At 59.8% G+C, this 56,442-nt stretch carries 52 protein-coding genes and 2 pseudogenes (1 of these 54 cut by a window edge); 31 read left to right on the plus strand and 23 right to left on the minus strand.

Going from position 1 to position 56,442, the window contains the following annotated elements; translation table 11 throughout:
* From J1D76_RS01730 to J1D76_RS01745, 4 genes and pseudogenes are all read left to right on the plus strand, one after another.
* Positions 1 to 1,428: the 3' end of a CheR family methyltransferase gene (locus tag J1D76_RS01730; RefSeq protein WP_421136714.1), read on the plus strand. The gene continues 2,721 nt to the left of window position 1, outside the view; 1,428 of the gene's 4,149 nt are visible here — the last part of the coding sequence; its start codon lies off the left edge, out of view; its stop codon occupies positions 1,426 to 1,428.
* Between the two features lie 48 nt (positions 1,429 to 1,476).
* Positions 1,477 to 1,890, plus strand: a pseudogene (locus J1D76_RS01735) (site-specific integrase); the annotation flags it as partial.
* Entirely contained in the window at positions 1,874 to 3,460 is a 1,587-nt protein-coding gene (locus J1D76_RS01740) for an ABC-F family ATPase (RefSeq protein WP_421136715.1), read from the plus strand. The pseudogene J1D76_RS01735 and the gene J1D76_RS01740, both read left to right, overlap by 17 nt.
* A 327-nt stretch (positions 3,461 to 3,787) precedes the next feature.
* Positions 3,788 to 4,975: an MFS transporter gene (locus tag J1D76_RS01745; RefSeq protein WP_421136716.1), complete on the plus strand. Its 1,188-nt coding sequence runs from the start codon at positions 3,788 to 3,790 to the stop codon at positions 4,973 to 4,975.
* A gap of 10 nt (positions 4,976 to 4,985) precedes the next feature.
* On the opposite strand, the gene J1D76_RS01750 is transcribed toward J1D76_RS01745, so the two are convergent.
* Together J1D76_RS01750 and J1D76_RS01755 are read right to left on the minus strand one after the other, a co-directional pair.
* Complete coding sequence (locus J1D76_RS01750; RefSeq protein WP_421136717.1) at positions 4,986 to 6,023, minus strand: alpha/beta hydrolase family protein; 1,038 nt, start codon at positions 6,021 to 6,023, stop codon at positions 4,986 to 4,988.
* A 168-nt stretch (positions 6,024 to 6,191) separates the two neighbouring features.
* Positions 6,192 to 6,803, minus strand: coding sequence for an FMN-dependent NADH-azoreductase (locus J1D76_RS01755; protein WP_421136718.1), 612 nt, complete (start codon positions 6,801 to 6,803; stop codon positions 6,192 to 6,194).
* A gap of 131 nt (positions 6,804 to 6,934) precedes the next feature.
* Between J1D76_RS01755 and J1D76_RS01760 the strand changes: the two genes are divergently transcribed.
* Entirely contained in the window at positions 6,935 to 7,843 is a 909-nt protein-coding gene (locus J1D76_RS01760) for a LysR substrate-binding domain-containing protein (RefSeq protein WP_421136719.1), read from the plus strand.
* Positions 7,840 to 8,199, plus strand: a complete 360-nt coding sequence (locus J1D76_RS01765) for an MmcQ/YjbR family DNA-binding protein (protein WP_421136720.1) — start codon at positions 7,840 to 7,842, stop codon at positions 8,197 to 8,199. Before J1D76_RS01760 ends, J1D76_RS01765 begins: the two co-directional genes overlap by 4 nt.
* Before the next feature lie 11 nt (positions 8,200 to 8,210).
* On the opposite strand, the gene J1D76_RS01770 is transcribed toward J1D76_RS01765, so the two are convergent.
* Together J1D76_RS01770 and J1D76_RS01775 are read right to left on the minus strand one after the other, a co-directional pair.
* A complete protein-coding gene (locus J1D76_RS01770) occupies positions 8,211 to 8,639 on the minus strand; it encodes a DUF1294 domain-containing protein (RefSeq protein WP_421136721.1) in 429 nt (142 codons plus the stop codon).
* Positions 8,636 to 9,466 (minus strand): undecaprenyl-diphosphate phosphatase, encoded by an 831-nt coding sequence (locus J1D76_RS01775; RefSeq protein ID WP_421136722.1) that lies wholly within the window; start codon positions 9,464 to 9,466, stop codon positions 8,636 to 8,638. Before J1D76_RS01775 ends, J1D76_RS01770 begins: the two co-directional genes overlap by 4 nt.
* 383 nt (positions 9,467 to 9,849) lie before the next feature.
* On the opposite strand from J1D76_RS01775, the pseudogene J1D76_RS01780 reads away from it, so the two are divergent.
* From J1D76_RS01780 to J1D76_RS01825, 10 genes and pseudogenes are all read left to right on the plus strand, one after another.
* Positions 9,850 to 10,536, plus strand: a pseudogene (locus J1D76_RS01780) (cache domain-containing protein); the annotation flags it as partial.
* A 123-nt stretch (positions 10,537 to 10,659) separates the two neighbouring features.
* Entirely contained in the window at positions 10,660 to 11,394 is a 735-nt protein-coding gene (locus J1D76_RS01785; RefSeq protein WP_421136800.1) for a methyl-accepting chemotaxis protein, read from the plus strand.
* A gap of 122 nt (positions 11,395 to 11,516) precedes the next feature.
* A complete protein-coding gene (gene pnuC, locus J1D76_RS01790) occupies positions 11,517 to 12,080 on the plus strand; it encodes a nicotinamide riboside transporter PnuC (protein ID WP_421136723.1) in 564 nt (187 codons plus the stop codon).
* The gene (locus J1D76_RS01795; protein ID WP_421136801.1) at positions 12,077 to 12,601 is read left to right on the plus strand and encodes an AAA family ATPase; all 525 of its coding nucleotides are present in this window, start codon (positions 12,077 to 12,079) and stop codon (positions 12,599 to 12,601) included. The genes pnuC and J1D76_RS01795 overlap by 4 nt, the downstream gene beginning before the upstream one ends.
* A 324-nt stretch (positions 12,602 to 12,925) precedes the next feature.
* Positions 12,926 to 13,363: a hypothetical protein gene (locus J1D76_RS01800; RefSeq protein ID WP_421136724.1), complete on the plus strand. Its 438-nt coding sequence runs from the start codon at positions 12,926 to 12,928 to the stop codon at positions 13,361 to 13,363.
* A 1-nt stretch (position 13,364) separates the two neighbouring features.
* Positions 13,365 to 13,937 carry an adhesin gene (locus tag J1D76_RS01805; RefSeq protein WP_421136725.1) on the plus strand — a complete coding sequence of 191 codons (573 nt, stop codon included), beginning with the start codon at positions 13,365 to 13,367 and terminating at the stop codon, positions 13,935 to 13,937.
* A gap of 66 nt (positions 13,938 to 14,003) precedes the next feature.
* Positions 14,004 to 15,491 carry a heme utilization protein gene (locus J1D76_RS01810; RefSeq protein ID WP_421136726.1) on the plus strand — a complete coding sequence of 496 codons (1,488 nt, stop codon included), beginning with the start codon at positions 14,004 to 14,006 and terminating at the stop codon, positions 15,489 to 15,491.
* 60 nt (positions 15,492 to 15,551) lie between these two features.
* Positions 15,552 to 16,232: a C39 family peptidase gene (locus J1D76_RS01815; RefSeq protein WP_421136727.1), complete on the plus strand. Its 681-nt coding sequence runs from the start codon at positions 15,552 to 15,554 to the stop codon at positions 16,230 to 16,232.
* Between the two features lie 32 nt (positions 16,233 to 16,264).
* Positions 16,265 to 17,053 carry a hypothetical protein gene (locus J1D76_RS01820; protein ID WP_421136728.1) on the plus strand — a complete coding sequence of 263 codons (789 nt, stop codon included), beginning with the start codon at positions 16,265 to 16,267 and terminating at the stop codon, positions 17,051 to 17,053.
* 46 nt (positions 17,054 to 17,099) lie between these two features.
* Positions 17,100 to 18,377 (plus strand): hypothetical protein, encoded by a 1,278-nt coding sequence (locus J1D76_RS01825; protein WP_421136729.1) that lies wholly within the window; start codon positions 17,100 to 17,102, stop codon positions 18,375 to 18,377.
* A 62-nt stretch (positions 18,378 to 18,439) separates the two neighbouring features.
* Here J1D76_RS01825 and J1D76_RS01830 read toward each other — a convergent pair whose 3' ends face one another.
* Positions 18,440 to 19,765, minus strand: a complete 1,326-nt coding sequence (locus J1D76_RS01830; RefSeq protein ID WP_421136730.1) for a sigma 54-interacting transcriptional regulator — start codon at positions 19,763 to 19,765, stop codon at positions 18,440 to 18,442.
* A gap of 342 nt (positions 19,766 to 20,107) precedes the next feature.
* Between J1D76_RS01830 and J1D76_RS01835 the strand changes: the two genes are divergently transcribed.
* From J1D76_RS01835 to nhaB, 3 genes are all read left to right on the plus strand, one after another.
* Positions 20,108 to 20,374: a hypothetical protein gene (locus J1D76_RS01835; RefSeq protein ID WP_421136731.1), complete on the plus strand. Its 267-nt coding sequence runs from the start codon at positions 20,108 to 20,110 to the stop codon at positions 20,372 to 20,374.
* A gap of 282 nt (positions 20,375 to 20,656) precedes the next feature.
* Entirely contained in the window at positions 20,657 to 21,946 is a 1,290-nt protein-coding gene (locus J1D76_RS01840) for a hypothetical protein (RefSeq protein ID WP_421136732.1), read from the plus strand.
* A gap of 78 nt (positions 21,947 to 22,024) precedes the next feature.
* Complete coding sequence (gene nhaB, locus J1D76_RS01845; RefSeq protein WP_421136733.1) at positions 22,025 to 23,527, plus strand: sodium/proton antiporter NhaB; 1,503 nt, start codon at positions 22,025 to 22,027, stop codon at positions 23,525 to 23,527.
* 58 nt (positions 23,528 to 23,585) lie between these two features.
* Here nhaB and J1D76_RS01850 read toward each other — a convergent pair whose 3' ends face one another.
* The 3 genes from J1D76_RS01850 to gnd are packed head-to-tail and all read right to left on the minus strand — an operon-like array spanning position 23,586 to position 26,895.
* Entirely contained in the window at positions 23,586 to 24,407 is an 822-nt protein-coding gene (locus tag J1D76_RS01850) for an HAD family hydrolase (protein ID WP_421136734.1), read from the minus strand.
* Positions 24,404 to 25,918, minus strand: coding sequence for a glucose-6-phosphate dehydrogenase (gene zwf, locus J1D76_RS01855; RefSeq protein WP_421136735.1), 1,515 nt, complete (start codon positions 25,916 to 25,918; stop codon positions 24,404 to 24,406). Before zwf ends, J1D76_RS01850 begins: the two co-directional genes overlap by 4 nt.
* On the minus strand, positions 25,915 to 26,895 hold the full coding sequence (gnd, locus tag J1D76_RS01860) for a phosphogluconate dehydrogenase (NAD(+)-dependent, decarboxylating) (RefSeq protein WP_421136736.1): 981 nt from the start codon (positions 26,893 to 26,895) through the stop codon (positions 25,915 to 25,917). The genes zwf and gnd overlap by 4 nt, the downstream gene beginning before the upstream one ends.
* A 273-nt stretch (positions 26,896 to 27,168) precedes the next feature.
* Here gnd and J1D76_RS01865 point away from each other — a divergent pair, with 273 nt between their 5' ends.
* The 3 genes from J1D76_RS01865 (at position 27,169) to J1D76_RS01875 (ending at position 29,652) form a co-directional block, all read left to right on the plus strand.
* Positions 27,169 to 27,351, plus strand: coding sequence for a DUF6026 family protein (locus J1D76_RS01865; protein ID WP_421136737.1), 183 nt, complete (start codon positions 27,169 to 27,171; stop codon positions 27,349 to 27,351).
* A 198-nt stretch (positions 27,352 to 27,549) separates the two neighbouring features.
* Entirely contained in the window at positions 27,550 to 29,286 is a 1,737-nt protein-coding gene (locus J1D76_RS01870) for a phosphoethanolamine transferase CptA (RefSeq protein WP_421136738.1), read from the plus strand.
* Positions 29,287 to 29,442: 156 nt separating this feature from the next.
* Positions 29,443 to 29,652, plus strand: coding sequence for a hypothetical protein (locus J1D76_RS01875; protein WP_421136739.1), 210 nt, complete (start codon positions 29,443 to 29,445; stop codon positions 29,650 to 29,652).
* Between the two features lie 67 nt (positions 29,653 to 29,719).
* On the opposite strand, the gene J1D76_RS01880 is transcribed toward J1D76_RS01875, so the two are convergent.
* The 3 genes from J1D76_RS01880 to zapE all read right to left on the minus strand — a co-directional run bounded on the left by J1D76_RS01880 (position 29,720) and on the right by zapE (position 32,041).
* The gene (locus tag J1D76_RS01880) at positions 29,720 to 30,211 is read right to left on the minus strand and encodes a GNAT family N-acetyltransferase (protein ID WP_421136740.1); all 492 of its coding nucleotides are present in this window, start codon (positions 30,209 to 30,211) and stop codon (positions 29,720 to 29,722) included.
* Between the two features lie 114 nt (positions 30,212 to 30,325).
* Positions 30,326 to 30,907 (minus strand): DinB family protein, encoded by a 582-nt coding sequence (locus tag J1D76_RS01885; protein WP_421136741.1) that lies wholly within the window; start codon positions 30,905 to 30,907, stop codon positions 30,326 to 30,328.
* A 15-nt stretch (positions 30,908 to 30,922) separates the two neighbouring features.
* On the minus strand, positions 30,923 to 32,041 hold the full coding sequence (gene zapE, locus J1D76_RS01890; RefSeq protein WP_421136742.1) for a cell division protein ZapE: 1,119 nt from the start codon (positions 32,039 to 32,041) through the stop codon (positions 30,923 to 30,925).
* A gap of 154 nt (positions 32,042 to 32,195) precedes the next feature.
* Between zapE and J1D76_RS01895 the strand changes: the two genes are divergently transcribed.
* Positions 32,196 to 33,248 carry an aldo/keto reductase gene (locus tag J1D76_RS01895; protein WP_421136743.1) on the plus strand — a complete coding sequence of 351 codons (1,053 nt, stop codon included), beginning with the start codon at positions 32,196 to 32,198 and terminating at the stop codon, positions 33,246 to 33,248.
* Positions 33,249 to 33,652: 404 nt separating this feature from the next.
* Here J1D76_RS01895 and speB read toward each other — a convergent pair whose 3' ends face one another.
* Positions 33,653 to 34,612 (minus strand): agmatinase, encoded by a 960-nt coding sequence (gene speB / locus J1D76_RS01900; RefSeq protein ID WP_421136744.1) that lies wholly within the window; start codon positions 34,610 to 34,612, stop codon positions 33,653 to 33,655.
* 22 nt (positions 34,613 to 34,634) lie between these two features.
* The gene (locus tag J1D76_RS01905) at positions 34,635 to 35,726 is read right to left on the minus strand and encodes a polyamine ABC transporter substrate-binding protein (RefSeq protein WP_421136745.1); all 1,092 of its coding nucleotides are present in this window, start codon (positions 35,724 to 35,726) and stop codon (positions 34,635 to 34,637) included.
* A 101-nt stretch (positions 35,727 to 35,827) separates the two neighbouring features.
* Between J1D76_RS01905 and J1D76_RS01910 the strand changes: the two genes are divergently transcribed.
* The 3 genes from J1D76_RS01910 (at position 35,828) to J1D76_RS01920 (ending at position 39,146) form a co-directional block, all read left to right on the plus strand.
* On the plus strand, positions 35,828 to 36,721 hold the full coding sequence (locus J1D76_RS01910; protein ID WP_421136746.1) for a LysR family transcriptional regulator: 894 nt from the start codon (positions 35,828 to 35,830) through the stop codon (positions 36,719 to 36,721).
* 163 nt (positions 36,722 to 36,884) lie between these two features.
* Entirely contained in the window at positions 36,885 to 37,991 is a 1,107-nt protein-coding gene (locus J1D76_RS01915) for an enoyl-CoA hydratase/isomerase family protein (protein WP_421136747.1), read from the plus strand.
* 3 nt (positions 37,992 to 37,994) lie between these two features.
* The gene (locus tag J1D76_RS01920) at positions 37,995 to 39,146 is read left to right on the plus strand and encodes an acyl-CoA dehydrogenase family protein (protein WP_421136748.1); all 1,152 of its coding nucleotides are present in this window, start codon (positions 37,995 to 37,997) and stop codon (positions 39,144 to 39,146) included.
* 97 nt (positions 39,147 to 39,243) lie between these two features.
* Here J1D76_RS01920 and J1D76_RS01925 read toward each other — a convergent pair whose 3' ends face one another.
* The 6 genes from J1D76_RS01925 to J1D76_RS01950 form a co-directional block, all read right to left on the minus strand.
* Positions 39,244 to 40,017 (minus strand): enoyl-CoA hydratase, encoded by a 774-nt coding sequence (locus tag J1D76_RS01925; RefSeq protein ID WP_421136749.1) that lies wholly within the window; start codon positions 40,015 to 40,017, stop codon positions 39,244 to 39,246.
* Between the two features lie 13 nt (positions 40,018 to 40,030).
* Positions 40,031 to 41,158, minus strand: coding sequence for an acyl-CoA dehydrogenase (locus tag J1D76_RS01930; RefSeq protein ID WP_421136750.1), 1,128 nt, complete (start codon positions 41,156 to 41,158; stop codon positions 40,031 to 40,033).
* A 143-nt stretch (positions 41,159 to 41,301) separates the two neighbouring features.
* Entirely contained in the window at positions 41,302 to 42,495 is a 1,194-nt protein-coding gene (locus tag J1D76_RS01935; RefSeq protein WP_421136751.1) for an acetyl-CoA C-acyltransferase, read from the minus strand.
* A gap of 12 nt (positions 42,496 to 42,507) precedes the next feature.
* Positions 42,508 to 43,269, minus strand: a complete 762-nt coding sequence (locus J1D76_RS01940) for an SDR family NAD(P)-dependent oxidoreductase (RefSeq protein ID WP_421136752.1) — start codon at positions 43,267 to 43,269, stop codon at positions 42,508 to 42,510.
* 15 nt (positions 43,270 to 43,284) lie between these two features.
* Positions 43,285 to 44,949, minus strand: a complete 1,665-nt coding sequence (locus J1D76_RS01945) for an AMP-binding protein (protein WP_421136753.1) — start codon at positions 44,947 to 44,949, stop codon at positions 43,285 to 43,287.
* Positions 44,950 to 45,083: 134 nt separating this feature from the next.
* Entirely contained in the window at positions 45,084 to 46,007 is a 924-nt protein-coding gene (locus J1D76_RS01950) for a carbon-nitrogen hydrolase family protein (RefSeq protein WP_421136754.1), read from the minus strand.
* Between the two features lie 84 nt (positions 46,008 to 46,091).
* Between J1D76_RS01950 and J1D76_RS01955 the strand changes: the two genes are divergently transcribed.
* The gene (locus J1D76_RS01955) at positions 46,092 to 47,000 is read left to right on the plus strand and encodes a LysR substrate-binding domain-containing protein (RefSeq protein ID WP_421136755.1); all 909 of its coding nucleotides are present in this window, start codon (positions 46,092 to 46,094) and stop codon (positions 46,998 to 47,000) included.
* Positions 47,001 to 47,009: 9 nt separating this feature from the next.
* On the opposite strand, the gene J1D76_RS01960 is transcribed toward J1D76_RS01955, so the two are convergent.
* On the minus strand, positions 47,010 to 47,264 hold the full coding sequence (locus tag J1D76_RS01960; RefSeq protein ID WP_421136756.1) for a hypothetical protein: 255 nt from the start codon (positions 47,262 to 47,264) through the stop codon (positions 47,010 to 47,012).
* Between the two features lie 163 nt (positions 47,265 to 47,427).
* Here J1D76_RS01960 and J1D76_RS01965 point away from each other — a divergent pair, with 163 nt between their 5' ends.
* Positions 47,428 to 47,745 (plus strand): DUF883 family protein, encoded by a 318-nt coding sequence (locus J1D76_RS01965; protein ID WP_421136757.1) that lies wholly within the window; start codon positions 47,428 to 47,430, stop codon positions 47,743 to 47,745.
* 472 nt (positions 47,746 to 48,217) lie between these two features.
* Here the strand turns inward: J1D76_RS01965 and J1D76_RS01970 are convergent, their stop codons facing one another.
* Positions 48,218 to 49,258, minus strand: coding sequence for an Ldh family oxidoreductase (locus J1D76_RS01970; protein ID WP_421136758.1), 1,041 nt, complete (start codon positions 49,256 to 49,258; stop codon positions 48,218 to 48,220).
* Positions 49,259 to 49,479: 221 nt separating this feature from the next.
* Here J1D76_RS01970 and J1D76_RS01975 point away from each other — a divergent pair, with 221 nt between their 5' ends.
* Both J1D76_RS01975 and J1D76_RS01980 read left to right on the plus strand, forming a co-directional pair.
* A complete protein-coding gene (locus J1D76_RS01975; RefSeq protein ID WP_421136759.1) occupies positions 49,480 to 54,291 on the plus strand; it encodes a dermonecrotic toxin domain-containing protein in 4,812 nt (1,603 codons plus the stop codon).
* Positions 54,292 to 54,630: 339 nt separating this feature from the next.
* On the plus strand, positions 54,631 to 55,002 hold the full coding sequence (locus tag J1D76_RS01980) for a fe2+ zn2+ uptake regulation protein (protein ID WP_421136760.1): 372 nt from the start codon (positions 54,631 to 54,633) through the stop codon (positions 55,000 to 55,002).
* Positions 55,003 to 55,010: 8 nt separating this feature from the next.
* Here the strand turns inward: J1D76_RS01980 and J1D76_RS01985 are convergent, their stop codons facing one another.
* On the minus strand, positions 55,011 to 55,199 hold the full coding sequence (locus tag J1D76_RS01985) for a hypothetical protein (RefSeq protein WP_421136761.1): 189 nt from the start codon (positions 55,197 to 55,199) through the stop codon (positions 55,011 to 55,013).
* A 156-nt stretch (positions 55,200 to 55,355) separates the two neighbouring features.
* Between J1D76_RS01985 and J1D76_RS01990 the strand changes: the two genes are divergently transcribed.
* Positions 55,356 to 55,502 carry a hypothetical protein gene (locus J1D76_RS01990; protein ID WP_421136762.1) on the plus strand — a complete coding sequence of 49 codons (147 nt, stop codon included), beginning with the start codon at positions 55,356 to 55,358 and terminating at the stop codon, positions 55,500 to 55,502.
* Positions 55,503 to 55,509: 7 nt separating this feature from the next.
* Here J1D76_RS01990 and J1D76_RS01995 read toward each other — a convergent pair whose 3' ends face one another.
* Positions 55,510 to 56,436 (minus strand): LysR family transcriptional regulator, encoded by a 927-nt coding sequence (locus J1D76_RS01995; protein WP_421136763.1) that lies wholly within the window; start codon positions 56,434 to 56,436, stop codon positions 55,510 to 55,512.
* Between the last annotated feature and the right edge of the window lie 6 nt (positions 56,437 to 56,442).

Genomic DNA, 56,442 nt, shown 5'->3' on the forward strand with positions numbered 1-56,442 from the left:
TTGATTTTTGGTTACGCCAAGGAGGAAGTACTCGGCGCCTATTACGATCTGATCTTCACACCGGAAGAACGCAGCTCAGGCGCTCCGGAAATTGAACTGCGTACGGCTCGGGAGCATGGTCGGGGCGAAGATGAACGCTGGCACCTGCGAAAGGACGGCAGCCGTTTCTATTGCAGCGGCGAAGTCATCCGACTTGAAGGCGAGAGCCTCAAGGGGTACGTGAAGATCGCCCGCGACCTCACCGGTCACAAGCGCCTGCACGAAGAGCAAAGCCAACGATTGGCCGAAACCCAGACCAGCAGCCATCTAAAGGACGAGTTTTTTGCGGTGATGTCCCACGAGCTCAAGCACCCGCTCAATCTCATCCAACTCAACGCCGAACTGCTACGCCGTTTGCCGATGACCAAAAGCGTCAGCCCGGCGATGAAGGCGGTCAATACCATTTGCGACGCGGTATCGAGCCAGGCGCGGATCATCGATGACCTGCTGGACGTTGCGCGCGTGCGCACCGGTAAACTCAAGCTGAAAAAACAGGCGGTGGACCTTGGACGAACTCTGCAGGACATCCACACGGTGGTGGTCAACGATCAACACCCTTGCGAAATCATCCTGCAGGTACCACAGCCGCCGGAGCCACCGCTGGTGGTCGATGCTGACAGTACGCGCCTGGAACAGATCATCTGGAACCTGGTGAACAATGCCCTGAAGTTCACCCCCAAGGATGGCCGCGTCGAACTGATTGCCCGACGTGTCGAAGACATGGCACAGCTGGACGTTATCGACAGCGGCATTGGCCTTGAACAGCACAACCTGCACAAGGTGTTCGACCTGTTTACCCAAGCAGAAAACCAGCACGCCATCCACCAGCGCGAAGGCCTGGGCATTGGCCTGTCACTGGTGCGGCAACTGGTGGAAGCCCACGGTGGCTCGGCGGATGTGCGCTCCGAAGGGACTGGTCGGGGCTGCACTTTTACCATTCGGCTTCCGCTGTGCCATCCCCATCAGCAGGCGGCAGATCAAGCGCAGACCTCCGGTGAATCAGGACGATTGTTTGGCCAGAAGATACTGCTGGTGGATGACTCCCGCGACGTGATGGAAGTGTTGCAAATGCTGCTGGAAATGGAAGGCGCCCACGTGGAAGCTTTCAGCGACCCGCTACTGGCCCTCAAAGCTGCGAAAGAAGGCAACTATGATGTGATCATTTCCGACATCGGCATGCCCGTCATGGATGGCCACGCACTCATCCAGGCCATTCGCCAGATTGTCCATCACAAATACACGCCGGCCATTGCGCTCACAGGTTATGCCACCAGCAGCGATCAGAAAAAAACCAGGCAATCGGGGTTCAATTACCACGTGAGCAAGCCGGTTGCCCATGATGACTTCATCGATATCATTGCCGAGGCTTGCAAAACTCGGCCGTATTAACCTCGCGACGTTTTGCGCTGAGTCGCCATTTGCCGCCCGTCACGACGGGCAGCAGAGTTTGCCCTTCAGTACGCCGATCGTCGCACCAAAGGCATCGGCAAGATCAAGACCTCCCCTTACGTGTTCCCGCCATCCAAGAACAGCGAGTACATCAAACAGACCTCGGACCTGCATAAACAGTGGGGGCCTGCGTTGGAAGCATTGGCGATGCCTTATCGACCGCCGTACAACTGCCGTCATACTTATGCGACAATATGCTCAATGTCCAACATGAACCCCGCATTCATCGCTCAGCAGCTTGGCCACAGCGTCCAAATGTTGCTGACGACGTATGCGCGTTGGCTCAACTCAAGCTCAGACTGGGCGGAGCTGGAAAAGCTCCAGATTGGTATCAAATCGGTATCAGGCAAAAAGACCAGCTCTAACCCATTGATAGGTAAGGTAATTGATCTCCACAGCTAACATCACGATGCAGTTCGGCGCCAAGCCGCTCTTCGAAAACGTTTCAGTCAAGTTCAACGGTGGCAACCGTTACGGCCTGATCGGCGCCAACGGTTGCGGCAAGTCGACCTTCATGAAGATTCTCGGCGACGACCTCGAGCCGTCCGGTGGCCAGGTCATGCTGGAGCCGAACGTACGCCTGGGTAAATTGCGCCAGGACCAGTTCGCCTACGAAGAATTCACCGTGATCGACACCGTGATCATGGGTCACGAAGAGCTGTGGAAGGTCAAGGCCGAGCGCGACCGCATCTACTCGCTGCCGGAAATGAGCGAAGACGACGGCATGGCCGTGGCTGAGCTGGAAACCGAATTCGCCGAAATGGACGGCTACACCGCCGAATCCCGCGCCGGTGAACTGCTGCTGGGCCTGGGTATTCCACTGGAACAGCATTTCGGCCCGATGTCCGAAGTCGCTCCAGGCTGGAAACTGCGGGTATTGCTGGCGCAGGCTTTGTTCTCCGATCCTGAAGTGCTGTTGCTCGACGAACCGACCAACCACCTGGACATCAACACCATTCGCTGGCTGGAAACCATTCTCAAGGCGCGTAACAGCACCATGATTATCATTTCCCACGACCGTCACTTCCTTAACAGCGTCTGCACTCACATGGCTGACCTGGACTACGGTGAGTTGCGCCTGTTCCCGGGCAACTACGACGAGTACATGACGGCGGCCACCCAGTCCCGCGAGCAACTTCTGTCGGACAACGCCAAGAAGAAAGCCCAGATCTCTGAACTGCAGACGTTCGTCAGCCGTTTCTCGGCCAACGCCTCGAAAGCCAAGCAGGCCACCTCCCGCGCCAAGCAGATCGACAAGATCCAATTGGCCGAAGTCAAGCCATCGAGCCGCGTGAGCCCGTTCATCCGTTTCGAACAGACCAAGAAGCTGCACCGCCAGGCCGTGACCATCGAGCAGATGTCCAAGGGCTTCGACGGCAAGACGCTGTTCAAGAACTTCAGCTTCACCGTTGAAGCCGGCGAGCGCCTGGCGATCATCGGCCCGAACGGTATCGGCAAGACCACCCTGCTGCGCACCCTGATGGGCGAGCTGACCCCGGACGCCGGTTCCGTGAAGTGGACCGAAAGCGCAGAACTGGGCTACTACGCCCAGGACCACGCCCACGACTTCGAAGACGACGTCAGCCTGTTCGACTGGATGGGCCAGTGGACCCAGGGCGAGCAGATCATTCGTGGCACGCTGGGCCGCATGCTGTTTTCCAACGACGAGATCCTCAAGTCGGTCAAGGTCATCTCCGGTGGTGAGCAAGGTCGCATGCTGTTCGGCAAGCTGATCCTGCAAAAGCCGAACGTACTGGTGATGGACGAACCGACCAACCACCTGGACATGGAATCCATCGAAGCGCTGAACCTGGCGCTGGAGAACTACCCGGGCACCCTGATCTTCGTCAGCCATGACCGTGAGTTCGTATCGTCCCTGGCCACCCGCATCATCGAGTTGAGCCCGAACGGCGTGACCGACTTCAGCGGCACCTACGACGATTACCTGCGCAGCCAGGGTGTGGTGTTCTAAGGTAGCGACAAGCCTTAGCTCCAATGGAAAAGCCCTGTCCTTTGTGACGGGGCTTTTTGCATTTCAGGGTCGGAATTATATGGGAGAGCCGATTTTTCGCGAGCAGGCTCGCTCCCACATTTGGAATGCATTCCCTGTAGGGGCTGGCTTGCCAACGAAGGCGATCACGCGGGCCACATCTGCTTTGGATGAGCCGGCCTCTTCGCTGGCAAGCCAGCTCCTACAGGGAAGGCCTCGACAATCGCGAGATTTAATTAGCCTGCTTCCTTTTATCGCACCGCCGCGCCATGATGCAGCTCTCCCACCGCCGCCCGCAAACGAGCCCCCATGTCTGTGCAGCCCGTTGCCCCGCAAAGTTCCATGGCGATCACCCTGCAGATCGTCTCCATCGTTTTCTATACCTTCATTGCCTTCCTCTGCATCGGTTTGCCGATTGCGGTATTGCCGGGTTATGTCCACGAGCAACTCGGATTCAGCGCCATCGTTGCCGGGCTGACCATCGGTTCGCAATACCTCGCCACCCTCCTCAGCCGCCCCATGGCGGGGCGTATGTCGGACAGTGTGGGCACCAAACGGGCAATCATTTATGGCTTGTCGGGGATTGTGCTCAGCGGTGTATTGACCCTGCTCTCCACGCTGCTGCAAGACGTTCCCTTGCTCAGCCTGCTGATTTTGATTGCCGGACGCCTGTTGCTGGGGATCGCCCAAGGCTTGATCGGCGTCGGCACCATCAGTTGGTGCATGGGCCAGGTGGGCGCGGAACACACCGCGCGATCCATCTCCTGGAACGGCATTGCGTCCTATGGGGCGATCGCCATTGGTGCGCCGCTGGGCGTGGTGATGGTTCAACAGTTCGGCTTCACCAGCCTGGGCATCACTTTGTCACTGCTGGCGCTGGCTGCGCTGGTGCTGATTCGCAACAAGCCCTCGGTGCCCGTGGTGCGCGGTGAGCGTTTGCCGTTCTGGGCAGTGTTCGGGCGTATTGCGCCGTTCGGGGCGAGCCTGAGCCTAGCGTCCATCGGCTACGGCACCCTGACCACATTCATCACCTTGTATTACGTCAATCGCGGCTGGACCGGCGCGGCCTACTGCCTGACCGTGTTCGGGGTGTGTTTCATTGTGTCGCGGTTGTTGTTCATTTCCGCGATCAGCCGCTTCGGCGGCTTCACCTGCGCCATTGCCTGCATGTGCATCGAAACGGTGGGCCTGATGCTGCTGTGGCTGGCGCCGTCAACCGGGTATGCGCTGATTGGCGCGGGCCTGACCGGCTTCGGTTTGTCGCTGGTGTATCCGGCGCTGGGTGTCGAGGCGATCAAACAGGTGCCTAACTCCAGCCGGGGTGCGGGCTTGAGTGCTTACGCGGTATTTTTCGACCTGGCACTGGCGATTGCCGGCCCGTTGATGGGCGCGGTGGCGTTGAACCTGGGGTATGGGTGGATTTTCTTTAGCGCGGCGTTGTTGTCCGTCACGGGGTTGGGCTTGACGTTACTGCTCAAACGCCGCAGTCACCTGTAGGAGGTGACGGCTATTGATCGGCAGTTTGCATCCCTGCGCGTGTCGCTCGGCCGAGGGTGCGCGAGAAGAAGCTTCCCGCTTCCGAGATCAGGCTGCGGTGAATGTCTTCCCGGTCGACACCGTCGGCATCGGTGCACAGCGCCGGCATGATCGCGATCTGTTCGTCATTGCACGGCGCCATGAACACGAAGTGCCCTGCCCCGGCCAGCAACTTGAAGTCCGGTGCAACCGGCAGTTTGCGCGCCAGGGCGGCAGCGTTCTTGTCCACCGCCACCAGCTTGTCGCCGTCGCCGCTATATAGCAGTACCGGCACGTGCACGTCGGCCAAGGTGTGGCGACCGAATTTGAGGCTCAACGGCGCCATTAGCATCAAGGCATGCACGCGCGGGTCCGCCACCGGTTGCAGGTCGTCGCGGTCGACGATCAACTCACCCTTGGTATTGCAGGCGTCGCGGTCGTCCGGGCGCTCCTGGCAATAACGCCGCAGGCGATCCAGGTCTGGCGTCGCGCCGGACAGGATCAACGCCGTCTCGCCACCGGCCGAATAGCCTATGACGCCGACTTGATCGGCGTTAACGAAAGGCGACAGCATGCGGTCGCCCAGCGTGGCGGTAATGGCTTCGGAAATCTGGATCGGCCGGCCGTACAGGTTACTCAAAGTACCGAGGCGGCTGTGATCCTTGGAATTGTCACCGGGGTGGATGACCGCCACCACCACGAAGCCTTTGCGTGCCAGTGAGGTAGCGAGGTCGTGCAGGGCCAGCGGGGTACCGGTGTTGCCGTGGGACAGCATCAGCATCGGAAACCGGCCGATGGCGACTTTGGTATCCTCCCCGGCTTCGACGGTGTAGCCCTCGAGTTTGCTGGTGTGCTCCCAATCGCTGGACGGGTAGAAGGCGATGGCGCGCATCGGCTGCAGGTCCAGTGGGTCGAGAAAAGTCATCTCGTGGTAGCCGACACTCCAGTGAGGATGCGGCGCAGGCGCGGCGTGCACTGTCATCAGGCTGCTGAGCAGGGATATCAGTAAAGTTGCACAAAGACGCACCATGGGATGCCCCACCTTGTTACCGGACCTGAGACGTAACCCTGAACTGCATAAGTCAGGCCACAATCTGAAACGACCAGAAACAAAAAACTCCGTAGCTGGTACTTGCGTAGCCAGAATACAGAGTTTTTTTGGGCATTACCTGAACGGTTGCTTACTTTTACGCAAGCCTTACGCGACGGCGAACAACTGCTCGCTGATTTGCGTCTGGGCAGCGCTCATGGCTTTGTTGCGCACGTCGTCACCATAGGCCAGGCCTTCGGCGCGGACGATTTCGATATCGGTGATGCCAATGAAACCGAACACCAGCTTCAGATATTCTTCATGGGCAATGCCACTGGCCTGGCCGGCGTGCATGCCACCGGAGGTCGAAACGATCACCACTTTCTTGCCGCCGCACAGGCCTTCAGGGCCGGCTTCGGTGTAGCGGAAGGTCTGGCCGGCAACCGCGATGCGGTCGATCCAGGCTTTCAACTGGGTCGGGATGGTGAAGTTGTACATCGGTGCGGCAATCACCACGGCGTCGGTGGCGAGGAATTCAGCCAGGGTCGAGGCGCTCAGTTCGGCTTCGTGCTGTTGAGCGGCGTTGCGCAGTTCAGCAGTGGTACCAGCGGCAACCAGGGTGGTCGAAGAGAAGTGGCTCATGGCGTCCGCCGCGAGGTCACGGTAAGTCACCACAGCGCTAGCATCGGCCGCTTGCCAGGCCTTGACCACTTCGCCGCTCAGCTGACGGGAAGCCGAGTTATCGCCCAGAATGCTCGAATCGATATGTAACAGTTTCATGTGGGATCTCCAGGTGGGGATCGCCCACAAGGGCGATCTGATGGGACTAATCCTACAGACGAAACCAATGGATGATTAGACGGCAACAATGCGATAGTTTGTCCTATTCATAGAACGATTGAGTGCACGGTATGCAAGACCTCAATGACCTGTACTACTTTGCCAAGGTCGTGGAAGCCGGCGGTTTCGCGGCGGCCGGGCGTATGCTGGGCATTCCCAAGTCCCGATTGTCACGGCGCATCGCCGAATTGGAAGAACGCCTCGGCGCACGCCTGCTGCAACGCACCACCCGACAACTGAAACTGACCGCCGTGGGTGAACGCTACCTCAGGCACTGCCAGGCCATGTTGCTGGAAGCGGAAATGGCCGACGAGGCCGTGGCCAGCATGTCCAGCGAACCTCGCGGGCGCTTGCGGGTATCGTGTCCGGTGGGGCTGGCCCACGAAATATTGCCGGGCGTAATCAGCGAGTTCCTCGACCGATTTCCGCAAGTCCAGCTGGAAGTCATGCTGATTAACCGTCGGGTCGACCTGGTGAACGAAGGTATCGATGTTGCCCTGCGTGTGCGGGAACTCGGCGATGAAGACCCGCTGCTCGTGACCCGCCGTTTGCGTCAGGCACAGATGCTGATGGTTGCCAGCCCTGCCTTCCTTACGGGGCGAGCGATCAACCACCCCGACGACCTGAAAAATCTGCCGGTGCTCGGTGCCCTGGAACCCGACAGGCTGGTGCACATCCGCCTGCTGGACGAGCAAGGCAAAAGCTATGAACTGGCGCTTGAAGCCCGGCTGGGTATCGATGACTTCATCGTGCGCAAGGCCAGTACCCTCTCCGGCCTCGGCTTTACCCTGCTGCCGATGATGTATTGCGAGGAGGAACTGGAAAACGGCTCACTGGTGCAGTTGCTGCCTGAATGGTCGTTGCCCGGTGGCTGGCTGCAAGCGGTCTACCCTCATCGACGCGGGGTGATGCCGGCGGTACGCGCCTGGATTGATCACCTGGTGGAATCATTCAACGCCTGTGGGGAGCGACGTTTATGAAAGCTGCACGAATGAGCGAAGAACAGGTAGCTGCTTTTTGCCTGGGCCTTCCCGGCGCGCGGGAAGACTATAAATGGGGCGGCGTGCGGGTGTTCTCGATTGCCGGGAACAAGATGTTCGCCTTGCAGGGTTTGCGCGGGGATTCCCTGGCCTTCAAGGTCGACAAGGATCTGTTTCTCGGTCATTGCGACCGTCCGGGGATTCACCCGGCGCCTTATCTGGCACGTGCCCAGTGGATTATCATGGAAACGCCCTACCCGCTGGGGAGCGAGGAATTGCAGGCATTGCTGCGGCGTTCCCATCAACTGGTGGTGAGCAAGCTGCCCAAGCGCACCCAGGTCGGCCTGTTGCTGTAAGGCTTTCTCTATCAGAACAGGGCAAACAATTGTGCGCCGAGGAATAACCGGTCGATCCAGAACACCTGGTGCAGCAACACGATGATCCAGAACACCAACTGGAACGAGACTTTGCGTGTCTTGTGCCGGAACACCTGCTGGGCCAGCAAGGCGCCCGGCCAGCCACCGGCCAGTTCCAGCGCATGCAGGACGTTTTCCGGTGTACGCCATTGTTCGGCACGCGCCTTGCGTTTGTCGCTCCAGTACAGGAAAAACGTCACGACGCTGACGAGGCCGTAAGCCGCCAGGGGAATCAGCGAGAGCCCTTGCAGCCATAACGACACCGACCCCGACAGCGGCAACGCGCACAGGATTGCAAACACCAGCCACTTCAATCGTGAATGACGGACCGGCCCCCCGGACGGGCGTCCGGGGTGATGGCGTGGGCGCGAATCACTCACGGCTTGGCCGCGCTCCAGTCAACCCAACCGAATTGCCAGGTCGCCAGGATGATCAGGCCGAACACGATGCGATACCAGGCAAACGCGGCGTAACTGTGGCTGGCAATGAACTTGAGCAGCCCGCGCACGGCGACCATGGCGAAGATGAACGCGGTGACGAAGCCAATCGCGAACACCGGGAAATCCGCCGGGACAAACAAGTGGCGGTATTTGTAGCCTGAGTACACCGCAGCACCGACCATGGTCGGCATCGCCAGGAAGAACGAGAACTCGGTGGCTGTCTTGCGCGACAGGCCGAACAGCAAGCCGCCGATGATCGTCGAGCCGGAACGCGAAGTGCCCGGAATCATCGCCAGGCACTGGGCGAAGCCGACTTTCAGCGCATCTTTCCAGGTGATCTCGTCCACGGTCTCGGCGTGCACTTCATGTTGGCGGCGCTCGGCCCACAACATGATGAAACCGCCGACGACCAGCGCCGTGGCCACGGTGATCGGATTGAACAGGTACTGGTGGATCAGGTCGGCGAAGATCACGCCCAACACCACGGCCGGCAGGAATGCGATCAACAGGTTCGCGGTAAACCGCCGAGCACTGGGCTGGGTCGGCAGGCCGATGACCACATCGAGGATCTTGCGACGAAACTCCCATACCACCGCCAGGATGGCCCCGAGCTGGATGATGATGTTGAACGCCATCGCCCGCTCGCCACCAAAGTCGAGCAAATCGGCCACGATGATCTGGTGGCCGGTGCTGGAAATAGGCAGGAACTCGGTCAGCCCTTCTACAACCCCAAGAATCAATGCCTGAAAGGCGGTCCAAAGATCCATCAATCCCCCAAAAGGCTATGCGCAGCGGCATGCCCCGTTAGTATTTTTCAAATGCTTGTTTGCGCTCAGCGTAGCTGAACGTCACGCGTTTAAAGGATCGCCACTGCACCGTAAAAATCCTGTGAAAGACGATCCCGATTCAGGTTTTCCCCCGCGGGGCCGAAATCCTATCAGACCCGTCCGATTCATGCTGACGCGTTATAGGACTCAGGTCGTATAGCCTCGCCCGGCAAAGGCTGGTTGGATGCTGGCGATGGTTTATGACAAGAACAAGAAAAGGGAGTGACTGCGTTATGAACAGCTTGCGCAATATGTCGATCAGCCGTCGCTTGTGGCTGATCCTGGTCGTCGCGGTCATGATGCTGTTGACCTTGGGCCTGCTGATGCTCAAGCAGATCCACACCGACCTGTACCAGGCCAAGGCGCTGAAGACCCAGCATGTGGTGCAGACTGCCAGCGGCATCCTCAACTACTACCACGACCTTGAAACCGCCGGCACCCTGACCCGTGAAGGGGCGCAAAAACAGGCGCTGAGCGCGGTGCGCGGCCTGCGTTACGACCAGAACGACTATTTCTGGATCAACGATTTGACGCCGGTGATGATCATGCACGCGGCCAACCCCAAGCTCGATGGCCAGAATCTCTCGGCGATCCGCGACCCGGACGGTTTTGCGGTGTTCAATGAAATGGTCGCCGTGGCCAAAGCCCACGGCGCAGGAACCGTCAACTATCGTTGGCCGAAACCGGGCGCCCAGGAACCCGTGGAAAAGACCTCCTACGTGAAGCTGTTCGAGCCCTGGGGCTGGGTGATCGGCTCCGGCGTGTACATCGACGACATGCAGGCCGAATTCTACGGCCAGGTCTGGCAAGCGTCGTCCATCGGACTTGGCATTGCCATGATCATGGCATTGCTAGTGATCGTGATTGCCCGCAGCATCGTGCAACCGCTACAGCTCACCGTGAATGCGATGGCCAACATTGCCAGCGGCGAGAGCGACCTGACCCGCCGGCTCGACACCCACGGTCGGGATGAAGTTACCCGGTTGGCCGAACACTTCAACGCTTTCACCGCCAAGCTGCACCGCGTAATCAGCGAGTTGCAGTTGTCTGCCAGCGCCCTGGGCCAATCATCCAGCGAACTGGGGGCTGACGCGGCCCAGGCGCAACAACGCAGCCAGCAGCAATCGCAGCAAATGGAGCTGGTGGCCACGGCCATCAATGAAGTGACGTACGGCGTGCAGGATGTAGCGAAGAACGCCGAGCACGCCGCCAGTGAGATGCGCGACGCGCAAGCCCAGGCGCAGCAAGGCCAGATCAACATCGATGGCAGCCTGCACCAGATCGACACCCTGTCGTCGACCATCGATCAGGCGGTCGAGGTCATCCGCACGCTGGCCGCCGAGAGCACGCAGATCGGCAGCGTGCTGGAGGTCATCCGCTCCATCGCCGAACAGACGAATTTACTGGCCCTGAATGCGGCCATCGAAGCGGCCCGGGCCGGGGAACAGGGTCGCGGCTTCGCGGTCGTGGCCGATGAGGTGCGCTTGCTGGCCCAGCGCACCCAGAATTCCACGGCGCAAATCCAGACCATGATCGAGCGTTTGCAGAATCACTCCGAAGCCGCGGTCAAGGTCATCGGCGACAGCAGCCGCGCCTCGCAACTGACCATCGAGCAGGCAGGCCTTGCCGGCGCGAGCCTGAACGCCATCGGCCAGGCTTTGCACAACCTCAACGGCCTGAACGCCTCCATTGCCAGCGCGACGCTGCAACAGGCGCATGTGGTCGAGGACATCAACCAAAACGTGACCCAGGCGGCGGGCTTGTCTCACAGCACGGCGCTGGCGGCGGAACAGTCCAGTGCGTCGAGCGTGAAACTCAGGGCGTTGAGCGAGCAGTTGAACGACTTGCTCAAGCAATTTCGGGTGTAAAACCCGTTCTCTGTGGTGAGCGGGCTTGCCCCCTCACCACAATGGCCACCGTTCAGGTACTAACGCCCCGCATAACTCTCTGGGTACAATCCGCCCCCCTTTCGCTTCCCCAAGGAACCTCCATGTCCGGGCTTGAACTGTTTGCCGCCGCCCTCGGTGTCATTGCCGTCTGGTTGACGGTCAAACAGAACTCCTGGTGTTGGCCCATCGGCCTGGTCATGGTGCTGCTCTATAGCTGGATCTTTTTTGAGGTGAAGCTGTACTCGGACATGCTGTTGCAAGTGGTCTATGCCGCGTTGCAACTGTATGGCTGGTGGCAGTGGACGCGGGTCGGGGAAACCCGCCATGGCCGTGAAGTCAGCCGTCTCGATACCCGCTCGGTTGCGTTGAGCCTGGCCATCGGCGCGCTCGGCAGTCTGCTGCTGGGCGCGGCCATGGCTCACTGGACGGATGCCGCGCAGCCGTGGCTGGACGCGGCGCTGACCGGCTTCAGCCTGGTGGCTCAGGTGTGGATGGCGCAAAAACGCGTTCAGTGCTGGCCGCTGTGGATCACCCTCGATGTGATTTTTGTCGGTCTCTTCCTTTATAAGGGGCTTTACCTGACCGCCACCCTGTACGGCTTGTTCACCATCATCGCCGTACTGGGGTGGCGCGAATGGCGCGCCGACCCGGCGCTGCGCGCATGAAGGTACTGGTGCTGGCGGGGCCGGAATCCAGCGGCAAAAGCTGGCTATCGAATGAGATTCACGCCAACTTTGGCGGCATACTGGTCGGCGAGTATGTTCGGCACTTCATTGATCATGAAGAGCGTCTACCTTCCTACGACGACATTACGGCCATAGCTAAAGGCCAGCTGGCTTGGGAAGATGAAGCACGCGCCAGGCAACCCTCGCTGCTGATTCTCGATACACACCTGCTGAGCAATATCCTGTGGAGCCGCACCTTGTTTCGCGCCTGCCCGGCCTGGATCGAGCAGGCTTTGCTGGTTCGGCACTACGACCTGCATCTGCTGCTGAGTCCTGAAAATGTGGCCTGGCATGACGACGGCCAGCGCTGCCAGCCGCAACTGGTGGAACGCCAGGTTTTTTTCCAGGCCAGCCAGCACTGGCTTGAACTGCATCATCAACGGTTCCACGTCCTGCAAGGTGACTGGAAAGATCGCCAGCAAGCGGCGTTCGAGGCGGTAACGCACTTACTCAAGACCTGACGGGGTTCCTTCGTCAGGAAAATGTCCATTCCTGAAACACTCAACTCGGCGCAAAGCCTCGCTCCAGAGCCGCCTTAGCCCTAAATCAGGAAACTGTTAAGTCATCGAAACAGACGTCCTCCAACACCCTCGTCGAGCAACGCCGCCAGTCTGGGCCGCGTTTTTGCGCGGATCTGTATCAACGGCCTTACATTTTTTTTTGACTACCGCGACAACAAATCCCAACTATCTGTTTTTCAAGGAAAAGCCAAAAACGGCACAGCTTTCGCTCTGTTCCCGTAGCGCTGTAGGGCCAGCGTTCCACTTACAGAAGGAATTGCCGCCGTGGGGACACTCAATAAGGGCATTTTTCGCCTACTGCTAATCGGATGCGCGTTGGGCTCGACGTTCAGCCTGCCTGCCCAGGCTGACAACGGCATCATTACCATCAAACGTGACGTGCAAGTGCGCAACGCCGTGACGCCACCGATGATTCCCGATCCAAGTCCGACGACTGTCAACGCCAATCCCTCGAAACAAATCCTTGCGCAAACCAATGAGCTGAGCGACGGCGACTTCGCCAACGTCGCCAGTGGCGCAAGCATCTCGCGCATGGTCGTTCAAGGCACCGACAACCTGGGCGGCAACATCTCCACCCAGAACCAGCTTTCCAACCTCCCTGGCGGAAGCAGGGGAAACGCCGGCAACGGTATTGCCAACATGGTCAATTCAAACATCCAGCAAGGCCTGGGCGCTCTGAAACTCATAACGGGAGACCGTTAACATGAATCGTACGCTACTGCTTGCCGCCATGTTTTGCAGTGCTTCGACTCTTGCCCAGCCCCCCGTAATCAATAACGCCGAAATCGATGCTTCGGGCATGCAGTATGAGGGCAACCTTGGCGTCAACCAGGCCGCCGGCGATCTCCAACAGCAGGTCAATGCCCGGGCCATCGCGGTTGGCCATGGCGCCAGCGCAACCACCCAGATTCGCCAACGTATGCGCAGCAGGGTCGATCCTTCGATCGATGCCACGTCCAGCATCCAGGGTAACTCCTTCAGTCATGGCAACGGCGTACTGGGCGTGAACCAGAGCGCGGGTGCCAGCAACCAGCAAGCCAATGCATTGCGGATCAGCGTGGGCACGCAGCCGCAAACTATCGATGACAGCGTCCTCATGCAACAGAACGTGGCGCTGCTCAACAACTCCGATCCAGCTGACGCTTCAACCGGCAATCGCCGGGTCACTACCAGTGACCAGGCTTTCATCGGTAGCCGTGGGGTCATTCAGTTGAATCAGAGCGCCGGGGTGGGAAATCGAACTGCCAACACCCTGAGCGTACGGGTCGTGGATTGACCCGAACTGCAAGTAAGCAAACAGGTAATAACAACACTTAACCTAAAATAAGTACGGAGAATCACCATGAAACCTTCGATGGCATTAAAGCCTCTGGTTTTCGCAATTGCTGCGGTCATGGCTGTTGCTGTACAAGCAAACGACAATCGTAATCACCACCATAATGGCAATGGCGACGGCAATGGCGGTGGTCAACAACAAAACCAACCTCCTCGTCCAACGATGATACCTGTCAGCGCAACGGCCAATGCGACCGACACCCAGCGCAATACTGGTAACTCCATCCTCAACCAAGGCACCATCAACTCAGCAGAGATGAACAGTTCTGCCACGGGCACCAGCGGCAACGTTGGCGTCAACGTGGCTGGCGGCTCCGGCAACCAGCAAGACAACGCGGCCGCCATTGCCAACGCGCAGTCTGACTCCAGCCTCGATAACACCTTTGTGTTTGGCACCGCCAATGCCACCTCCAGCGTCACGCAAACCAGCAACAGAAATCGCGTCGATAACTACGGCAGTACCAACACTGCGACGATGAGCGGGTCAGGCAACGCCGGCAGCGGCAACATGGGTGTCAACATTGCTGGCGGCGACCTGAACCAGCAGAAAAACACCATGGCCATCGCCAACACCCATGCTCCGCTTGGCAATGCAACAGCCAACGCCTCTGCCACTCAGAATGGCCCTGGCCTGGTCGTAAACAACACCGCCGACCGCACCTATCGCGTGGATACCATCACTGTGACCAATACGGCCAGTGGCAGCTTCTCTCGCGACAAGTCCTTCGACGCCAGTGGCAGTCAAAGCGCTGCTTCGGCCTGGACCGCAGCCGGGTCCAACAGTGCTGATGCCAGCGGCAACAGCAGCTTTAGCCTCAATGGTGCGAGCAGCCACAACGCGAGCGGTTCCAACAGCAGTACCGCAAGCGGCACCAACAGCAGCACCGCCAGCGGCACCAACAGCAGTAGCTCAAGCGGTTCTAACAATGCTTCGTTGAATGCTTCGTTGAACGCTACGCTGGACGCTGCAACGGCAGCTTCCAACTCTGTCACCTTCAACAACGGCAATGGCGATCACTCCCGCAGCAGGGATTCCAGCGCATCACTCAACGCCTCGCTTGGCGCAACGCTTAACGCTTCTGTCAACACATCGTTCGACAGATCGCACGATTCGTCGTTCGACAGATCCCGTGACTCGTCCTACGACCGGTCTCGCGACTCCTCGTACGACCGGTCGCGCGATTCGTCGTTCAGCAAGTCGGGTGACGCATCGTACTCGAACTCGACCTCGTCTTCGTACGACAAGTCGGGCAGTGCAGCGGCCGCGTCTGAGTATGCAAAAGCGAAAAGCTTCAGTGAAAGCAGCTCTTATGATTTGAGTAACACCTACTCCTATCAAGTGCTGACTCCAACTGGCTGGGCCAACCCTGTAACCAACACTGCAACCTTAAGTGGTTCGGTGAATGGCGGCAGCGGCAACCTGGGCGTCAACGTGGCTGCTGGTGTGGGCAACCAACAAAGCAACTCGCTGGCCATTTCCAACCAATCGTTCTGATTGTTGCTCTGGAGGCCCCCCTCGCGGGGGCCTTTTTCAACACAACCCGAAGGCATCCCCATGCGCATAATCGCCTTGGCATTCCTGCTTTGCGTGGCCAGTGTCAGCGAGGCTGCACAAATGCCGCTTTCCGTCCTGCCGGGCGGCGCGGTGGTGTATAAGCCGATCCAGAGCATTCGCGAACGAAAATTTGCCGACCTTGTACAACAGAAAACCGACTTCAGTTGCGGCGCCGCAGCGCTGGCAACCATTCTGCGCCAGGCCTATTGGCTGGACGTGAGTGAAGACCAGATTATCGAGGGCATGCTCGAGCATTCCGATCAGAATCTTGTCCGCGTCCAGGGCTTTTCCATGCTCGACATGAAGCGTTACGTGGAAAGCATCGGCATGCGTGCCCGCGGCTACCGGGTAGCGACTGAAACCTTGAACGACATCAAGATTCCGGTGGTGGTCCTCATGGATATCCGTGGCTACAAGCATTTTGTGGTCATGCAAAGAGTGCACAAGGGCTGGGTCTACATCGGCGATCCGGTATTGGGCCATAAACGTTTCAAGGTCGAAGATTTTGTCAAAGGCTGGAACGGCATCATCTTCGCCGTCATCGGCCAGGGCTATGACAAAAACAATGCACTGCTCGACCCGCCGCTGCCCCTGACTGCCAAGAACCGCATCAACGAATTCAACCCGGTACAAGACTCGGAATTGATGGACTTCGGATTCATTCGAAGCGACTTCTTCTAATAACAAGGGGCACGACGCTCCGGGAGCATTCAATGAAGACTCCACTCTGGCTGGCCGTGGCCTGCCTGGCCGCCAGCCTGCCAACCCAGGCACAGACTTTGAAACCCATTGAATTGAACGATCAGGAACTGTCGGTCCTGCGCGGTCGTTATGTCATGCCGGGACGGATCGTCAGCTTCGGCATTGTCATGACCAGCGCCTGGCAAAACGCCAAAGGTGAAGTGATCGGGGCGACGTCCTCGATGCAGATTTCACAAGCGACCATCAAGCCGCAGTTCTATGTGACGATGATCGACGCAAAAGGCGGCAGCTCCTCGCAATCGCAAAGTGCCGGCACTGGCAACAACGCCGTTGCTGGCACGGGTACCGTCACCGGCGGCGGCGGCCTCAACACCACCGAAGGTGTCACCCAGGTCGTACGGGCTGCCGGTGATGACAATACGGCCTACAACAACGTCGATATCAACGTCAGCAAGGCCAGCCAGGTGGCGGCCACACAACCACAGGCAGTCAGTCAACCCCAAGGCGTGGCCCTGGCTCCCGGCTCGACCCTGGAAGGCGCCAATGGCGCGGGTACGCTCAACGTTTCTCAAAGCGGCACCGGTGTGCAACTCAACATCGTCGCCAACAACAACCAGGGCAGTGCGATGCAACGCCTTGGCCAGGGCGGGCTGATGCAGAACACCACGTTGCTGGGCGCCAGCAACCAGGTCAGGAACCTCACTTCCCTCAATATCGTACTGCGTGACAACGTGCCGACCGCCGGTGCCCTAAACGGCAATCTTGATCAACTCAGAGGCCTTCGCACTTCCGGATTCTGATCTACGCTCAGTCCCAACAGACGCGTCAGAAGGGATGGCCTTACCCATGCACCGATCTTCAACGTTCAAGGTTATTGTATGTCTGAGTAGCCTGGCACCGGCCTCATTGCTGTACGCGGCACCGGACCCCCAGGTCGAAGCACTAAAACAAGAACTCACGGAGCTTAAACAGCGTTACGCAGAACAACAGAACGCGCTGATGGTACTCGAGCAGCGCGTTCGCCAGGTCGAAGAAGCACCGGCAACACCCGCACCCAAACGCCTGACCAAATCCCCCGCCGAGCCGACCAAGGCCCAGACGGTGGCGGCCGGCGCGCCGGGAACCACAGGCAGTTCCTATGGCCAGTCGCTCAAGGACGACTCGGAGCCTGCACAAAGCGTTTCCAACCTGTACGACGAAGCCAGCGGTTTCTTTGGTGGCGGCAAATTCAGTTTCGAAACCGGCATGACCTACACGCACTACGACACCCGTGCGCTGACGCTCAATGGCTTCCTGGCACTGGACTCGATTTTCCTCGGCAATATCAACCTCGACCGCATCAAGGCCGATAACTGGACCCTGGACCTGACCGCCCGCTACAACGTGGCACAGCGATGGCAGTTCGATATCAACGTCCCCGTGGTCTATCGCGAATCCACCTATTCCTCCGGCGGTGCGGGCGGCGCCGGCCCGGTCACTTCCGACGCCTCCGTTACCCGTGACCCGACCATTGGCGATATCAACGTCGGGGTGGCCTACAAATTCATGGACGAGTCGGAAAACTGGCCCGACGCGGTCGCTACCCTGCGGGTGAAGGCACCGACCGGCGATGATCCCTACGGGATCAAGCTGATCGTTGACCCCAACAACGACAACCTCGCGGTGCCGGAGGACTTGCCAACCGGCAATGGTGTCTGGGCGATCACCCCCGGCATCTCGCTGGTCAAGACCTTCGACCCGGCCGTGTTGTTCGGCAGCCTGGCCTACACCTACAACATGCAGGATTCTTTCAGCGACATCAGCCCCCAGGTCAATTCCAAGGTACCCGGAGACGTGAAACTGGGGGATTCCTGGCAAGTCGGGGCCGGCGTTGCATTCGCCCTGAACGAAAAGATGAGCATGTCGTTCTCCTTCACCGATCAATTCGCCCGCAAAAGCAAGATCAAGCCGGACGGCGGAGATTGGCAGTCGATCTCCAACAGCGACTACAACTCGGCTAACTTCAACATCGGCATGACCCTGGCCGCCACCAACAACCTGACGATCGTCCCCAACCTGTCCATCGGCCTGACCGAAGACTCGCCGGACTTTTCCTTCAGCCTGAAATTCCCGTACTACTTCTGAGCCACAACAAAAAGCCCCGCTGCGATGGAAGTCGCAGCGGGGCTTTTAGTGTCGGCTGTGGTTTAGCGGATCTGGTGCTTGTGCAACAACCGATAAAAGGTGGGCCGGGAAACGCCCAGCACTCGGGCGGCGACACTCAGGTTATCGCTGTGACGATTCAGGACATCGCACAATGCCTGCCGTTCCGCGCGAGTCTTGTAGTCTTCGAGCGTGCCCATTGGCGCGGTGATCGCGTGCTGGCTGATCAGGCCCAGGTCACGCGCCTCGATCTGCCGCCCTTCGGCGAGGACGAGTCCGCGGCGCACCCTGTTGGCCAGTTCGCGCACATTACCCGGCCAGTCATGCTTGCCCATGGCAATCAGCGCATCTTCGCTGAAACTGCGTGGCCGGCGTCCGGTTTCATGGCTGTAGAAGTGGGAAAAGTGGTTGGCCAGCATCGACAGATCGCCATGACGCTCACGCAAAGGCGCGGTCACCACTTGCAGAACGTTGAGGCGGTAGTACAGGTCTTCGCGAAAGCGTTTCTTCTCGATGCCGGCTTCAAGGTCGACGTGAGTCGCCGCCAGCACTCGCACATCCACCGGGATCGGCTGGCTGCCGCCGACCCGCTCGATATGTTTATCCTGGAGAAAACGCAGCAGGTTGGCTTGTAGTTCCAGGGGGAGATCACCGATCTCGTCGAGAAACAGTGTTCCACCATTGGCCGCCTCGATCCGCCCGACTTTGCGCTGGTGCGCACCTGTGAAGGCACCCTTCTCGTGACCAAACAATTCGGACTGGATCAAATGCTCGGGTATCGCGCCGCAATTGATTGCGACGAACGGTTTGTTGTGTCGCTGGGATTGGCGATGCAGCGTCCGGGCCACCAGCTCTTTGCCGGTGCCGCTTTCTCCGCGAATCAACACCGGTGATTCGGTGGGCGCCAGTTTTCCCAGTAGCTTGCGCAGTTCCCGGATTGGTTTGCTATCGCCAAGCAATTCATGTTCAGGCTGGTCGATGTGAACCGTACCCTGCCCGCGCAGCCGCGCCATGCCGAATGCCCGCCCCAACGTCACCTGGACGCGGGAGACATCGAAGGGCAACGTATGGAAGTCGAAAAACCACTCGCAGACAAAATCGCCGACATTTTGCAATCGCAGGACTTCCTGGTTGAGGACGGCGATCCACTCGGTGCCACTGCGACTGATCAGCTCTTTGACGGCGTCAGGATGCTCAAGGTGAAAAGGCTGCAAACGCAACAGGCCCACGTCACAGGTGCGGTCGCCAGCGTTCTCCAGCGTGCAACTATCAACGTCCCACCCGATAGAGCGCAAGCCTGGGAGCAGACGATGGCAATCGTCGCAGGGGTCCACCACTAATAAACGTCGTAAAGCAGGCGTATCGCTCATGACTGTTCCTTGGCGCCAAATTTAAGAAAAATTAGGAAAAACAGTCATTTGGCGGACCTGGCTGTAACATTAGCAAGAATTTGACAGCTGCTTGTACCGTTTGACTATAGGACAACTACAAAACCAGTTATAAGAATGCTTTTTGATAGTCACCTAACGGCTCTTTCCTTTCATTGAGCTTTCAACGTCAGGCTTGTTATTGAATATATGAAATAAAGTGGAAATTTCTTTTGATTGTGTGTGACCCGCCCCCCGGTTGCGGGCATCAGTACAAGTAAGTAGCCGAACGGTAAGCCCGACCGTCGGCAAATCACTTGATTGGGCATACCGAGAGAAGACCCTATGAACGCCCCGCTCCGTATCAACGAAGCACTTCTGATTGCCGACCGCGCCTTTAAACCTTTCAAGTGCGTGGCCTGGGCCCCACAAGACGGTAATGGCGAACTCAGCCTGACCGTTATCGACCGCACCAGTACCCGTATTGGCCGCAAGCAGATCCCAAGCAGTGCTTACTCCGACCCTGCACAACTGGAACTGCTGCTGCAACAGGCCCGTGCCGAATTGAGCGAGGAAGGCTACGCACTGCAATCGTGGTCGATGCCAAACTAATTTGTCATGCGGATTGCCCCAGGGTAATCCGCACCCTCCTCGGGCCATTAGTTCGCTGTTGTTTCACCGTGAACACTTCTTGCCGCAGTTTTATTCGAACTTTTTATGCGCATGATTCTTTGCAGGCTTGCCACTGGTTCGAAAAGACACTGTTGTGGCACATAACGACCCTCCGTCTGTTTTCTTACAGTTGTGCAACTTCCCGTTCAGGGATTGAATGATTTCCTTATAAGTCGCCAGCCAAACCCCTGGATCAGGACGACTCGCAAGGAGATGCGGTTAATGTCAATCCAGTCCGCTTTTGCCTCCCCCGTCACCCGGAATAACGCCGGGGCCCTCGATACGACGTTTGCCGCCAGCGGCAAAACCCAGGTTTACTTCGTCGGCAGTCTTTCCAGTATGGCCAACGACGTCGCCATCGATGCCCAGGGCCGACTGCTGGTCGCCGCCAAAGTCACCATGGCCGAAGGCAGTCGTTTTGGCCTGGCGCGTTTGCTGGAGGATGGCTCCGCCGATCTCGACTTCGGCAAGCAAGGCAGCGTCATCGGGCAATTCGAAAAAGGCTTCGAGGCCATGGGCGCCAAGGTTCGGGTCATGCCCGACGGCAACATCCTGTTGGTCGGGCTGCATTACGAAAACGCTCACCGTACACTCCCGGCGCTGGCATTGTTCGACCCTCAGGGCCGATTGATTCAACGGTTCGGCGACAATGGCCAGCGGGTCGTGCGTTTGCCGGGTGACTTGTCCCAAGGCATGCGCGACGCCTGGTTGCCCCCCGGCGTGCCGGGCGCCGAAGCCTGCGATGTCGAGGTACAGCCAGACGGACGCATCCTGGTCCTGGCCAACCATCACTTCGAATTGGCCGATCACGTCGGCCTGCTGATACGGCTCGATGTCGAAGGCTCACTCGACTGCTCTTTCAATGGCCGCGGTTTTGTCGTGGTCAGGCACCTGCTGATGAATACTTGGCTGAGCAGCCTGACACTGCAACATGACGGGCGAATACTGGTGGGCGGGTCGATCAACTTTCCCGAAGAAGGCTTGCTGGCGCGCTATCAGGCAAACGGCAGCCTCGACAGCAGTTTTGCCGTGGATGGGTTCATGACATTCCGGGCGCTGGGACACCGTGCGCAAGTCAGCCAGGTTATCCAGCAACCCAACGGCGACATCCTGTGTTTTGGCAGCAGTCGTGAGCCGATGCACTGCCTGACTTTCAAAGTGCACAGCAACGGCCGCCCCGACATTCACTGCAACGCTGGCCATCCGCAATGCCTGGCCATTGGCCCTAACGGCTGCCAATGGAACGCCGCGCAATTGCAGCCCGATGGCGGTGTATTGACGGCGGGCGCAACGATCGGCGGCATTGAAGCCGATTTCCTTCTCGGGCGATACCTGCCCGACGGCCATCCCGACCTCGGGTTTGGCGCAGAGGGCGGTTATTCGCGTACGCGTCTGGGACCCAGCATGGACACCGCCACCTGTGTCGCGGCGCAGGCCGATGGCAGCATCGTGGTGGGCGGCTATTCGCTGCATGGCAGCTACAAGGCGGTGGTTGCCCGCTATCTGGCATGAACAGTCGCACTTTAGCGGTGCTTGATCTTCTTGGCCGCTTGCGGCAACTTGCGCGCTTCTTAAGACAAGGAGCAGCCGATGTCCGGTTCGATGGCCCAAGCGTTCGCGCAGAACTTTCTCGGGCATTCGCCCCGTTGGTATAAGGCCTGCATCGTCGGCTTTTTGATTCTCAACGCCGTGGTGCTGTGGACCGTAGGCCCGGTGGCGGCCGGTTGGTTACTGGTGCTGGAATTCATCTTCACCCTGGCCATGGCACTCAAGTGCTATCCGCTGATGCCCGGCGGCTTGCTGATGCTTGAAGCCTTGCTGTTGAAGATGACCACGCCCGAAGCGCTGTACGAGGAGTTGTTGCACAACTTCCCGGTGATCCTGCTGCTGATGTTCATGGTGGCCGGCATCTACTTCATGAAGGACTTGCTGCTGTACCTGTTCTCGCGACTGTTGCTGGGGGTGCGCTCCAAAGCCCTGCTCGCCCTGATGTTCTGCTTTTTGTCGGCCTTCCTGTCGGCCTTCCTCGATGCCTTGACCGTGACTGCCGTGATCATCAGTGCCGCGGTGGGTTTCTACTCGGTGTATCACCGCGTGGCCTCGGGCAACGATCCGCGCCAGGACAGCGAATTCAGCGACGACAAACACCTGCCGACCTTGCACCAGGGGGATCTCGAACAATTCCGCGCCTTTCTGCGCAGCCTGTTGATGCATGGTGCAGTGGGAACAGCACTGGGCGGCGTCTGCACGCTGGTTGGCGAGCCGCAGAACCTGCTGATTGGCCACGAAATGGGCTGGCACTTCCTCGAGTTCTTCACCAAGGTCGCGCCGGTATCCCTGCCGGTGCTGGTGGCTGGGCTGGTGACATGCGTGCTGCTGGAAAAACTGCGCTGGTTCGGCTATGGCACCCTGCTGCCCGATAATGTGCGCGCCGTGCTGGCCAACTACGCTGCCGAAGACGACGCCGAGCGCACCACACGCCAGCGTGCCGCGCTTCTGGTGCAGGGCTTCGCGGCCTTGATCCTGATTGCCGGGTTGGCGTTCCACATCGCCGAGGTGGGCTTGATCGGCCTGATGGTGATTGTGTTGATCACTGCTTTTACCGGCATCACCGACGAACACCGTCTCGGCACCGCGTTCAAGGACGCCATGCCGTTCACCGCGTTGCTGGTGGTGTTTTTCGCCGTGGTCGCGGTGATTCACGACCAGCAGTTGTTTTCGCCCTTGATCCACTGGGTGCTGGCCCTGCCGACCAATCAACAACCGGGCATGCTGTTTATCGCCAACGGCCTGTTGTCGGCGATCAGCGATAACGTGTTCGTGGCGACGATCTACATCACCGAAGTGAAACGTGCGTTCATGGCCGGCGAAATGACCCGTGAACATTTCGAAACCCTGGCCATCGCGATCAACACCGGCACCAACCTGCCGAGTGTGGCGACTCCGAATGGCCAGGCAGCCTTCCTGTTTCTGCTGACCTCGGCGATTTCACCGCTGGTGCGCCTGTCTTATGGGCGAATGGTATGGATGGCGCTGCCGTACACCGTGGTGATGGGTTTGCTGGGGTGGTTTGCGGTGAGCTATTGGCTCTGATGTGGCGAGGGCAAGCCCCCTCGCCACAAAACCCCTCTCCTGCTTGGGGTTTGCGGTGTTATCGGGGAAGGATATAGCGCTCGATCGCTTGCGCCGCACCGTCCTCGGTATTGGCGCCGGTCACTACATCGGCCTGGCGCCGCACCGCTTCCTCCGCCTGCCCCATGGCAATCGAAAACCCGGCCACCGCGAACATTGCCGGGTCGTTGCCACCGTCGCCGATGGCCGCTGTCTGTTCCAGCGGCACCCCGAGATGCTCGGCCAGAGTCGCCAATGCCTCGCCCTTGTTGGCTTGCATGGCGGTCACGTCCAGATACACCGGTTGCGAACGCGACACCTGCGCCTGCCCTTCGACCTGCGCCAGTAACTGTGCTTCGAGTTCGATCAGTAATTGGGTGTTATTGCTCGCGGCAACAATCTTGTCGATGCGTTCCAGGTACGGCTCGAAACTGTCGACCACCACCGGCGGATAGCCCAGGCCATGCTGCTCGCGAGGCACCATCGGCCCGTGTGGATCTTTAAGCAACCAATCGCCACCGCTGAACACCCAGATTTCGATGTCCGGCAGATCGACAAACAGGCTCAGTGTGCTCAATGCAGCGCTGGCCGGCAGGAAATGCGCGACCAGCAAACTACCGTCCGGATTGACCAGCGTCCCACCGTTGAATGCCGCGGTCGGCACATCGACGCCCAACGCTTCGATCACCTGCAACATCGCTTTGGGTGGCCGCCCCGTGGCCAGGCTGAGCAGCACGCCAGCCTCGCGCAGCGCGCGAACGGCATCAATGGTGCGCTGGCTCAGGCTGTGATCCGGCAGCAAAAGCGTGCCGTCCATGTCACTGAGCAAAAAACGGATGGGATGTTTCGTGGCGTCCTTCATCCGAGGCGATGCCAGACGCGACCGTCACGGGCGAGCAACTCTTCGCCCGCGTCGGGACCGTTTTCCCCGGCGGGATAAGGCTGCACGCTGGCATCCTGCTGCCACGCATCGAGGAATGGCTGTACCGCACGCCAGCCGTTTTCGATGTTGTCGGCGCGCTGGAACAGCGTTTGGTCGCCCGTCAGGCAGTCGTAGATCAAGGTCTCGTAGCCGGTGGACGGCTGCATCTCGAAGAAGTCCTTGTAGGCAAACCCGAGTTCGATGTTGTCCATCTTCAGGGACTGGCCGGGCCGTTTGGCCAGCAGGTCGAACCACATGCCTTCGTTGGGCTGGATCTGGATCCGCAGGTAAGTCGGCTGCAACTCGTCGACCTCGGTATCGCGGAACTGCGCATAGGGCGCCGGTTTGAAACAGATCACGATCTCGGTGTCACGCACGCTCATGCGCTTGCCGGTGCGCAGGTAGAACGGCACGCCGACCCAGCGCCAGTTGTCAATCATGACCTTGAGGGCCACATAGGTTTCAGTGTTGCTGTCGGGCGCAACCTTGTCTTCCTGGCGATAGCCTGGCAGCGCCTTGCCGTCGATCTCGCCTTCAATGTATTGGCCGCGCACCGAGTTGGCGCGGGCCTCTTCAACGGTCCAGGGCCGGATCGCACCGACGACCTTGGCCTTCTCGCCGCGCACCGCATCGGCGCCAAATGCGGCGGGCGGCTCCATTGCCACCATCGCCAGCAACTGGAACAGGTGATTGGGCACCATGTCTCGCAGGGCGCCGGTGTGTTCGTAAAAACTGCCACGGGTTTCTACGCCGACGGTTTCCGCGGCGGTGATCTGGACGTGGTCGATGTAGTGATTGTTCCAGAACGCTTCGAACAGGCTGTTGGAGAAACGGCTGACCAGAATGTTCTGGACCGTCTCCTTGCCCAGGTAATGGTCGATCCGGTAGATCTGCTTTTCCGTCATTACCTTGAGCAGACAAGCGTTCAACGCTTCGGCCGTCTGCAAGTCAGAACCGAAGGGTTTTTCGATCACCACCCTTCTGAACGCTTCCGGATTTTCTTGCAGCAAGCCGGCCGAGCCGAGACGGCTCGCCACTTCACTGAAGAAACGCGGCGCGGTGGCCAGGTAGAACACCGCATTGCCGGTACCGCTGTCGGCGATTTTTGCCGCCAGCGCTTGATAAGTGCTGTCGTCCAGGAAATCGCCCTGAACGTAGCTGATGCCTTTGGCAAGTTTGGACCAGACCGCTGGATCAAGGGTGTGGTCACCCTTGCCAGCCATCTCGTTGCGGATGAAATCTTCGAGCTTTTGCGCGAAGCCTTCATCGCTGATGGCGTTGTGGTCAACGCCGATGATCCGCAGTCCGTCCCCGAGCAAGCCGTTGCGCTTGAGGTTATACAGCGCCGGTACCAACAGACGCTTGACCAGGTCACCATGGGCGCCGAACAGAAACAGCGTCGTCGGTGGTGCGGGCTCGGTCTTGGATTTCCTGCGGATCGTATGGGTCATTTTTTCGGGGTCTCCACATGGCCGCCGAAGCCGAAGCGTTGGGCCGAGAGGACTTTGTCGCCAAAGGTGCCTTGCCCACGCGAACGGTAGCGCGAGAACAGTGAGTTCGACAGCACCGGTACCGGAACCGCTTGTTCCATGGCGGCCTCGATGGTCCATTGACCTTCGCCGCTGTCAGCGACGGAGCCGGAGAAACCATCGAGTTTCGGATCGCTGGCCAGGGCGTCGGCGGTCAGGTCGAGCAACCACGAGGACACCACGCTGCCACGACGCCAGACTTCGGCGATATCGGCGACGTTCAGGTCGAAACGCTGGTCTGGCGGCAATTTTTCGCTGTTCTTGGTCTTGAGAATGTCGAAGCCTTCGGCGAAGGCCTGCATCATTCCGTATTCGATGCCGTTGTGGATCATCTTGACGAAATGCCCGGCGCCCGCGGGGCCTGCGTGAATGTAGCCGTGCTCGGCACGCTCGTCCGTGGACTTGCGATCCTTGGTGCGCGCAATGTCGCCCATGCCCGGCGCCAGGGTAGCGAAGAGCGGGTCGAGGCGTTGCACGGTCTCGGCGTCGCCGCCAATCATCATGCAGTAGCCGCGTTCCAGGCCCCAGACGCCACCGGAGGTACCGACGTCGATGTAGTGCAGGCCTTTTTTCGAAAGGGTTTTCGCCCGGCGGATGTCGTCCTTATAGAAGGTGTTGCCGCCGTCGATGATGGTGTCGCCGGCTTCGAGCAAGGTGCTCAGGGTGTCGATGGTCTCTTCGGTCGGTGCGCCGGCCGGCAGCATGACCCAGATCGCACGCGGCTTGGCCAGGCCTGCGACCAGCGCCGGGAGGTCGGCAACGCCGGTGGAGCCCTCAGCGGCCAGGTTGTCGACAAAGGCGGTATTGCGGTCGTAAACAACGGTGGTGTGCCCGTTGAGCATCAGGCGCCGCGCAATATTGCCGCCCATGCGGCCCAGTCCAATAATCCCGAGTTGCATGTGCTGATGCTCCCTACTACAAATAAAAGGTGTGTCAAAGGTTATAGCCCACCGCGACTCATGAGGTTAGTCCAGAGCGTTGGCGTGAAGTTTCCGGGCATTGTGCCCGATCCTGATGGATAACGTCGGGAATCAAGCCGAAGACACAACGACAATCAAAAATAAAAAAGTTCCCTTCGGGGGCAAAAGAAATCAAAATTGGCGCCGATAGCAGGTTTGCGTCTGATTTCGAGGCGTTCCTGCAGTTGAGACACGCCATTTGCGAGGTGAGCAATGGGCACAGTACACGCCGTACAGCCAGCACAAACCCTTTACGTCACGATCCGTCGCGATGAATTACGTCAGTTGAAGGTCGAGCGCGATCAGTTGAAACAGGAGCTGGCGCAGTTGCGATTGCAATTGCAAACCCTCCAGACACCACCCCGGGCTGTGACTGAACACGCCCCACTCGCCTGACCCTCGCGCTTCAAGCGGGAGCAGCCTGCACGGCTTCCGCATCGGCTCAAGCCCCGCCCCATCGGCTTCTCACGAAATTTTCACATTTGTTTCACAATAATTACGCGTTTAAGGTCGCGCGGTTCCGTGCGGCCCTCGTTCGTCGTCCGCGGTAACCAAGTCCCGGCGGTGTTAGTGAATTCTCGGCTGGAGCGCTGAATGTCTTTGTTCAAACGCAGCAAAACGACTGCGACAGGTTTCGACTGGGCCGGACTCGTCTGGCTGTTCGTATTCTTTTGGTATTTTTCCGGCATTACCCAGTTGCTGATCCAGTTGACGGGCACCTCTGGCTTTACCGGGTTCCGCCAGGCCTTCGTGATGAGTGCGATCTGGCTGGCGCCGATGCTGCTATTCCCCAAGCGGACCCGCGTCATGGCCGCTGTCATTGGTGTGGTGCTGTGGGCGTGCTCCATGGCCAGCCTGGGTTACTTCTTCATTTACCAGCAAGAGTTTTCGCAGAGTGTCATCTTCATCATGTTCGAATCGAACGTGTCTGAAGCCGGCGAGTACATGACCCAGTACTTCGCCTGGTGGATGGTCCCGGCCTTCCTCGCCCACACCGCGTTTTCCTATTTCCTGTGGACGCGCCTGCGCCCAGTTTACCTGCCGCGCGGCAAGGCACTGGTGGCGGCAACCGCCCTGGTGTTTGCCGTGGTCGCCTATCCGCTGATCAAGCAGACCCAGCGCACCGGCAGTTTCGCGGCCGGCTTCGAGAAGTTCGAAACCCGCATCGAACCGGCCGTGCCTTGGCAGATGGCCGTGGCGTACCACCGCTACCTCGACACCCTGGCCGGCATGCAGGACATGCTCAAGAGCGCCAGCAAGATCCCGCCACTGCACAACCTCAAGGACGCGATGGCCAACGAGCCTGCGACCCTGGTGCTGGTGATCGGCGAGTCGACCAACCGTCAGCGCATGAGCCTGTACGGTTACCCGCGCAAAACCACGCCGGAACTGGACAAGCTCAAGGGTCAACTGGACGTGTTCGACAACGTCATTACCCCGCGTCCGTACACCATTGAAGCGTTGCAGCAAGTCCTGACTTTCGCCGACGAAGAGAGCCCGGACCTGTACCTGTCCACGCCATCGCTGGTCAGCATGATGAAACAGGCAGGCTACAAGACCTTCTGGATCACCAACCAGCAGACCATGACCAAGCGCAACACCATGCTCACGACCTTCTCCGAGCAGGCCGACGAGCAGGTGTACCTGAACAACAACCGCAACCAGAATGCCGCCCAGTACGATGGCGACGTGATCGAGCCCTTCAACAAGGCCCTGGCCGATGCGGCCCCGCGCAAACTCATCGTCGTGCATTTGCTCGGCACGCACATGAGCTACCAGTACCGTTATCCGTCGGACTTCGACAAGTTCCAGGATCGCGAAGGCGTGCCTGCCGGCATTCGCGATGACCAGTTGCCGACGTACAACAGCTACGACAATGCCGTGCTGTACAACGACTTTGTGGTATCCAGCCTGATCAAGGACTACGCCAAGTCCGATCCAAACGGCTTCCTGCTGTACCTCTCCGACCACGGCGAAGACGTGTTCGACTCCGTGGGCCACAGCACCCTGGGGCGCAACGAGAACAAGCCGACGGCGCCGATGTACACCATTCCGTTCATGGCCTGGGCGTCGCCAAAATGGCGCGAAACCCACTATTGGAACCTCGCTGGCGATCTGTCCCGCCCTTACAGCAGTTCCCACTTGATCCACACCTGGGCCGATCTGGCGGGCTTGAGCTTCGACGAACTCGACCGTAGCAAAAGTGTGGTCAGCGACAGTTTCAAGGCGCGGCCATTGATGATCGGTAACCCGTATGAACGCGAGCAACGCGCGCTGATCGACTTCAGCCTGATGAAGCCGAAAACACCACCGGCGGTGGTTGTGCAGTAATTCTTCCAGGGGCCGATTCCGGCCCCTTTTTCATGCTGCTGTGCAGCCAATCAGCGTTAATTCCCTTTTGCCGGAATCGGCGGATAATGCCATTTCGACACTGCTTCATAGATTCATGGACGAACGGCATCCGACATTTGTAGTGGGAGGCACACCATGAAACGCACCGCAATGATTCTCGCCGGCCTGATGGCCTTGGGCTCAACCTGCGCTTTTGCCGAAGGCGGAGCCGAACGCATGCGCTATTACTTCGAAAGCCTGCGACTGGCCCAGCAGGCAGCGCTGGGCCACCCCATCCAAAGCAACGAGCTGAGGGTTCCGAGCGATCAAACCGCACAAATGACTGAGACTTACAGGCCGAAATGAGCTGACGGCAAGCTTGGTCGCGCAAGACTGTCGGGCGTCCGGATGGACGCCCTGTTTTTGCCTGGTGTCAGAGGGCCTTGGTCCAAAACAGCATCCGCCCGTGAGCCGGGTCGAACATGCCGGCGGCGAAACCGGCTTTTTCATACGAGCCCTGCGCCACGGCATTGCCCTCCAGCACTTCCAGGGTGAGCTTGCAGCAGCCGCGCTGGCGAGCAATCTCCTCGACCTTTTGCAGCATTTTCTGGCTCAAGCCCAGGCCGCGAAATTTTTTCACCACCGACACATCGTGCACGTTGACCAACGGCCGGCAGGCGAAGGTCGAAAATCCTTCGAAGCAATTGATCAGCCCGGCCGGTTCGCCACCGACAAACGCCAGCACGCTAAACGCGTGGGGGCGTCGGGCCAGCTCTGCCGGAAGTTGTTCCAATACGTCGGCCGGTAACGCTTGGCCGCCGCCCATCGGGTCTTCGGCGTAGTGATTCAACACCAGGCAAATAGCCTCGGCATGCACCGGATTGGTGTAGCTGGCCTGAAGCACAAGAATTTCTGCGGAGTCCATTTCCATCCTCGATCACACAGTTGAGCCTGCAGCCTGTTTTCACGCTGAAGTGCCGGCCGACCATAGCGCGAGCGGTGGGCTAAGGACAATCGCAATTGTGGGATTGTTTGGCGCTCAAGCGCCCCAGATCAAGGCTTCCGTCCATCCCAGCTCGGCAAAGTCGTGGGCGCGCAAATGCGCCTCGCCGGCACAGAAGAACTCGTCGAGTTGTGGCGGTTCGATGGCGGTGCCGCTGAGCATGGCGTGCACCTGGCCACGGTGATGGATCTGGTGTTCGAACAGATGGGACAGCAGGCGCAGACGACTGTCATGTTGCGGGGTGTCGCGGGCGATGGTGACGATTTTGCCGAGGTCCGCATCGCGCATTTGCTCGCAGTAGGCGATCAGGCGTCGATCGACATGGGCCTGCTCATGAACCAGCTCTGCCGCCAGCAGACAAGGATCGTCGTCCTTGAAAAACACCTGGTGATCGGGATGCGGGTCGTCACCGCGCAATTCGCGCTCCAGGGCGTCCACGTACAACCAGTCACAGGTAAGGATGTGGTTGAGGGTGGCGTGGATCGTCGGGAAGAAGCTGACCCGCGGTGCGATCAGTTCGTCGGCACTCAACTGGCTCCAGGCCTTGGCCAGTCGGTGATTGGCCCAAGCATTCTGATAGGCCATGGTCAGCAAATGGTGCGACAGGGGCTGGTTCATGTGCGCTGCTCCCGATCAAACGTCGACAAACCGTTGCAGTTGCATTTCCTGTAGTCGACTGAGGGTGCGGCGGAACGGGAACTCCAGATAGCCCTCGGTATACAACGACGCCATGGGCACCTGCGCTTCAACGTACAACGGCACCTTGCGGTCGTAGCATTCGTCCACCAGGGCAATGAACCTTCGCACTCCGTCGTCATGTACCGACAGCTGAGGCAAATCGCGATCCCCCGCCTCCACCCGCTCGACGCCGTCTTCTGTGCCACGGGCAATGCGCCCGGCGCGTTTTTGCGCGCTGAGACTGGGCACGTCACTCAACAGGATAGCTGTGTAGGCATCGCACAGCGCGATGAAATCCATCGCGGCGAAGGGTTGTTCGCACAGCGCGGCGTAGCGGGTCCAAAGCACGCTCGGGCTGGCCTTGACCACCTCAAGGGAGCGGTAACCGACCTTGACCGGTTCGCTCGACAGCGGCTGGTCCACGGTCAACCCCGCGAACACCTCAGCGAATGCCCCGGCCTGACCGGGCGCCACCACCCAGTAGCGTTGCGAACCGACGCCCGGATGCAGGCGATGGTCTTCCCCGCCATCCACCGCGATCACCTGCATGTGCTGCTTGATCGCCTCGATGGCGGGCATGAAGCGGTCGCGATTGAAACCGTCGGCATACAACTGGTCCGGCGGCAGGTTGGAGGTACAGACCACCACCACGCCTTGCTCGAACATCACCTGGAACAGGCGCCCGAGAATGATCGCATCGCCAATGTCATTGACGAACAGTTCGTCGAAACACAGCACCCGCACTTCTTCGGCCAACTCCCGGGCCAACGCCTTGAGCGGGTCGGCAGTGCCGGTCAATTGGAACGAGCGCTGGTGAACCCAGCCCATGAAATGGTGAAAATGCTGGCGCCGCGCCGGCACGCGCAGGCTTTGGTAGAACTGGTCCATCAACCAGGTCTTGCCCCGCCCGACCGGTCCCCACAAGTACACGCCGGAAATGGACGCACGGCCTTCGTGCAGCGCTTCGTGGCATTTTTGCAGCGCCCACACGGCATGTTCCTGGGCCTCGTCCTGGATGAAGCCCTTTTGGTCGATGGCGTGCTGCCAGGCGCTTAAAGGCGATTCAGTCGTCATGCGCGGCAGTATGCCATTGCGCATGCCAATCGCGACCAATGATCGGCGGTTTTGCCTCGGATCAAAATCCAGCTTGACGACTTAGATTATTCACATCATGTTTATTAGATGTTTATAAACATTTAAACAGGCCGTCAACCTCTGGAGTCGTCCCATGTATTACAAAGTTTTTGGTCGTAAAACCGGCTTGCGTGTTTCCGAACTGGCGCTGGGCGCTGGTAATTTCGGCACTGGTTGGGGCCATGGCGCCGAGCGCGATGAAGCCAAGCGGATTTTTGATGGCTACCTCGAGGCGGGTGGCAATTTCATCGATACTGCCAACGGCTATCAGGGCGGACAGTCGGAAGCCATGCTCAGCGAATTCATCGCCGCTGAACGGGACAGCCTGATTATCGCCACCAAATACACCCTGGGGACGACACCTGCGGCCGGCATTTCCCACACGGGCAACAGCCGCAAGAACATGGTGCGCGCTGTTGAGGAAAGCCTGAAACGCCTTAAGGCCGAGCATATCGATCTGTTCTGGGCACACATGAGCGACGGCGTGACGCCGATGGAAGAGATCCTGCGCGGTTTCGACGACCTGGTCAGTGCCGGCAAGATTCATTACGCCGGGTTGTCGAACTTCCCGGCCTGGCGTATCGCCCGCGCCGACCTGCTCGCCGAGGTCCGTGTTTTTGCGCCGATTGCGGCGATCCAGGTCGAGTACAGCCTCGCCGAACGCACCGCCGAGCGCGAACAACTGCCGATGGCCGAAGCCCTGGGCCTGGCCGCGACATTGTGGTCACCGCTGGGTGGCGGCTTCCTGACCGGTAAATACCGCAACAGTGCCGGCGACAACCGCGCCAACAAACTCGGTGTGCTGATTCACGCGGAAAAAAGCGCCCGCGAAACCGCCCTGCTCGACACCTTGATCGACGTCGCCGCCGACCTCGACGCCAGCCCGACCCACGTGGCCATCGCCTGGCTGCGGGAAAAGGCCAAGCGCTCGACCACCGCGCTGATCCCCATCCTTGGCTCCCGCACTCGCGAACAACTGGACGCCACGCTGGGCGCGCTGAACGTGCAGTTGAGTGCTGAACACCTGGCACGGCTGGATGGCGTCAGTGAAGTCACCAAAGGCGTACCGCATGAATCCATCAGCGGGTCCTTCGCACGCTTCAGCGGCGGCCGGATACTTGACCTGCCGGCCATCCCCGTCGCCTGACACCCATCAAACCTGAGGGATCTTCGTTCCACCGCTATCCCTTGTAGGCGCTGGCTTGCCAGCGAAGGCGTGCTGCCAGCCAACAACCCCATAACCGACCCGCCGCTTTCGCTGGCAAGCCAGCTCCTACAGGTTCGAGGGTGAACCAGGGTTTGTGCTCCACAGCTATCCATTGTAGGCGCTGGCTTGCCAGCGAAGGCGTGCTGCCAGCCAACAACCACATAACCGACCCGCCGCTTTCGCTGGCAAGCCAGCTCCTACAGGTTCGAGGGTGAACCAGGGTTTGTGCTCCACAGCTATCCATTGTAGGCGCTGGCTTGCCAGCGAAGGCGTCCTGCCAGCCAACACCCACCTGTCTGACCCGCCGCTTTCGCCGGCAAGGCAGCGCCTACAAGGGTGGCGTATTACTTATCGACCTTGTGTTTTGCCGCATACAGACAAAGCATCTCCATCGCCAGTGTCGCTGCCGCCAACGAGGTGATTTCCGCACTGTCATAGGCCGGGGCGACTTCCACCACGTCCATGCCCACCAGGTTGATCCCGCGCAACCCGCCGAGAATCTCCAGCGCCTGCACCGTGCTCAGGCCGCCGCACACCGGTGTGCCGGTGCCAGGGGCAAACGCCGGGTCAAGGCAGTCGATGTCGAACGTCAGGTACACCGGGTTGTCCCCGACCCGCGCACGAATCGCCTCGACGATCGCTTCGCAGCCACGGCGATGCACCTGCCGTGCATCCAGCACCTGAAATCCCTGATGATCATCATTGGTGGTGCGCAAACCGATTTGCACCGAACGCGATGGATCGACCAGACCTTCCTTCGCCGCATGCCAGAACATGGTGCCGTGGTCGATGCGCTTACCCTCTTCGTCCGGCCAGGTGTCGCTGTGTGCATCGAAGTGGATCAGTGACAGCGCCCCGTGCTTACGGGCATGGGCCTTGAGCAGCGGATAGGTGACGAAGTGATCACCGCCGAAGGTCAGCATCGCCGCGCCGGCGTTGAGGATGTGCTCGGCGTGGGCTTCGATGCATTCCGGGGTCGATTGCGGCGAGCCAAAATCGAAGTCGCAATCACCGTAATCGATCACGGCCAAATGGTCGAACGGGTCAAACGTCCAGGGCCAGTGGCGCTCCCAGGCAATCCCGGTGGACGCGGCGCGAATACCGCGCGGCCCGAAACGCGCGCCGGGCCGGTTGCTGGTCGCGGTGTCGAACGGCACACCGCTGACTGCCACGTCGACCCCGCGCAAATCGCGGCTGTAGCGGCGACGCATGAAACTGGTAATACCGGCGTAGGTACTTTCGGCGGCAGTGCCATAAAGACTGTCACGGGTGAGGGCTTGATCGTTCTGCACAGGGACGTCCATTGAAAGGCTCCTTTATTTCTAGTTATTGGCGGCTACGGAAAGTGGTCCACAAACGAGTGCGCCGGCGCATGTCCTTAAGGCCCATGCTGCGGTCGGCGTAGAGCCGGTCGCGCACCTCGGCAGGCGGGTAGATATCCGGATCCGTGCGAACCGCTTCATCCACCAGCGGCGTGGCGGCCAGGTTCGCCGTGGCGAAAAACAGTGTGTTGGTCAGCGCCGCGACGGACTCGGGGCGCAGCATGAATTCAATGAACTGGCGAGCAGCCTCGGGGTGCGGTGCGTCCTTGGGGATCGCCAGATTGTCCTGCCACACGATGGTGCCTTCCCTGGGAATTCGATAGGCGATTTCATAGGGCTTGTTGGCTTTGCGCGCCTGATCGGCCGCCATGCTGGCGTCACCGTTGTAAGTCAGCGCCAGGCACAGACTGCCATTGGCCAAGTCGTTGATCTGGCGGCCGCTGGCGACGTAAAGCACCGAAGGTTGTAATTGATGCAACAACGTCTGGGCCGCTTCCAGGTCGCCCTTGTCGGTGCTATACGGATCTTTGCCCAGATAATGCAAGGCCAGGCCGATTACCTCCTGAGGCGAATCAATCACCGCGATGCCACAGTCCTTCAGCTTGCTCGCGTATTCAGGCTTGAACAGCAGGTCCAGGCTGTTGAGCGGCACATTCGGCAAGCGCTTTCGCACTTCCTCGACATTCATCCCCAACCCCAGCGTTCCCCAGGTATAGGGCACGCCATAGCGATTACCCGGATCGACCGCCGCCATCTTCTCCAACAGATCGGGATCCAGATTGGCATAGCCCTTCAGGCCCTCATGGGGAATGGCCTTGAGCGCCCCCGCTGCCAGGCCGCGCGCCAGGACACTGGACGATGGGACCACCACGTCGTAGCCACTGCCGCCGGTCAGTAGCTTGGTTTCGAGTACCTCGGGGGCATCGAACGTGTCGTAGCGCACATGAATGCCAGTCTCCTGCTCGAAGCGCTGCAGGGTCTCCGGGGCGACGTAATCGGCCCAGCTGTACAAATTGACGACCTTGTCCTCGGCCTGGGCCGAAACAGCAGCGGCTAGCAACAACGCGGGTAAACACAGCTTGAACATGGGAGCCATGACGAACACCTGACCAGAGGAAGTGGTTGCAGAATGCGGCGTCGGATACATTGGTGAAATATCAAGTTAATTAACCTGACTTTACGACGGAGTAATGTTTGATGCTGGGCCAACTGCATGATCTGGATCTGCAATTGCTGCGCCTGTTCGTCAGCGTGGTCGAGTGCGGCGGCTTCAGCGCAGCCCAAGGCGAACTGGGCTTGAGCCAATCGAGCATCAGCCAGCAAATGGCCAAGCTGGAAACCCGCCTCGGCTATCGCCTGTGCAGTCGCGGCAAGGGTGGTTTCCGGATCACCCCCAAGGGCGAACAACTGCTCAGCGCCACCCGTGGGCTGTTCGAATCGATCGAGACGTTCCGGCATCAATCCAACGGGGTGGCCGGGCGCTTGATCGGCGAAGTGCGCCTTGGCCTTTCCGAAGCGCTGGAGCAATCGGTGGTGCAACGGGTAGCCGACGCGATCGGGCGCTTCCGTGAACGAGACGAATCGGTGCGTATCGAGTTGATCAGCGCTATGCCCGGTGAAATGGAACGCTTGCTCTTGCAACAGCGACTGGACCTGGCCATTGGTTACTTTTCGCAAGTGCAAAATGCCTTCGACTATCGCCAACTGTTCATCGAGACCCAACACCTGTACTGCGCCCCCGGCCACCCGTTGTTCACCGACGACGCACCGGATGACCAGGCCCTGCACGCCAGCGACCGGGTCGATCACCCCTACCGCTTCTTGCGCACCGACGAACCCTTCCAGGGCAAATTGTGCTCGGCGCGTTCAGAACAGGTCGAAGGCACCCTCGCCTTCATTCTCTCAGGCAAACATGTCGGCTACCTGCCCAGCCATTTTGCCCGGGCCTGGGAAGACAAGGGTTTGCTCAAAGCCGTGCGCCGCAATGACATGAGTTTTAATGTCCCGTTTCATCTGGCCCGGCATCGGGCGCAAGTAGCCGGCGAAGCGCAGAAGGCCTTCGAAGAGGATCTGCTGGCCGCATTTGCCTGAAATCGCCATGGTCTACGCTGTAACAGTAACGGACACACACATGCAAAAATGCACGAACAGCCTGCACATTTCCCGGTTGTACAAGGCAAATTTGCACTGCTACGATCCGCCATCGCTCGCGCGCGAGCATCTCGATAAAGACAATAAAAGCAGGGAGTTAGTGATGACTGCTCAGGTTTCATCGAAGGGGGCGTTGTCCATGGATGCCATGCAAAACGACGTGCTGGCCGAAGTTCGCAACCACATTGGTCACCTGACCCTCAACCGCCCCGCCGGCCTCAACGCCCTGACCCTGGACATGGTGCGCAACCTGCACCGCCAGCTCGACGCCTGGGCCCAGGATTCACAAGTGCATGCGGTGGTCCTGCGCGGCGCCGGCGAAAAAGCCTTCTGCGCTGGCGGCGACATTCGTTCGCTGCATGACAGCTTCAAAAGCGGCGATACCCTGCACGAGGATTTCTTCGTCGAGGAATACGCCCTCGACCTCGCCATCCACCATTACCGCAAACCGGTGCTGGCATTGATGGACGGTTTTGTCCTCGGTGGCGGCATGGGCCTGGTGCAAGGCGCCGACCTGCGCGTGGTCACCGAAAAAAGTCGCCTGGCGATGCCGGAAGTCGGCATCGGCTATTTCCCGGACGTCGGCGGCAGTTATTTCCTGCCGCGCATCCCCGGTGAACTGGGCATCTACCTCGGCGTCAGCGGCGTTCAGATCCGCGCCGCCGATGCGCTGTATTGCGGGCTGGCCGATTGGTACATCGAAAGCGCCAAGCTGGGCACCCTGGATGAAAAACTCGACCAGCTCGAATGGCACGACTCGCCGCTCAAGGACCTGCAAGGCCTGTTGGCCAAACTGGCCGTGCAGCAACTGCCCGACGCCCCCTTGATTGCCTTGCGCCCGGCCATCGACCATTTCTTCGCCCAGGCCGACGTGCCGAGTATCGTGGAACAACTGCGCCAGGTGACCGTCGCCGACAGCCACGAGTGGGCCGTGACCACCGCCGACCTGCTGGAGACCCGTTCGCCGCTGGCCATGGCCGTGACCCTGGAAATGCTGCGGCGCGGGCGCGAGCTGCCACTGGAGCAATGTTTCGCCCTTGAGCTGCACCTGGACCGCCAGTGGTTCGAGCGCGGCGACTTGATCGAAGGCGTACGCGCCTTGCTGATCGACAAAGACAAAAGCCCGCGCTGGAACCCACCCACTCTGGCGGCACTGGACGCCGAGCACGTGGCGAGTTTCTTCAGCGGTTTCGATGAGAGCGGGAGCTGAGCCATGCACGATATCGAATTGAGCGAAGAGCAAATCATGATCCGCGACATGGCCCGGGAGTTCGCCCGTGGCGAAATCGCACCCCATGCCCAAGCCTGGGAAAAGGCCGGCTGGATCGATGACGGCCTGGTGGCGAAGATGGGCGAGCTGGGCTTGTTGGGCATGGTGGTCCCTGAGGAATGGGGCGGCACCTATGTCGACTACGTGGCCTACGCCCTGGCCGTGGAAGAGATTTCCGCCGGCGACGGTGCCACTGGCGCTTTCATGAGCATCCACAACTCGGTGGGTTGCGGGCCGGTGCTCAATTACGGCAGTGAAGAACAGAAACAGACCTGGCTGGCCGACCTGGCCAGCGGTCAGGTCATTGGCTGCTTCTGCCTGACCGAACCGCAGGCGGGTTCCGAAGCGCACAACCTGCGCACCCGCGCCGAACTGCGCGATGGCCAGTGGGTGATCAACGGCGCCAAGCAATTTGTCAGCAACGGCAAGCGTGCGAAGTTGGCGATTGTGTTTGCCGTCACCGATCCGGACCTGGGCAAACGCGGGATCTCGGCGTTTTTGGTCCCGACCGACACCGCCGGTTTTATCGTCGATCGCACCGAACACAAGATGGGCATTCGTGCTTCGGATACCTGCGCAGTCACATTGAACGACTGCACCATCCCCGAAGCCAATCTGCTCGGCGAGCGCGGCAAAGGCCTGGCCATCGCCCTGTCCAACCTCGAGGGCGGGCGCATCGGCATCGCCGCGCAAGCGCTGGGCATCGCCCGCGCGGCGTTCGAAGCGGCGCTGGCCTACTCCCGGGATCGTGTGCAGTTTGGCAAGCCGATCAATGAACACCAGAGCATCGCCAACCTGCTGGCCGACATGCACATGCAATTGAACGCGGCACGGTTGATGGTCCTGCATGCGGCGCGCCTGCGCACGGCCGGCAAACCGTGTTTGTCCGAGGCGTCACAGGCCAAGTTGTTTGCCTCGGAAATGGCGGAAAAGGTCTGCTCGTCCGCCATTCAGATTCATGGCGGCTACGGGTATCTGGAAGATTATCCAGTGGAGAAATATTACCGCGATGCGCGGATCACCCAGATCTACGAAGGGTCGAGCGAGATTCAGCGGATGGTGATCGCCCGCGAACTGAAGAACTACCTGGTGTAACGATTTAAAAGCTTCGCTGGCAAGCCAGCTCCTACAAGGACGATACAAATACTGTAGGAGCTGGCTTGCCAGCGAAAGGCTCAACTAAATCGCCGCATTACTTGCCGGTGAACTCCGCCTCGCGCTTGGCAATAAACGCCGCCATCCCTTCCTTCTGATCCTGCGTCGCAAACGCCGCATGGAACACCCGACGCTCAAAGCGCACGCCTTCGGCCAGGCTCACTTCAAAGGCACGGTTGACGCTTTCCTTGACCATCATCGCAATCGGCAACGACTTCTTGGCAATCAACGCCGCCACTTTCAGCGCTTCGTCCAGCAACTCATCGCTCGGTACGATACGCGCCACGATGCCGCAACGCTCCGCTTCCACCGCATCGATCAAACGCCCGCTCAGGCACATTTCCATGGCCTTTGCCTTGCCCACGGCACGGGTCAGGCGCTGAGTGCCGCCCATGCCCGGCAACACGCCGAGATTGATTTCCGGCTGGCCGAATTTGGCGTTGTCGCCGGCCAGGATGAAGTCGCACATCAACGCCAGCTCACAGCCGCCGCCCAGGGCAAAACCGTTAACCGCCGCGATGATCGGCTTGCGGCGGTTGGCAACGCGGTCGCTATCGCTGAACAGGTCGTCGATGTAGATCTGCGGATAGGTCAGCTCGGCCATTTCCTTGATGTCGGCACCGGCGGCGAACGCTTTTTTCGAACCGGTCAGGACGATGCAACCGATGTTCGAATCCGCCTCGAAGCCATCCAGGGCCTGGTTCAGCTCGCTGACGATCTGCGCGTTCAAAGCGTTCAGTGCCTGGGGGCGGTTGAGGGTGATCAGGCCCACGCGGCCGTGGGTTTCCAGCAGAATCGTTTCGTAACTCACAGGGAATTCCTTCTTATAAATTGCGCGAAATGACCATGCGCTGAATATCGCTGGTGCCTTCGTAGATCTGGCAAACCCGCACGTCGCGGTAGATGCGCTCCAGCGGGAAGTCGTTGAGATAACCGTAGCCGCCGAGGGTTTGCAGCGCCGAGGAGCATACCTTCTCGGCCATTTCCGAGGCGAACAACTTGGCCATGGAGGCCTCGACAAGGGCTGGTTTGCCACTGTCGCGCAGGGCGGCGGCGTAATGCACCATTTGCCGCGCCACAGCGATCTGGGTCGCCATGTCGGCCAGGCGGAACGCGACGGCTTGGTGTTCGATGATCGGCTTGCCGAAACTCTCGCGCTCACGGGCGTAATCGCGGGCCGCTTCGAACGCGGCGCGTGCCATGCCCACCGATTGCGAGGCGATGCCGACGCGACCGCCCTCAAGGTTGGCCAAGGCGATCTTGTAGCCTTCACCCTCCTCACCCAACCGGTTGGCCAGCGGCACCTTCACATCGTCGAAGAGGATCTGGCAGGTGTCGGACGCATGCTGGCCGAGCTTGTCTTCGACCCGGGCAACGGTATAACCCGGCGAATCGGTCGGCACGATAAAGGCGCTGATGCCGCGCTTGCCGGCGCTCGGATCCGTCACCGCAAACACGATTACCACCCCGGCATTCTGCCCGGAGGTGATGAATTGCTTGCAGCCGTTGAGGACGTAGTGATCGCCTTCCAGCCGGGCACGGGTTTTCAGGCCGCTGGCGTCGGAACCGGCCTGTGGTTCGGTCAAGGCAAAAGCGCCGAGCATCGCACCACTGGCCAGCGGCTTGAGGAAGCGTTCTTTCTGATCATCATTGCCATAATTGAGAATCGGCACGCAGCCCACGGAGTTATGCACGCTCATGATGGTCGAGCAGGCGCCGTCGCCAGCGGCGATTTCTTCCAGGGCCATGGCGTAGGCCAGGTAACCGGTGTCGCAACCGCCCCATTGCTCCGGCACCAGCATGCCAAAGAAGCCCAGCTCGGCCATCTCGCCAATGGCTTCCTTGGGAAAGCGGTGCTCGCGGTCCCACTCGGCGGCGAACGGCTTCAGCCGTTCCTGGGAAAAGTCCCGGGCCGCCTCGCGGATTTGTTGTTGTTCGTCATTGGGGATCATGGTGAATCCTTAAAAATTTAATTGCCCCTGTAGGAGCGAGCCTGCTCGCGAAAGGACTGAGAGCGCCGCATTCATCCAGGCAACCCTCGTCATCGTTGACGTTCTTCGCGAGCAGGCTCGCTCCTACAAGGACTGCGCAATTCTTAGTACAGGCATTCCACGGCCATCGCCGTCGCTTCGCCGCCGCCTATGCAGATCGCGGCCACGCCGCGCTTCAAGCCTTTCTGGCGCAGAGCCGACAGCAAGGTCACGAGAATCCGCGCACCGGATGCACCGATCGGATGGCCGAGGGCGCACGCACCCCCGTGTACGTTGAGTTTCTCGTGAGGAATCTCCAGTTGGGTCATCGCCACCAGGCTGACCACCGCAAACGCCTCGTTGATTTCAAACAGGTCAACCTGATCCAGCGACCAGCCGGTTTTCTTCACCAGGTTCTTGATCGCACCGATCGGCGCTACCGGGAACAGGCCCGGTGTGTCGGCAAACGCGGCGTGGCCATGGATCACCGCCAAGGGTTTGAGGCCTTGCTTTTTCGCCTGCGACTGGCGCATCAGCACCAGCGCGGCCGCACCGTCGGAAATCGAACTGGAATTGGCCGCCGTTACGGTGCCGCCGTCGCGGAACGCCGGCTTCAACGAAGCGATCTTGTCCAGCTTGGCTTTCGGTGGTTGCTCGTCATTGCTGATCACCACTTGTTCTTTGCCGACAGTCACGGTGAGCGGGACGATTTCGGCCTTGAAGCTGCCGTCCTTGATTGCCTGTTGTGCGCGGGTAGTCGAGGCAATAGCAAAGGCATCCTGGGCTTCACGGCTGAAGCCATGTGCTTCGGCGCAGTCCTCGGCGAAGGTGCCCATCAGGCGGCCTTGGTCGTAGGCGTCTTCGAGGCCGTCGAGGAACATCGAGTCCTGTATCCGGCCATGGCCCATGCGGTAGCCGCTGCGCGCACGGTCCAGCAGGTAAGGCGCGTTGGTCATGCTTTCCATGCCACCGGCGATAACCACCTCGGCGCTGTCGGCGAGCAGCATGTCGTGGGCGAGGATGGTGGCTTGCATGCCCGAACCGCACATCTTGTTCAGCGTGGTGCTCCGGGTCGATTTATCCAGCCCCGCCCCCAGCGCTGCCTGACGCGCAGGCGCCTGGCCGAGGCCTGCCGGCAGGACGCAGCCGAACAACACCTCATCGACGGCATCACTGGCGATACCGGCACGTTCGACGGCGGCCTTGATGGCGGCGGCACCCAGTTGCGGCGCGGTCAGGCTTTTCAATTCGCCCTGGAAACCACCCATCGGGGTGCGGACGGCGCTGACGATAACAATTGGATCGTTGGCAATAGTCATGACAAATCCTCCTTACTTGGCCGCCATGCGCAAGGCACCGTCGAGACGGATCACCTCGCCATTGAGCATGCTGTTTTCAATGATATGCCTGACCAGCGCGGCGTACTCACCCGGCTTGCCCAGACGCGGCGGGAATGGCACGCCGGCGGCGAGGGAATCGCGCACTTCCTGGGTCATGCCGGCCATCATCGGCGTTTCGAAAATGCCCGGGGCGATGGTCATCACGCGGATGCCGAAACGCGCCAGTTCACGGGCCGCCGGCAAGGTCAGGCTGACAATCGCGCCTTTGGATGCCGAGTACGCAGCCTGGCCGATCTGGCCGTCGTAGGCTGCCGCCGACGCGGTGTTGATGATCACCCCGCGCTCGCCATCGGCCTCCGCTTCGGTCTCGGCAATCGCCGCGGCCGCCAGGCGCAGCATGTTGAAGCTGCCGATCAGGTTGACGTTGATCACCTGGCTGAAGCTCGACAGTGCGTGCGGGCCGTTCTTGCCGAGAATCTTCTCGCCGCGCACGATGCCGGCGCAGTTGACCAGGCCATTGAGGCCACCGAAAGCCTTGACCGTCGCCTGAACGGCCGCTTCGGCTGCCGCTTCATTGCTGATGTCCGCCACCACGCTCTGCGCGCCCAGGCGCTGGGCCTGGGCCGCGACGGCTTCGGCGTTGAGGTCTACCAGCATCACTTTCGCGCCGGCGGCGACCAGCACCTCAGCGGTGGCGGCACCGAGGCCGGAAGCGCCGCCGGTGACGATAAAAACCTTGTTCTGGATCTGCATGTTGTTTTCCTGGATTCAAGCGGGAACGTTCTTTGCCGCCGCCTCGTGGGCCTTGGCGATTTCCTGGTTGCGCAAGATAAAGCGCTGCAATTTGCCGCTCGGGGTTTTCGGCAATTCGCTGACAAATTCGATTTCACGGGGGTACGAGTGCGCCGCCAGTCGTTTGCGCACGTGCTGGCGCAGCTCTTCGGCCAACTCAGGCGTCGGGCGGTATTGCGCGCAGAGCACGACAAAGGCCTTGACCAGCTCAGTGCGCTCCGGATCGGGCTTGCCGACCACTGCCGCCTCGACCACGGCCGGGTGTTCGATCAGTGCACTTTCCACGTCGAACGGGCCGACCCGGTACCCGGATGTGGTGATCACATCGTCACTGCGACCGACGAAGCTGATGCTGCCGTCCGGGTTCCACTCGACGGTGTCGCCACTCAAATAATAGTCGCCTACGAAGGCCTTGGTCGGCCCGCCTTCGTAGCCGGCGAACCAGCACATCGGCGACTGGCGGCGGTCGATGGCCAGAATGCCCGGCTGGCCAACGCCGAGTTCCTTGCAGTCGTCATCCAGCACCACGATGCGATGGCCCGGCGAGGCGAAACCGGCGGCGCCCATGTGAATCGGGTGCTCCAGGCCGTGGTGATTGCACAGCACCATGCCCAGCTCGGTCTGGCCGTAATGGTCGTGGATGACCACGCCGAGGTTATCGGCGAACCAGCGGATCACTTCCGGGTTCAGCGGCTCGCCGGCACTGCTGACGATGCGCAGCTTGCCCTTGATCGATTTGGCGAATTCGTCACCGCCGGCAATCAGCAAACGGTAAGCCGTTGGCGAACCGGTGAGGTTGGTAATCGCGTACTTGTTGATCACCCGGCAGGTGCTTTCGAGGGTGAATGGACCCTCGTAGAAAGTGATCGGATGACCCATGGACATTGGCCCTGTGACACCAAAGTAAATGCCGTAGGCCCAACCTGGATCGGCGACGTTCCAGAAGGCGTCTTCCGGGCGTAGATCCACCGCATCACGGGTGTAGCTCTGAAACGCCACGATGGCCTTGAGCGGAACGGACAGTGCTTTCGACGGGCCGGTGGTGCCCGAGGTGAACATCAGCAGGAACGGATCTTCGCCGGTCAGCAGCACCGGTTCGCAAGCCCCGGAATAGTTGGCCAGTTCGGCCCAGAAACTGAAATCGCCGCGCACCAGGCCCTGCCCTTTGGTGCCGCTGACAGTCACAGTGGTTGGGCAATCGGCGACTTCAGCGAGTTTCGGCCGGTTCACCGCGTCGGTGATCACCACTTTGGCGCCCGAGCAACTCAGGCGGTGTTCGATGGCCTTGGGGCCGAAGGCGGTAAACAGTGGTTGATACACCGCGCCGATGCGCCAGGTGGCGAACACGGTAATCAATAATTCGATATTGCGTGGCAACAGGCCGGCGACCTTGTCGCCTTTCTTCACGCCTTGGGCGAGAAGAAAATTGGCGAAGCGCGCCGCTTTGTCCTGCAGTTCGCTGAAGGTGTAAGCCGCGCTGGCCCCATCGCGGCCTTCCCAGAACAGCGCGATACGACCCGGCAAGGCGTGCCGGTCACAACATTCGACGCAGGCGTTGAGGGCCGTCAGGTCGCCTGCGAGTGCGGCGTCGACGGTGTGCTGATAATTGAACTGTGATGTAGCAGACAAGTAATCGCGCATTGCCAGAATCCCTCTGTGTTTTTTATAGGTTGGGGGAACCGTAATCAACAGGGAAATACTCGCTCTGCGCGGAGTGTCGGGCAATGGTCAAAGTTATCAAGTTGCCTGACTGCTTTGGCCAAAGCCCACAGGCCTCAGGAAATGAACCGAACCCCCGGTTTGGCGCGTTCGTCCACACTCAGCTCGAAGACGTCCGGGCGCGCGTAATGGCCGACCACGTCGTAGTCGTAACGGGCGCGGACCAGGTCGTCGGTGTCGATTTGCGCGGTGAGCAGCCCGGCGCTGTCGCGCAACGGTCCTGCAAGGATGTCGCCCATGGGACCTACGATCACGCTGCCGCCAGCAATCAGCGGCCGATCCGCCGGCCAGTTGGCGATGTCCAGCCCCAACGCCTGCGGTGAAGCCTGGACTTGGCAGGCGCTGACCACAAAGCAACGACCCTCATGGGCGATGTGGCGCATGCTCACTTGCCACATCTCCCGCTCGTCCACGGTCGGCGCGCACCACACTTGCACGCCTTTGGCGTACATCGCGGTGCGCAGCAGCGGCATCATGTTTTCCCAGCACACCACCGCACCAACGCGCCCGACCTGCGTGTCGATCACCGGCAGGGTCGAGCCATCGCCCTTGCCCCAGATCAGCCGTTCGGTGCCGGTGGGCATCAGTTTGCGGTGCTTGTCCACGAGCCCGGCCTGCGGATCGAAATACAGGGCGGTGCAATACAAGGTGCTGCCCGCGCGTTCGATCACGCCGATCACCAGATTGGCGCCGGTGCGCGCCGATAAGCCAGCCAGCGCTTCGGTTTCGGCGCCGGGCACATCGATGGCATTGGCGAAATAGCGGGCAAAGGCTTCGCGCCCTTCCGGCAGGCGATACCCCAGTTGCGTGCCGAAGCGCTCGCCTTTGGGGTAACCGCCCAGCAGCGCTTCGGGCATCACCACCAGCGCCGCGCCGGATTCGATGATCGCGTTTTCATAGGACAGGATCTGTTCCAGGGTGTCGGCCTTGCCACCGGGCAAGGCGCCGATTTGCAGGGCCGCAACAATTGACTTGGGCATCTCGAAAACTCCGTTGGCATCAGGTGTTGCCCATTCTCCGGCGCCACGTGATCATCAGGAAAGACCGATTCACTGCTAAATGATATGAGCCAAATGAATATCACCAACATCGACCTTAACCTGCTCAAAGTCTTTGAAGCGTTGCATGAAGAATCCAGTGCCAGCCGTGCCGCGCTACGTCTGGGCGTGACGCAATCGGCGGTCAGCGCGGCCTTGCGTCGGCTGCGCGAACTGTATGGCGACCCGTTGTTCGTGCGCACCGGTCGCGGGCTGGCGCCCTCGCTCAGGGCCAATCAGCTCAAGCCGGTGGTCAGCGATGCCCTGGACAAATGCCGGCAAAGCCTGGCGATGGTCGATCCGGCGGCTCAGCTGTACGAGGGCCGTTCGGTCACGGTTGGCATGTCGGATGATTTCGAGATCGCCTACGGCCGGCGGCTGATCGAAGAAATTGCCCACAGCGCGCCGAAACTGCGCCTGATTTTCCGCCAGACCCACAGCCAGATCGTCGCTCAGGCGTTGATGGAACGCAGCATCGACCTGGCGATCACCGCGGGCGGGTTTGCCGAGCGGCTGCTCAGCCGTCAAGTGCTGGGGGAAGGGGGTTATTTGTGCCTGGTGGATCCGTCGAGCCTTGCCGAGGGCCAGCAGAGCATTAGCCTTGAGGAGTTTGTGGCTCGCGAACACATCCTGGTGTCGTCCGGCGGTTTTATCGGGATAACCGATGAAGGTTTGGCGGCGCTGGGGCTGAGCCGACGGGTGTGTGCCTCGACCACGCATTTTGCCGCGTTGCCGCATTTGCTCAAGGGCAGTCAGGCGGTGGCGACCATTCCGGCCCATGCAGCGCAAAGCATCGCCGCGCTCAGCGGGCTGGCGCTGCTGCCCTGCCCGCTGGCCTTGCCGCGCTACCCGATCGAGCTGGGCTGGCGCACCAGCACCCAACTTGACCCTGTGGTGTTGAAAGTGCGCGAGGCGATTGTCGCAAGTTTCGCCTGAACGCCGATGTTACTTGTTGGCGGCCATCAGGCGATTGACTTCACTGCGCACCATGTTGGCGTATTCCGGCGGCGACATGCCGTCCAGCTCGGAACGTACCCATTCGGCCCACTTGCCCTTGCGCTTGGACCGCTCGCCGAACAACCGTGCGGCCTCGCCTTTGGCTTTGCCGAGGTTGTTTTGCCAGAGTTCGAACAGACGAGATTTCTCGTCTTCAAGCGCTGCGCGCTCGGCAAGGGGTTTGTCGGCCAGATTGAAGCTCATGGGAAATTCCTGCTGCGTAAATTGGCGACATCTTACACCGTAGGAAGAAAGGTCCTGCGCCGGTTTTTCAGCAAGATGGCAATCCGAGGCAAATTAGCTGCAACTTTTCCGACGACGCCGGACTCCATTGTTCACTGTCTATCTACCTGCAAGGAGTCGCTCAATGGCCCGTAAAACCGCCGCGCAAGTTGCCGAAGAACAAATCAAGGATCAAGCCTTCAGCGAACTGCAATCGCTGATCGAAGAATCGGAAAAACTGCTGAAGAGCAGTGCATCACTGGTGGGTGAAGAAGCGGAGACCCTTCGCGAACAAATCGGCCTGAAACTGCAACAGGCCCGGGATTCGGTGACCAGCGTGCGCGACCGCACCTTGCCTGCGGTCGAGGCCACCGAGACCTACATCGGCGGGCATCCATGGCAAACCGTGGCGATATCCGCAGGTTTTGGCCTGGTCGTGGGACTGTTGCTCGGCCGCCGCTAATCACCCGCACACGCCAATCCCTGTAGGAGCTGGCTTGCCAGCGAAGGCGCCCGATTAGCCAACATCAACACAGCTGACCCACCGCTTTCGCTGGCAAGCCAGCTCCTACGGGGATTTGAGGTGATCGCGGGATCTGTGCTTCATCGAATCCATTGTAGGAGCTGGCTTGCCAGCGAAGGCGTCCTGTCAGCCAACATCAACACAGCTGACCCACCGCTTTCGCTGGCAAGCCAGCTCCTACGGGGATTTGAGGTGATCTCGGGATCTGTGCTACATCGAAATCCATTGTAGGAGCTGGCTTGCCAGCGAAGGCGTCCTGTCAGCCAACATCAACACAGCTGACCCACCGCTTTCGCTGGCAAGCCAGCTCCTACGGGGATTTGAGGTGATCTCGGGATCTGTGCTTCATCGAAATCCATTGTAGGAGCTGGCTTGCCAGCTCCTACACGTTTTGCGTCACCCATTGACTTTGTCAATCACCGGCCAGCTCGCGCAGATTCGCCAGGGTCTGTGCGTCGAGTTCGATGCCATGGATCTTCGATTTGGCTCGCTGGTGATGACGTCGATCACCCGGCAAACGCTTCAAACCGACCCCGTGCATCTGTCGTACCAGTTCCTGGCTGCGTTCGGCAAAGCTCTGCCCTGCCGCTTTACTCGGATCGATCACGATCAATAACTGTCCGGTCCAGGGTGTCTTGGCGCCTGGGTGGTTCTTCCAGTCGAATTCGAAGGAAAAGTTACCCCCCGTCAGCGCCGCCGCAAGCAACTCGACCATCATCGACAACGCCGAACCCTTGTGCCCGCCAAACGGCAGCAGCGCGCCGCCTTCAAGAATCGCTTTCGGGTCGGTGGTCGGCTGGCCGAGGCTGTCCACGCCCATGCCGGGCGGCAAGCGTTCGCCCTGGCGTGCGGCGATTTGCACGTCGCCATGAGCAATGGCACTAGTAGCCAGGTCGAAGACAATCGGGTCACCATCGGCCCGCGGTGCGGCAAAAGCAATCGGATTTGTACCGAACAAGGGCCGGTCGGCGCCGTGGGGCACCACGCAGGTCATGCTGTTGACCACGCTCAACGCCACCAGCCCCTCATAAGCGAAGGGCTCGACATCCGGCCACAACGCGGCGAAATGGTGTGAGTTACGGATCGCCAACACCGCGATCCCGGCACGGCGGGCTTTGTGCACCAGCAGTTCGCGTGCCGCTTCCAGGGCCGGTTGCGCAAAACCGTTATTGGCATCGACCCGCACAAACCCGGATGCCACGTCTTCAACCACTGGTACAGCCTGGCCGTTGACCCAACCGCTTTGCAGGGTCGAAACATAACCTGGAATGCGAAATACCCCGTGGCTATGCGCGCCATCGCGCTCGGCACCGGCACAGTTGCGCGCCAGCACCCGGGCCACGTCAGCCGATGTGCCGTGACGCTGAAAGATTTTCTCGAGCAAAGCGCTCAGCGCTTCGAGTGACAGGTGTGACGAGACCGAAAGGGAAGCGTGATCATGTGGCGCAGACATCTGAAGCTCCAGACTAATTATTGGAGGGAACAACAGCGTACAAAGACCCACCGATTAACAACGCGCCGCGTACGAACTGTCAACCTTTCGCTGCTGGTCCGGGACACGAATACCCGCGCCCCGTGCGTTATCTATGTACCGCCCCGGCCGTCCTCTCGACTTTTAGTCTCGTTGTTCAACCCACAGGTGCCTGCATCGGGCATCTTGAACGAGACTTGACGATGTCTACATCCGTAACTGCGCTGTATTTTCCCGAGGCGCTGACACAGCCCGGCCTCTGGAGAGAGTTGGGCAAAACCCACGGGCTGACGCGAAGGGATTTTCAATGGTTCAGTCATATCGAGCTGGCGACCCAGGCGCTGCGCGATAAACAGACGCCGCCCATGCTGGCGAAAAAAATCCTGCTGAAGATCAAGGACCGGCAACCTGTGACGCTGGCCGGCAGTTTTTTGCTGACGGCGACGCCCGATGACAATGGCGTGATCCTGTACACCCCTTACGCCGGCATAAAGAAGTTTGCCAACCGTGCAGTCCTGACCCAGCAGTTGGTGACACAACTCGAGGCGGCCAGTGTAGAAGACGACCTGCTGGCCTTCATGGCCCAGTCTTGGCGCAAAACCGTGGTGGAGGCTGACGACATCGAGCTGGACTTTCAATCCATCGAAGGAGAGGTGTTCGAAGACCAGCGCGACACCCTCCTCGCCCATCAGCGACTCAATGACCAGGCCCTGCTCGACGAATTGAAAGCACTGCCGTCCCTGACGTCGCTGCTCGATGCATTGTTGGATGAACAATTGGCGGTGGCATTTCCCGACCTGGATCAACGCCAGACCCAGGTGAACTTCTACCTGACGACCACTGACGAGGGCTCGACGCGACGCTGGGTTAACTCTCTGACCCTGAGCGATGCCGTGCTCGTGCACTATCGCCACCAGCGCTGGCCGGCCGGGCAGTCCGTCGAATTTTCCCATCCGAAAAAATCCCCGGCCGTAGCCGACCAACCACTTTGGCAGAGCGCGGTCACCAAGCTCTCGGGCAAACTGGTCAGCCTGCTGACCGGACAACTCGACGCTTACTGGGGCGCGCCAAGCGCCGATGGTGCGTCGCGTCGCGCGTGCTTCGGCCAGGCCATCGCCGATCAGGCGCGCGTGCAACTGTTGCTCAAGCGTGAAGCCGCGATCATCACCGCGCAGCAAAGCCAGGATTTGCACGCGCTCATCTCGCCGCTCGCTCGAACCAACCCGGCAATGACGGTGGAGACCGTGCGCCTGTGGGAGCACCAGGCCAACTACGTGGAGTTGGCCGGCTCGCTGATGGTCGGCACCCGCGACGCGTTCCTCTATACGCCCACCGCAGGATTGCAGGTGCTCAGCGACTACCAGGACTTGCGCGATACGCTGCTGAGCCAGTTCAGCGCGGCCGGTCACGAAGATGAACTCTATGGCCTGCTGAGCCAGGAGGAACGCCAACGCTTCATTGGTTTTGACCGGCCGAACGTGACCGGGGAAGCGCTGTCCGGCGCGATCTTCAGCAAACTCTTCGACGCGATCATCATCAAGCAACGGCAGAACATGGAATACGCGCTGCAGGTGTTCCGCCACAGTGACGGCAACGTGGACCTCCACGCCCTGTTCGACAAGGCGCTGGATATCCGTTCGATGATCAGCGAGCGGCTGTTGACGCTGGACACCGACGGACGCTGGAGCACGCGGCCCGTATTGTCCGGCGATCAACAACCGTCCAGGGTGCTGGCCGACACGGCAGCAGCGTTCGTCAAGACCTTCGGCGACATCGAAACACTGATCAACGCAGATTTTGCAGCTCAACCGGTCGCTACGCTGGCCTTGCAACGGGCCTATCTGGAAAATCTGCTACCCCGTCTGGCCCATGCCCTGTCCGTTGGCCTGAGGGGCGAGGCCAGCCTGCGGGCGCTTGGCGGGACGATGCACAAAGCGGATCGGGCAATTGTCGAAACGGTTTTCAACCCGGACGCGCCCAACCGGCAAAACCGCCACTCCCTCAAAGGCTTTCGACCCGATGCCTACACACTGACGCTCGACGGTACCGGACAGGAGAACGTCCTGCCCCTGGCCCATTGCCTGCTCCTGACCGAGCGTGGCGGGCTCGACCCCTCGCATTCCGGCCGGGCGATTCTCTGGACGCCCGCACAGGGCCTGGAAGTCTTCGACAGTATCAGCCGGGCACGGCGTGAGCTGAACCGGCGCTTGCTCGACCCAATACAAAGTCTGGCGCTCCTGGAAAATCTCACGCCAGCGCAGCGCACCTTTCACCAACATTACGCGTTGGGCCCGCTACGATTGATCGAAGGGTCCGTTTTGGAGCGGGTCGCACAATCGACCATCGAGCACTTTCTGGCCCGCTGCGAACGGGTACGCACCTTTGAACTGAACGATACTAAACAAAAAAGTGCCTTGAAGGCCCTGACCTCGACGGGGTTCACAACCAACCTGCGCAGAGCCACCTCGATCTCCCGCGCGATAACCCTCCAGCAGTCCCTGCCCGCCTGGCTTGGCATGGCCCCCCTGGAAGAGCAGCACCTGCACCTTGAATTACTTGAGCAATATCGCAACAGCGTGGTTGAGGGCAAAGACTATTTGCACGGCGTCAACCCCCTCAAGGCGTACGTGCAGGAAGCGTTGACGTCGTTACTCGGCCAACGTTTCCCCTCTACCACGCTGGACCCCGACAACATCAAAATCACGCCTGACTTGAGCCTGGCCGGGCCGGCCAGAAGCCTTACCGAATTCGCCCTGAACCACGTCAACATCGCGCAAGGCAGCGGCTTCACGGTCAGTTCGGCCAACACCCAGACCCTGCCCGAGGGGCTGGACCAAGCGGCCGTCCGTCAACTGTTGTTGTCGCTGGACATTGCGCAGAACTACGCCAGCCAGATCACTGACACTTTGTCGAAGCAGTCGGCGGACGTCGAAACAAGGGTCCAGCGCTTCGTCAACCAACTGCCCTGGCAACTGCTGCAACACGCCCACCAACTGAAATTGCAACAGCGACTCTCCGAGGGTGCCTTCGATTTGCTTCGGCAAGTATTCGACATGCCCGACGCCATAGCCCGGGCGACCGTAGTAGGTGCTCACGCCATGGCCCGGCCTCTGGAACTGATCAAGGCCGCCGGTGCCTCCGCCGTCAAGGCGCTGGGCCTGTACCTGATCGGCCCCGGCCCGGGCAAGGCAGGCCCGCAGGTTCTCTATGCCCCTTACCACCCCGGCGGTTCACCGTTCGTCGAGTTCGACAGTGAGGCCAGCGTTGTCACAGCGCTCAAAACCCCGGGTGCATTGCAGGACATGCTGCTACGGCGCCTGCCGGACAGCGAGCAAGGGGTGTTTCGCAACCTGCTCACGTCTACCGTCGACCAGTCGAGCGAAATCAGCCTGGCGTCCAACCCCATCGACGGCAACCTGCTGACCCACTTGTTCCATGACAACACCCAACTGCTGGAGAAAATGCTCACAAGCCAGGCCAACACGTCCGCTCAATCTGACTGGGAGGCCGTCAAACACCTGTTCAGCGCGGGCATCTCGCTCATTTCAGGCCTGCTGCCGGGCAAACTCGCGTATGTGCAGTTTCTCTGGAAAGCCTACAAGGATGCCCTGAACTCAGCCGAAGCCCTGCAAGACCATCACTGGGGAACGGCCTTGCGTGAGTTCATCGCCAGCGCCGCACAAATCCTGTCATTGGGCCGCTTGTCGCTTGAAGGATGGGCCGACAGCGCCCAGATAACCGGCGAAACCGTTGCACCAGCGACGGTTATCCCCGTGATCGCACAACCCTGGTCGAAGATTCGATCGACAGCCGTCATGCGGACGCGGATGCAACCGTTCGAAACCACAGTAGAGCTCAAGGACCTGGTGAAAAGCCGCACCGACGGTACCTATCTGCAAGCGCGCAGCCAAAAAACGTTCGCCGCCATTGCCGGCAAGGTGTACGGCGTGACCAAGAGCACAGTGGTCTGGAGAACGGTCAAGGACGGGGAAGAAGGCGCCGTGTTAACGACGACGCCAGGCAACCGGTTAGTCGTCGACCCGGATTTCCATACAGTTCACTTCGGCAAGGCCCTGTCAAAAATGCACAATCGCTATGCCAATGCTTACGTGGCCAGGGAGATATTGAACATTGAGGCCCGGGGGATGGAAGAAATCCGGGAAAAACATCCCGATAAAGCCAACATGATTGTGCAGGCCATCGACATGGCTCGTTTTTACGCGTTCAACAGCCTGCATAACCTGGTGCAACTGCGCAAATTCGTCCCGGGTACTCGACTCGATACTTTCCTCAAGCAGTTTTTCGATGTGGGTCTGGTGGACAAAGCACTGCTCGACAAAATCAAACAGGCCATCGTTCCCGTCTGCAACGCGCTGGTCGATCCCGATGAAGACTGGATGAATTCGAAACGCTTTATCGTGGGCGCAAGCCGAGCGTCGAAGGACAACACCGTCGCCTTTGTCGTGGCGAAGGATCTAGAGCGTAATGTGTACTTCACGGAAAAATTCTTCGATCAACAACTGGACTGGTACAAATCCAATTTGACGCAACCCTTCGATGTCGATGGCCACAGCCAGGCAGTGACCCTGATACACGAGTTCGCTCATTTATTTTCCGACGCCGTCGACATTGCCTACCTCGAGGCCAGACTACCGTTCAATGACCTGGTGGCATCAGTCTCAGGCTATGGTATTGCAAGAAAACAGTCTCAACTGGACTTCCAGCGAAAAGCCCTGTCGATGAATACGCCAAAAGGCGAGTTGTTCGCCCGTTGGAGCAGCCGCCTGCAATCGTGGGTCAACCTGGATTCGATTCCAGGCACCCACCACGTCGGCAAGACCATCCTGCGGCTAACGGGCAGCAAGACGATGGATGAGGCACGGGATGCTTTTTTCAACGCTCGGGACTCTACATTTCGAACAGACATCATTTTGCACAATGCCGACTCGATCGCCTTTTTGATCTGCGAAATGGGCCGACAACTGGATCCGGTGCCGATCATTACGTCCCGCTGAACCCTGATCCTTGCATCGCGTGCAGATCCCAGGACTTGAGGGTGGCGCACAAGGGCTTGAATGTCGGGCTGCAGGACGCAGTCGTTTTCGGCGCGGATATGCGGGACGCCGAAACAGGTACGACGGATATCGGCGTCCATCTGTGCAGGCAAACTGCAGGCGCTCGCCGCAAGGCTCAGCCCCAGGCTCATACCCACCAGGCTCGACCGGGCTAACAGGCTGATCACACGATGGCGACAAATTTTCTACATTTGAGCCTTCATGATTTGGGCTGCTCATACGTCTAGCCATGTAGAGCGCCCACTTTTTCCTGATCAGGCTCTGAAAAGGAGTTTTGCAATGTACAACTCGCAACTGCCAATGGACGGTAGCAATGCGCCAAAGGGTACTTCCCTGGGAATCAGCGCATTCGAGCCGCGTACCGATCGACATGGCAACGAGCGAATCAGAATCCTGCTCAAGAGCTTTGGCCTGCGCACCAGCCTGATCCGCCTGAAAGTCATCGATGCGCTGCTGATGGCCGCGGATAACGAACGCAGCCTGGGCGTGCGCGGCGTGCACAGCCAACTGCTCGACCTGGACATTCCGCTGTCCTTTCTCAGCGTGCGCGAAGTGCTCAAGCGCCTATGCATCGAGGGCGTGATTGTCCTCAACCCCGACAAAAGCTACAGCCTGCATCCACAGGCTGCTGCCATCCTGCACCAACCCTGATCGACTGATCAGGGCTTGACCTTGCGGCGCATCACGCCATTGATGACGACCACGATCACCGCCACGCCGATGGCGATGTACTGGAACAGTTTTTCGCTGATGACGCCGGTGCTCTGCAACCAGGAAAGGCCAAACATGATCCCCAACACCACCAGGGAGATCAGAATCGAGTATTTCAAACGTTGCGACTGAGTCATTGCGGGTTCCTGAATCTGAAAATGTATCCGGTTTGTATCAACATGCATGCCAAACGCTTACCGTGTTTGCGGAATAAGCAGCTACAAGCGGGGTCTCATGTTACAGCCGATGAAGAGTTTTAGCTTCATTGCGGCGATAACCATGAGGAGTTCCAAATGTTGCGTCGAATCACATTGCTGATTCCCCTGTTGGCCATCCTGACCCTGAGCGGTTGCATTGTTTTCCCCCACGGGGGCTATCACCATGATCACTACGACCACTACGACGACCATGACGGACGAGGTTACTACCAGCATCGTTAACCTCGGCTCAGATACCTGAATCCTTTCGATAGAAATCATTACCCGGCTGGGCACACAGTTCCACCAGCCAATCGACGAACACACGCACTCGCCGGGACAACTGGCGGTGCGGCGGATAAAGCGCCGTCATCGGCATTCCCGGTGGCGGCACTTCCTTGAGCACTTCACATAAACGCCCCTCCTCCAATTGCCGCGCCGCGTGATAGTACGGCGTCTGCACCAATCCGTACCCGGCCTCGCACGCCGCCAGATATCCATCGGCACTGTTGACCGCCACCTGCTTGGGCAAATCGACCCATTGCAGCTGACCATCGACGACAAACTCCAGCCCATAGCGTTTACCGCTGCTGCCCGAGAAGTACTCGACCACTTGATGCCCGCGCAGGTCGTCCAACGTGTGGGGCATGCCATGCCGCTGCAGATAGTCGGGGCTGGCACAAGTCACCTGGTCCATCATCACCAGTGGCCGCGCCACCAATGAATCATCCAGCGGCGAGCCACCGCGCAACACGCAATCGACGCCTTCACGGATCAAGTCCACCGGTCGGTCGTTCAAGCCAATCTCCAGTTCGATCAACGGATAGCGGGCGGTGAATTGAGGCAGAGCCGGAATCACCACCAGGCGCCCCACCCCCGCAGGCATGTCGACCCGCAGAAGGCCCTTCGGATTATGGCGCGCGGCACTGAACACCGCTTCCGTCTCTTCGAGGTCCGCCAGCAAGCGCACACAACGCGGATAATAGGCGGCACCGTCGAGCGTCAGGCTGATCTGCCGGGTGGTCCTTTGTAGCAGTTGGACGCCCAGGTGTGCCTCCAGCTGCTTGATCAGAAGGGTCACCGAGGCCCGGGGCAACTGCAGACTGTCTGCCGCCCTGGCAAAGCCACCGAGTTCGACAATTCGGGTAAAGACGCGCACGGCGTGAAAACGGTCCATTGCTGG

Source organism: Pseudomonas sp. NFX15 (genome assembly GCF_049132105.1).
GTDB lineage: Bacteria > Pseudomonadota > Gammaproteobacteria > Pseudomonadales > Pseudomonadaceae > Aquipseudomonas.

Bases quoted from the DNA above. Each gene is read 5' to 3' on its own strand.
- J1D76_RS01745 (WP_421136716.1), top strand. From the start codon at position 3,788: ATGTCTGTGCAGCCCGTTGCCCCGCAAAGTTCCATGGCGATCACCCTG.
- J1D76_RS01750 (WP_421136717.1), bottom strand. From the start codon at position 6,023: ATGGTGCGTCTTTGTGCAACTTTACTGATATCCCTGCTCAGCAGCCTG.
- J1D76_RS01755 (WP_421136718.1), bottom strand. From the start codon at position 6,803: ATGAAACTGTTACATATCGATTCGAGCATTCTGGGCGATAACTCGGCT.
- J1D76_RS01760 (WP_421136719.1), top strand. From the start codon at position 6,935: ATGCAAGACCTCAATGACCTGTACTACTTTGCCAAGGTCGTGGAAGCC.
- J1D76_RS01765 (WP_421136720.1), top strand. From the start codon at position 7,840: ATGAAAGCTGCACGAATGAGCGAAGAACAGGTAGCTGCTTTTTGCCTG.
- J1D76_RS01775 (WP_421136722.1), bottom strand. From the start codon at position 9,466: ATGGATCTTTGGACCGCCTTTCAGGCATTGATTCTTGGGGTTGTAGAA.
- J1D76_RS01785 (WP_421136800.1), top strand. From the start codon at position 10,660: ATGGAGCTGGTGGCCACGGCCATCAATGAAGTGACGTACGGCGTGCAG.
- pnuC (WP_421136723.1), top strand. From the start codon at position 11,517: ATGTCCGGGCTTGAACTGTTTGCCGCCGCCCTCGGTGTCATTGCCGTC.
- J1D76_RS01795 (WP_421136801.1), top strand. From the start codon at position 12,077: ATGAAGGTACTGGTGCTGGCGGGGCCGGAATCCAGCGGCAAAAGCTGG.
- J1D76_RS01805 (WP_421136725.1), top strand. From the start codon at position 13,365: ATGAATCGTACGCTACTGCTTGCCGCCATGTTTTGCAGTGCTTCGACT.
- J1D76_RS01810 (WP_421136726.1), top strand. From the start codon at position 14,004: ATGAAACCTTCGATGGCATTAAAGCCTCTGGTTTTCGCAATTGCTGCG.
- J1D76_RS01815 (WP_421136727.1), top strand. From the start codon at position 15,552: ATGCGCATAATCGCCTTGGCATTCCTGCTTTGCGTGGCCAGTGTCAGC.
- J1D76_RS01820 (WP_421136728.1), top strand. From the start codon at position 16,265: ATGAAGACTCCACTCTGGCTGGCCGTGGCCTGCCTGGCCGCCAGCCTG.
- J1D76_RS01825 (WP_421136729.1), top strand. From the start codon at position 17,100: ATGCACCGATCTTCAACGTTCAAGGTTATTGTATGTCTGAGTAGCCTG.
- J1D76_RS01830 (WP_421136730.1), bottom strand. From the start codon at position 19,765: ATGAGCGATACGCCTGCTTTACGACGTTTATTAGTGGTGGACCCCTGC.
- J1D76_RS01835 (WP_421136731.1), top strand. From the start codon at position 20,108: ATGAACGCCCCGCTCCGTATCAACGAAGCACTTCTGATTGCCGACCGC.
- J1D76_RS01840 (WP_421136732.1), top strand. From the start codon at position 20,657: ATGTCAATCCAGTCCGCTTTTGCCTCCCCCGTCACCCGGAATAACGCC.
- nhaB (WP_421136733.1), top strand. From the start codon at position 22,025: ATGTCCGGTTCGATGGCCCAAGCGTTCGCGCAGAACTTTCTCGGGCAT.
- J1D76_RS01850 (WP_421136734.1), bottom strand. From the start codon at position 24,407: ATGAAGGACGCCACGAAACATCCCATCCGTTTTTTGCTCAGTGACATG.
- zwf (WP_421136735.1), bottom strand. From the start codon at position 25,918: ATGACCCATACGATCCGCAGGAAATCCAAGACCGAGCCCGCACCACCG.
- gnd (WP_421136736.1), bottom strand. From the start codon at position 26,895: ATGCAACTCGGGATTATTGGACTGGGCCGCATGGGCGGCAATATTGCG.
- J1D76_RS01865 (WP_421136737.1), top strand. From the start codon at position 27,169: ATGGGCACAGTACACGCCGTACAGCCAGCACAAACCCTTTACGTCACG.
- J1D76_RS01870 (WP_421136738.1), top strand. From the start codon at position 27,550: ATGTCTTTGTTCAAACGCAGCAAAACGACTGCGACAGGTTTCGACTGG.
- J1D76_RS01875 (WP_421136739.1), top strand. From the start codon at position 29,443: ATGAAACGCACCGCAATGATTCTCGCCGGCCTGATGGCCTTGGGCTCA.
- J1D76_RS01880 (WP_421136740.1), bottom strand. From the start codon at position 30,211: ATGGACTCCGCAGAAATTCTTGTGCTTCAGGCCAGCTACACCAATCCG.
- J1D76_RS01885 (WP_421136741.1), bottom strand. From the start codon at position 30,907: ATGAACCAGCCCCTGTCGCACCATTTGCTGACCATGGCCTATCAGAAT.
- zapE (WP_421136742.1), bottom strand. From the start codon at position 32,041: ATGACGACTGAATCGCCTTTAAGCGCCTGGCAGCACGCCATCGACCAA.
- J1D76_RS01895 (WP_421136743.1), top strand. From the start codon at position 32,196: ATGTATTACAAAGTTTTTGGTCGTAAAACCGGCTTGCGTGTTTCCGAA.
- speB (WP_421136744.1), bottom strand. From the start codon at position 34,612: ATGGACGTCCCTGTGCAGAACGATCAAGCCCTCACCCGTGACAGTCTT.
- J1D76_RS01905 (WP_421136745.1), bottom strand. From the start codon at position 35,726: ATGGCTCCCATGTTCAAGCTGTGTTTACCCGCGTTGTTGCTAGCCGCT.
- J1D76_RS01910 (WP_421136746.1), top strand. From the start codon at position 35,828: ATGCTGGGCCAACTGCATGATCTGGATCTGCAATTGCTGCGCCTGTTC.
- J1D76_RS01915 (WP_421136747.1), top strand. From the start codon at position 36,885: ATGACTGCTCAGGTTTCATCGAAGGGGGCGTTGTCCATGGATGCCATG.
- J1D76_RS01920 (WP_421136748.1), top strand. From the start codon at position 37,995: ATGCACGATATCGAATTGAGCGAAGAGCAAATCATGATCCGCGACATG.
- J1D76_RS01930 (WP_421136750.1), bottom strand. From the start codon at position 41,158: ATGATCCCCAATGACGAACAACAACAAATCCGCGAGGCGGCCCGGGAC.
- J1D76_RS01935 (WP_421136751.1), bottom strand. From the start codon at position 42,495: ATGACTATTGCCAACGATCCAATTGTTATCGTCAGCGCCGTCCGCACC.
- J1D76_RS01940 (WP_421136752.1), bottom strand. From the start codon at position 43,269: ATGCAGATCCAGAACAAGGTTTTTATCGTCACCGGCGGCGCTTCCGGC.
- J1D76_RS01945 (WP_421136753.1), bottom strand. From the start codon at position 44,949: ATGCGCGATTACTTGTCTGCTACATCACAGTTCAATTATCAGCACACC.
- J1D76_RS01950 (WP_421136754.1), bottom strand. From the start codon at position 46,007: ATGCCCAAGTCAATTGTTGCGGCCCTGCAAATCGGCGCCTTGCCCGGT.
- J1D76_RS01955 (WP_421136755.1), top strand. From the start codon at position 46,092: ATGAGCCAAATGAATATCACCAACATCGACCTTAACCTGCTCAAAGTC.
- J1D76_RS01960 (WP_421136756.1), bottom strand. From the start codon at position 47,264: ATGAGCTTCAATCTGGCCGACAAACCCCTTGCCGAGCGCGCAGCGCTT.
- J1D76_RS01965 (WP_421136757.1), top strand. From the start codon at position 47,428: ATGGCCCGTAAAACCGCCGCGCAAGTTGCCGAAGAACAAATCAAGGAT.
- J1D76_RS01970 (WP_421136758.1), bottom strand. From the start codon at position 49,258: ATGTCTGCGCCACATGATCACGCTTCCCTTTCGGTCTCGTCACACCTG.
- J1D76_RS01975 (WP_421136759.1), top strand. From the start codon at position 49,480: ATGTCTACATCCGTAACTGCGCTGTATTTTCCCGAGGCGCTGACACAG.
- J1D76_RS01980 (WP_421136760.1), top strand. From the start codon at position 54,631: ATGTACAACTCGCAACTGCCAATGGACGGTAGCAATGCGCCAAAGGGT.
- J1D76_RS01985 (WP_421136761.1), bottom strand. From the start codon at position 55,199: ATGACTCAGTCGCAACGTTTGAAATACTCGATTCTGATCTCCCTGGTG.
- J1D76_RS01990 (WP_421136762.1), top strand. From the start codon at position 55,356: ATGTTGCGTCGAATCACATTGCTGATTCCCCTGTTGGCCATCCTGACC.
- J1D76_RS01995 (WP_421136763.1), bottom strand. From the start codon at position 56,436: ATGGACCGTTTTCACGCCGTGCGCGTCTTTACCCGAATTGTCGAACTC.